Raw genomic sequence first — 57,671 nt, 5'->3', positions numbered from 1 at the left:
AAATTCTTACTATTATTAAAGGATTAACTAAGAATTTTATTTTAAAGATTTATTACAACTTATATATAATTAATGATTTTTAGTAAGGGTTTTCTTTAGCTTTGGTTTTGAATATATGTAATAGATACAAAATCCTTTATAGAGAGAGAAATAGGATTTTGGGTAACTTGTTATTGAAAACTAGATTAATCATCTTTATTAGTTTAGTTTTGTCAATATATAAGCTTTATTTTAGGGGGTATTGAAATGTTGTCGACAAAAACAACAAAAAACACATCTGTATTTGATTTAGATGGAATTCCTACTTTGGACAAAGCGATTCCATTATCTCTTCAACATGTTTTGGCTATGATAGTTGGAAATATAACTCCTGCTATTATAGTTGCAGGAACTGTTAAATTAGGAACTGCAGATAAGACTTTATTGGTTCAATGCGCTATGTTTATAGCAGGTATTGCAACTCTTATACAGCTTTATCCCATTGGTAGGATAGGATCAAGACTTCCGGTAATTATGGGAGTAAGCTTTGCTTATGTACCAACTCTTATAGCAATAGGAGGAGAATTTGGTATAGCTTCAATTTTTGGAGCCCAGCTTATTGGTTCTTTAGCAGCAATAATAGTAGGAATATTTATTAAACCACTTAGAAAGTTCTTTCCACCACTTGTGGCAGGAACCGTTGTGTTTACAATAGGATTATCATTATACCCTATTGCAATAAATTATATTGCAGGGGGAGTAGGATCACCAACCTATGGATCTTATACAAACTGGATAATAGCAATTATAACTCTTGTAGTAGTATTATTCTGCAACCAATTTACTAAAGGATATTTAAAACTTGCTTCTATATTAGTTGGTATAGTAGTTGGATATATAATATCCATTATAGTTGGTATAGTAGATTTCACTCCAGTAGCTCAGGCAGGATGGTTCTCAGTACCTAAGCCTTTACACTTTGGTATGGAGTTTAATCCATCAGCAGTAATATCCATGGTTATTATATATGTAGTTAATGCAGTTCAAGCAGTAGGAGATATTTCTGCAACTACTGTAGGTGGACTTGGCAGGGAAGCAGAGGACAAGGAGCTATCAGGAGGAATTATAGGTAATGGAGTAGCTAGTGTTTTAGCATCAATATTTGGAGGACTACCAACAGCAACCTATAGTCAGAATGTTGGAATAGTTGTAATGACTAAGGTGGTTAGTAGATTTATACTAATGATTGCAGCAGGAGTAATACTTCTTGCAGGATTTATTCCAAAAATTGGAGCTTTAATGACTACCATACCACAATGTGTTCTTGGAGGAGCTACCATTACAGTTTTTGCAATGATAACAATGACAGGAATAAAATTAATAATTCAAGATGAATTATCAGGTAGAAATGTTACTATAGTAGGACTTGCTGTAGCTCTTGGAATGGGTATAACACAAACTCCAGAAGCTCTTGCATTATTCCCAGATTGGGTTATGATGATATTTGGTAAATCAGCAGTTGTAATAGCTACTATTGTAGTACTTGCTTTAAATATAATATTACCTAAGAAGAGTATTGAGGATGAAGAAAAAGAAAGATTAGAAATGGAAGCTTAAAATTATTAAACTGATAAATATATAAATTTATATATATTTATAACTTACTGGTTAAATTAAAAAAAGCATGCTGAGAATTATGGACCCGATTCTCAGTGTGTTTTTTTATTTATATAAAATATTTTTTAGAAACACATAAGATTATTCTAAAAAAAGAAAAAATGTTCGCAAAAGTTCTTGGAAAAAGTAAAGAAATCTATTATTATAATATAGGGACTATTATTAAATACATAGAGATTAGTAAAAGGATATAATAATAGATTATGTTTTAGGGCTAAATATAATAGGTATAGGGAAAGATTAACTTAGGTGAGGGATTACCCTATATAAGTTTTAATGTGGCCTATTGAGTTAGTTAAGTTTTAAAAAAAGTCAAAAATTGTGATTTTAACTTTTAAAGTCATAAAATCATAAGAAAAGAGCTATAAACTTAAAGACTTTACTTTAACTAGAGAAAGAAATTAATTTAAGTAATTTTTAAATTTTACAATTACTATATAAGTCTTTAATATCTAAAGTGCTAGAATTAAAATCTATGGGATAAACTAATCTTATAATTACAAAAGAAAGAGGGGCAAATTTTTGGAAAACTTTTTTAAACTAAAGGAAAATAATACAAATATTAAACAAGAGATAATAGCTGGAATTACTACTTTTATGACTATGGCATATATATTAATAGTTAATCCATCTATATTATCTGTAGCAGGTATGGATCAAGGGGCTGTATTTACTGCTACAGCAATTTCAGCAGTGGTTGCAACCTTAGTCATGGGATTATATGCAAAACTTCCTTTTGCTCAGGCACCAGGTATGGGACTAAATGCTTTCTTTGCTTTTACAGTTGTAAAGGGTATGGGATATTCTTATGAGTTTGCATTAACAGCAGTTTTTTTAGAAGGTCTTATATTTATATTCTTAACTTTATTTAATGTTCGTGAAGCTGTTGTAGACTCCATACCTATGAGTATAAAAAGAGGGATATCAGTTGGAATTGGACTTTTAATAGCACTTATAGGACTTGAAGGAGCTGGAATAGTTGTTCATCCAGAAGGTGGTGGACTTTTAATAGGACTTGGAAACATAACAAAGGGACCAGGACTTTTAGCTATAATAGGTATAATTATTACTGGGGTATTAATATCTAGAAAGGTAAAGGGAGCATTATTTATAGGTATGCTTTTAACATCCTTAATAGGAATACCTATGGGAGTCACTACTCTTCCATCTAATATTATGAGTATGCCTCCATCTATTGGATCTGTATTTTTTAAGTTTCAGTGGAATAATATATTTACTCTAGATATGGCAATAGTATTATTTACCCTTTTATTTATGGACATGTTTGATACCATAGGAACATTAGTTGGAGTTGCCACTAAAGCAAAAATGCTTGATAAGGATGGAAAGGTTCCAAACATAAAGAAGGCTTTATTTGCAGATGCCATAGGAACTACTGTAGGAGCATGCCTTGGAACAAGCACAGTAAGTACATTTGTTGAAAGTGCAGCTGGAGTTGCAGAAGGAGGAAGAACAGGACTTACAGCTGTATCCACAGCAGTAATGTTCTTTTTAGCATTATTTTTCTCTCCAATATTTGCAGTTATAACTCCAGCAGTTACAGCATCAGCCTTAGTGTTAGTTGGATTATTTATGATAGAACCAATTAAAGAAATAGAGCTAGATGATTATACAGAAGCATTACCAGCATTTTTAACTATAATAATGATGCCTTTTTCTTATAGTATATCTGATGGTATAGTATTTGGAGTAGTGTCTTACATATTGTTAAAATTATTTACTGGGAAATATAAAGATATAAGTATTGCTACACTAGTAGTAGGTATTATATTTGTACTTAAGTTTTTAATATAATTAGTTAATTTATAAGTGTATCTTAACCTTAGAAGGGATGGGATACACTTATTTTATTTAATTTAAAATAAGAAAGGGTATGAAAAAGTAAATATGCTTAACTCTTAAGATGATTATGAGGAGAAATTTATATTAAAAAATTTTTATAAAATTAATTATATAAATACTTTGCAAAACTAACTTCTGTTTATGGATAATACCGAAACTTACTTTTTCAATTTACAATTTAGATAGAATACTTATTTAAAAATGAAAAATAATATAATTGAATACAATTTATTGAAATTATGATATAATAAGTATATAAGATGCTGTACTTAATTATAAAATTTAAGTATTATGAATCGAGGATAATTTATAATAGTTTAGGAGTTAAGTAAAAATGGAAATAAAGTATAGTAAATTTCAACTTATTTTAGAGATGATAGGTGCTATGATTTTAATGGCCTTCTTTATTTTTATTATAAAGAGTTGGGGAAGTATTCCAGATATGGTTCCAGGTCATTATAATGCATTAGGAGGAATTGATAGATGGGTTGATAAAACTCAAATATTAATAATGCCTATTATTGGGGGAGCAATGTATTTTGGACTTACAATAGTAACTTTTTTTCCGAAAATATGGAATGTTCCTTCAGCGAAAACAGAGAAAGGGAAAAAGGATGTTTATAGATGTATAAAAACTATGATAATATTGCTTAAAATAGAGATATTAGGAGTTTTTTTCTATATAACTTCTTACTCAGCCCAGTCATTAAAGTTACCAAAAATATTTTTACCTATAGAACTACTTGTTATATTTGGATCTTTAATTTATTTTACTAGTAGAAGTGTTTCTTTAAGTAATCAACAATGAGGGTAAAGATAGAAGGACTCTATATATTAATTATCAAAAATATTTATAAAGTTAAATTATAATATGATTTATAAATAATCAGAAAAAAGCCATGTATATTAAGGAGCCATAGTTTCCTATTTATACATGGCTTTTAAATTTTTAAGAGTTGCTTAACATTTCTTAAGTGGATGTAAAAATTAAATACTTATCCCAGTGCTTGATGGCTCTATAGGTTTTAGCTAAATCTAATTGGATTTTAATATTACAACTTATATATAGATATATTAAAAAATCATGATTAGTATTATGACTATATTATGAATATGTGTAATAAAAGGCTATTTTAGGTAATACAATGAGTGTTTAAGTAATATATTTTAAATAAGATAGCTTTAAAAATTTAAAAGCTAATAGCAATTAAGGAGGGGGATAGATAAGCTACAATTTAGAAATTTTAAGGAGTGGAATTAATGAAAAAGGGTTTACCAGAGGGTGCCTATGGATTAAAGGAAGGACAAGAGAAGTATATACCATATGTACCAGCTAATAAGGTTATGCCAGAATTTACAGCTCTATCAGTGGTTATCGGTATTATTCTATGTATAATTTTTGGTGCAGCCAATGCTTATTTAGGATTAAAAATTGGGATGACAATCTCAGCTTCTATACCAGCAGCAGTTATATCTATGGCTATAGTTAGAGGAGTTTTAAAAAGAAAGTCTATATTAGAAAATAATATTGTACAAACCATAGCCTCAGCAGGAGAATCTTTAGTTGCAGGGGCAATTTTTACAATACCTGCGTTATTCTTATGGGGAGAAGATCCATCAATAGTAACTATGGGAATAATAACCCTTGTAGGTGGAGTTCTTGGGGTTTTATTTATGATACCTATAAGAAGGTATTTAATAGTTAAGGAACACGGAACTCTTCCATATCCAGAAGGAGTAGCTTGTGCTGAGGTATTAGTTGCAGGAGAAGAAGGGGGAACAGGAGCAAAGCTTGTATTTTTAGGAGGGGCTATTGGAGCAGGCTATAAGTTTTTAGGAGATGGGGTTAAGATTTTTCCTACAGAAATAGAGACTTCCATAGCAGGTTTTAAAAATGCTACTGTAGGTATGGATACTTTGCCAGCTTTACTAGGAGTAGGATATATTATAGGTCCTAGAATATCATCTTATATGCTTGTTGGAGCAATTCTTGGTTGGCTTTGTTTTATTCCAATGATTTCTTTCTTTGGAGAATCAGCAGGAGAAATAATATTTCCAGCCAAGGATTTAGTTAAGAACTTAGATGCTCATGGCATTTGGAGTAATTATTTAAAATATATAGGAGCAGGAGCTGTGGCTACAGGAGGAATTATAAGTTTAATAAAGTCACTTCCTGTTATATTCTCATCTTTTAAAGATGTAATAAAAGGATTTGGAACAAAAGTAGAGGGAGTTATTGAAAGGACAGATAAGGATTTAAGTGGTAAATTTATAATAATTGTTCTTTTAATAGCAATAGTGTCTATAGCAGTTTTTCCACAGATTCCAGTGGGTTTTATAGGGGCAATTTTAATAGCTATTTTTGGATTCTTTTTTGTTACAGTATCTTCAAGGATTGTTGGACTTGTAGGAAGTTCTTCAAATCCAGTGTCAGGAATGACTATTGCAACCTTACTTTTAACAACAGTAATATTAAAAGCTATGGGGATGTCAGGAAAGGAAGGCATGATAGCAGCCTTATGTATAGGTGCAGTTATATGTACAGCAGCTGCTATAGCAGGAGATACTTCTCAAGATTTAAAAACAGGATATTTAGTGGGATCAACTCCATCTAAACAACAACTTGGAGAACTTATTGGGGTAGTGGCTGGAGCTTGTATAGTTGGGGCAGTTATGATTCTTTTAAATAAGGCATATACTTTTGGTTCAGCAGAACTCGGAGCACCTCAAGCGGGGCTTATGAAACTTATAATAGAAGGTATAATGGATGGAAACTTACCTTGGAACTTAGTATTTATGGGAGTAGGTTCAGCTATAATTTTTGAAATCCTAGGAGTACCATCTCTCCCAGTAGCTATAGGACTGTATCTTCCAATACATTTATCTACTCCAATAATGGTTGGAGGACTTATAAAGGGATGTATTGATAAGTTTGTAAAAAATGAAGATGAGAAAACTTTAGCCAATGAGTCAGGAGTATTATATGCTTCAGGACTAATTGCTGGGGAAGGATTAATGGGAGTAATATTAGCAGGACTTACTGCAGGAGGAATTGAATTTGCATTTAAAAATCCTCCTTTAGGGCAATTGGGATCCCTTATATGCTTTATTTTATTAACTGTTTCTTTTGTTATAATTCTTAAAAAATCTATGAAAAGAGCTGAAAAGGCTTAAATAAAAAGGATAAAGTTTATACTTTAAAGCTTATTAAGAGGCAGTAAGATCCCCCTCATAAAAAGTATCTAAGAATCAATGGAGAGAATCTTCCTTCAGGTGGTGTTCTTTCCACCACCTGAAGGTTAGATGATTTAATCTAGGGGTGGCGTAACTGTTATCCCAAAGCTTACACGCGGATGGGGGTGTTAAAGCTTATAGCCATAAGATAAATTATGTGGGGGGCAACTGTCCATAAGGGACTACATTGAAAAGGTGTAGCAAGTAGAAAAAAAGATATGGGGTAACTTACAAGAAAAACCTCATTGGTTTAAATAGTATATTTTGATAGATGGGAGAGTATTATGAAAAAGGATAGAAATATGATGGAGTTTATACCTATTAGAAATCAACGAATTCTTTGGGAAGATAAGAATAGCAAAGTTATATTAAAAATTCCCAGGGATTCTGCCTTTGAAAAGGTAATGCATAAGATTTTTAAAAGACCTGAGGTTATAAGTTTAGAACTAGAAGAGATTGGGTCAGAGATATGGAAGCTTTGCAATGGAGAAAATAACATATATAACATAGATAATAAAATAAAGGAGGTCTTTGGAGAGAGAATAGAACCATCTCTTCCAAGGCTTTTAAATTATATAAAGATTCTCAATGATAATAAATGTATAATATTTAAGTAGGAATAGGTGCTACTACTTAAATATTATATTACTCTGTTATGATTATTTGCCTTTAGATAAAATAAAATTAAATTGCTAAGTTGTAAATTTTTGAATATAAAAATTTAACTACTAATGCATAGTATTTTAAAGTATATAGTTTAACCATAATAATGCCTCATATTAAAAAATTATAGCTATAAAAAAGTGGGGGAGTAGTATGATTTTTAAATATATAATCTATATAATATTAATAGCTTTAATAACTATGGGTCTTATATACATAGGAATTATAAAGGATAAAACCCTTAATGGGGTACTTATAAACAAGCTATACTCAAAATGTATAAGAAAGGTTTTAAAAGCCTTTAGAACTAAAGAAAATCTTAGTGCAAAAGAGATAAGAGAAATTATAGAAGATGAAAAATCAAGAGTTATTTGGAGTAAGAGAAAACTTTCAGTTACTAATAGTCTTCAGTTTTCAAATCTAGTTATAGATGGTCTTATAAAAATGAAAAAGATAGAGCTTTTAGATAGTAAGAAAAGAATATATAGAAAGGTAAATTATAATCTATAAAAAAGTATAGACTTATAATTTAAAGTAAAGAAGCTGTGGTAGAGAAAAATCACAGCTTCTTTTTATTGTTCTAAAACTCGAATATTTTACTTTGAATAATTGAAACTGTTACCCCCCACCTTTAGAGGATCGGGGTGTTAAAGCTTATAGCTATCAGATAAATAGTAAGAAGAATACATACTTTAGAATATTAAATTACTATTTGCTATATGGCAATGAACTAAAAGGGAAAAGGTTTATATTGCATGGGGATTTTTATTTACTAAAAAGGATTTTATTCTTAAAAAGAGATAAATGATAAAGGTTTACAGTTAATAATTGTTATTGATTAATAAAAGAGATTATTATATAATCCTTAGTGAAATAATATTAAAGAGGTAGTTTAATATGATGGAAAAAAAATATAGAGTATTATTATATTATCAATTTGTAAACATAGAAGATCCAGAGATGTTTTCAAAGGAACACTTAGCTCTTTGTAAGAGCTTAAATTTAAAAGGAAGAATCTTAGTTGCTAAGGAAGGGTTAAATGGTACAGTTTCAGGTTCTATTGAAGAAACTGAAAAGTATATGGAAATACTTCATAGTGATGAAAGATTTAAAGACATGGTATTTAAAATGGACTATGAGGATGAACATGCCTTTAAGAAGATATTTGTAAGACCTAAAAATAGCATAATAACTCTTCTAGAGGATGATGATGTAGATCCAATATCACTTACAGGAACTCATCTTAAACCAGAAGATTTTCATGAAATGCTTCAAAGAGATGATGTTATTGTAGTTGATGGAAGAAATGATTATGAATATGAGCTTGGTCATTTTAGAAATGCTATAAGACCAGATGTTAAGAATTTTAAACAGTTCCCAGAGTGGATAGATAAAGAACTTAGTGAACATAAGGACAAAAAAATCTTAACCTACTGTACTGGAGGTATAAGATGTGAAAAGCTTACAGGAGTTCTTATGAATAAAGGTTTTAATGATGTTTATCAATTAGATGGGGGAATTGTAACCTACGGAAAAGATCAAAAGGTTCAAGGAAAACTATTTGATGGTAAGTGTTATGTATTTGATGAGAGAATTGCAGTAAGAATTAATAACACAGAAGAAGATATTATTATTTCTAAGTGTCATCATTGTGGAAATCCAAGTGATAGATATATAAACTGTTATAATGATGATTGTCACAGTCATTACATATGTTGTGAATCATGTGAAAAAGAGCATGAGGGATTTTGTAGTGATGAATGCAGAGAATATGTAATTAATAAGCCAGAAAGAAATGCACACTTAAGACTTCAAAGAAAGGCTGAAGAAGCATAGGTTTTATGAATTACATAAATAATTAAGAGTATTAAGCTGGATTTTTTAAAATCCAGCTTAATATATTTTACTCAAAAAAACATACAAAACATCCATAAGGTCTATAGTATATTATAGAATAAAAGATTATTAAGACTTAATGATATTTTAAAAATAAAGATTAGGATTACCTTAAAAGTATACAAATAATTTGAAATGTTTCAAACTTAAATATATATTGTGTAATGATATTTATCTATTGTATAATAATATTTATATATTGAATATCAATATAAATCTTATTATTATATAAGTTGTTAATAAATAGGTGAGGTGATTTTTATGAAACAAAGAACAACATTTTTTTTAAAGCTAGCTGTTATTGTTATTAGCATTACTGTTCTTACTTTATGTGTATTTGGGATTTATTTCTTAGCTAATAATCCGGTGAATCCAGATTATAGATATATACTATATCCTATTTCAATAGGGATATATGTGTCAGTAATACCATTTTACATTACATTATATAAGTTTTTTATACTTTTAAGTTATATTGACAAAAAAAGAGCTTACTCACAAATTTCTGTTAAAGCTTTAAAAGATATAAAATATTGTGCAATGGCAATTAGTACCTTGTATGTGGTAATAATGCCCTTCATCATTCTCCTTGCAGACAAAGATGATGCACCAGGTGCAATAATAATTGGAATGTTACCTATTTTTACTTCAATAGTAATTGCGGCATTAGCTAATGTTCTTAAACAGAAGTTACAGAGAAAGATAGAATAGATAGAGTTGTATTGAATGATTGTTTTTACGTCTAAATTTTAAAGTATTGTGAGACATCCCCTTCTTTGTTATCTACTATTAAATAAGGACTACTCTAATTTATGAGTAAGTCCTTACTTATATTTTTTGTTTATGGAGTTCCTAACTTATATTTAATAGACGATAATAAATAATATTACATAATTAGAATTTTTATATTACTTTTCATAGAAACCTATTAAAAGATATATATTTAAAAAATTAGAAAGAAAAAGTTTATTAAAGATTATGTGAGGAAAATTTCAAAATAATTGTAGTAATAGATAAGAAGGTAATTGATAGGAGGGAAATAATTGAATGACATAATGGAGTTTCATGCTGAAAGAGTAAAAAAAGGTAGTAAAAAATCCTTAGAGATCATAATGGATGCTTATATTGAAAATCTTTATTACCTTGTAGGGGCAATATTAAATGGGTATGGAACAAAGGAAGATATAGAAGAATGTGTCCAAGATACATTTATAAGGCTTTGGAATAATGCTAATAACTTTGATAAAAGTAAGGGGAGCTTAAAGTCATATATTCTTATAATGGGAAGAAGTGAGGCATTAAATAAAAGAAAGAAACTTAAAGAAAAACCTAAGGTAATAGATATTCAAGAGGTTATTGTAAAGGATAAAGAAGAAGTAGAAGATCTAGTTTTAGAAAAATATAAGAGAGTAGAAATTTTAAATGTGATAAATACATTAGGGGAGTTAGACAAAGAAATATTTATAAAAAAGTATTTTTATAATAAAAAAATAAAAGATATTGCAAAGGAAGTAAACCTATCCATATCAGCAGTAGAAAATCGGCTTTGGAGAGGGAGAGAAAAGTTAAAGCAGTATTTAAATAAGAGTGAGGAGGGGAAGGTTTATAATGAATGATTCTATTATAGAAGACTTAATGGATGGATTAACTCCAGAAGAATTAGATATATTACTAGAGGGTATTACCTTAGAAGAAATTTCTAAGGAAGATATAGAGGCTAAAAAGATTAAAAGAGAAGTTTTTAAAAATATAGGGAGAAATAAGAAAAGAAAAACAGGAAAGTTTAAAATAGCAGCAGTCATAATAGGGGTGGCATTATTATTTGGAATATCACCTTATGGACAAGATGTAATAGCACAGTCTCTAAAAAAACTATATTTTGTGCCAGGAAGTGGACTTATAGAGTCAAAATATGAAGGGGATACCTATATATTAAAGAATCCTGTAAAAACCAAGATAGGGGGACAGGATATATTAATTAAAAGTATTATTAGCAATAAAAAATGGATACAGATTAATATATTTGGGTATGGAGAAAACATAGATAAAGAAAAGATCCTTATAAAAACTATAGATGGGAAGGAAATTAAGCCATACTCTTTTGGAGGGAGTGCTAATGAGGAAAGATGGAAGTCATCATTAGGTTATGAGAATAAGGGAGAAGAATGTAAGTATATTCAACTATTTATTTTAGGAGAAAAAGTTGAAAATATAGAGTTAGAGAAACTTGAATATAAGAATTCTTATAATGATGTAGGAAGTACATCAGAAAATGGGGATACTTTGATAGGAGCAAATAGATTTATATATGAAGGTAAAAGTTATGTGTCCTTTTGGAGCAATAAGGATACTATGGGAGCTAAAGAGTGGATAGATATATATTCTAAGAGTGATATAAGAATTAGAAATAGTAAGGGGGGGGAAGTATCCTTTGATTATTCACCATATAACACTAATGGAGGAAAGGAATTTGAAATTAAAGAGGAGATAAATGGAAAGTTAGAAGTAGAAATTAATAGTGTAGATATAAATTATATTTTAGATAAACCTACAAAGTTAAGGATACCTATTCCAAAGGAAAAAGAAGAAGTAATCATAAATAAAGACCTTACCTTTCATGGCATTAAAGAAAAGGCAACAGTTACTAAGGTTAGTAATGAGGACAATAAGGTATCAATATACTTTAACATGGAAGAAGGAAATAGGACTATAAAAGAAATATCTTTAGAGGGAAGGTCTTATGGGGGAGAATTCAATGAGAAAAATAATAGGCTTGAAGTTATAACTATAGATAAGGATAATTTAACTCTAAAAGATAAGATAACAGGAAACATTAATTTAGCTATAAGTAGACTTACTATAAAAGAAAAAGGAAAATATAGATTTTTCTTAGATAACTAGTTTAATAAATTAAGGTATTATGCATAATCTAGAATTGGTTTTGTATAATACTTTTTTATTATGTTTTCATATCATATATTACATATGGAAATGAGATAATTTTAACTAAAGATGATATAGTTAATAATATAAATATGAATATTGTAAGTAATGCTTTTAAAAATATCCCTAGTAAGATATACTTTTTATATAAGTTTAACTAGAAATAATATTATGGGGGCGTAGCAACTGTTATCTCCCACCTTTTAGAGGATGGGGATGTTACAGCTCTGGTAGCCATCAGATAAAATTAATAAAATAACAGGTATTTAGTAAGGTATTATTAAAAAATAGCTTTTATAGCTAAGTAACTTATTTTAGGAGGTAAGCCCTAGTGAATAATAAAAATAGTGTAGATATAGCAAAGGCATCTATAGAGATGGCAATCTCTTCAAGAAGTCACGAGGAGATACTTATAAAAGAATTTAAGGAAAATGAAATTTTAGCTGTTGCTGTAGATATAGGTGGAAATCTAACAAACTCTATTCAAAAGATTATAGAGAGGGCTTTGGTTGCATCAAAAAGAACTGGAATAATAAAGGATTGCCACGTTCATGATGGAGCTGTTGCAGGAGCTACAAGAGAAGCTATAATGCAAGTATTATCTAAGGCAAATGGACTTAACGTAGGTGGAAAAATAGGTATCGCAAGGCATGGAGAGCATATAAGTGTGTGTATTTTCCTAAGTATTGGTCTTCTTCATTTAAATGAAGTTGTAATAGGTCTTGGACATAGATCAATACCTAACCTTTAAAGTATGTCTTTAATACATAGTTTATATGTTTTTGTATTATTAGAGAGTGGTAAGTTTATTTTAAAAATATTAAATATAAAATACATTTAAATATTAATATTATTATGTTGTAAATTCACTAAGGGGATGTCTAGGGTAAAAACCATGGATTTCTCCTTAGTTTTTATATTTATAAGGTATTAATGAGCTTTAAATAATAATTTTTTATTTAAAATCAATGAACTAGTATTTAGAAGTGAAAAATAAGAAGAGGCTATATAGAATATGAGAGTTTTAAATTAAATTCAGCAATAATACATAGGAAATGGGTGGTAAGTTACAAAAATTAATTTTATAATTGGGCGAGTTATGATAAAATATAGGATTGTAGCGTGTTTTTAGAATTTATAGTGAAATTTTAATGGACATGTTCCCTGTTATTTGAGGGGGAGTAAAAAAATAACTAGTAAGTATGCTAGTTTATTTTATTTATGGCTCTTAATATAATTATTAATTGATGAGTATTTCTAGTCTACTTTGTGGTGGCATTTGGAATATACTTATTTTTAGGTGGAATGGGGTACCAAAGGCATAGGATAAGTTTTTAGTTTAACATATATTAAGAAAAGTTTATCATAAACCAATATAAGAAGCTAAAAATTATTTTATGACGGGTATAAATAGAATAAGGATTTATAAAGATTTTAATGGCTTAGTAATATAAAACATATAAGTTAACTTTATTTAAAATTACATAGGGGGAACTTAATTTTACAGGGGCTTTACCTCATATTAATTAAGTAAGAGCTAGACTAGGGACTCTATATAGCTATTTTTAGCATTAAAAATGTGAAAGATTAAAGCTTTAAAGACCCGAGGGAAGTAGTAATAATTTTACTAGAACATATAAAGGAAGGAAGACACAAATGAAAAGTGAAAAAGTAAAAGCAAAAGAGTATTATATAAAAGATCTTTTAAGCGATAAGTTTTTATTTGAAATACCAAATTATCAAAGACCTTATTGCTGGAATAAGGAAAATGTTAATCAGCTTATTGATGATATTATAGATGCTATAGAAAATAACAGGGATGAATTCTCTGATGATTTTGATTCCTATGAGCCATATTTTATAGGAAGTATAATTCTTTGTACAAAGGACAGCAAAGATGATGGTTCAGGAGTATATGATGTAATAGATGGACAACAAAGATTAACTTCTATTACTATGCTTGTTGCGGCCATAAGAGATTTAGTTGAAAATGAAGAATATAAAAGCACCCTTTCTTCTTTAATTTATCAAAAGCCTAACACTTTAATGGGAACTAAGGGAAGTATAAGACTTAATGTTCGAGATAAAGAGCAGGAATTCTTTAAGAAATATATATTAGAGTCAGGTGGAACTAATAATATTAATAACTTTGAAGATGAAGATATTAATGAAGCTAAAGCTAGTATGACAAAGGCTATAAATATATTTAAAGAAAAGTTTTATGATGAAGATGGAGTTTTAGATAAGGAACTTTTAAATATCTTTGTAATGTATCTTCTTCAAAGGGTAGTTTTAATAGCTATAACTACAGATTCCTTTGCATCAGCTTTTAGACTATTTAATGTAATAAATGCAAGAGGACTTCCCCTTACAAATTCAGATCTTCTAAAGAGTGAGAACTTAAGAGCTATAGAGGAAGAACTTCAAGATGAATATACAGCTAAATGGGAAGATAATGAGGATGATATAGGACGAGAAAATCTTGAAATGCTAATAGGGTTTATGAGAACCTTAAAGCTTAGAAGAAAAGCAACTTCAACTATATTTGAGGAATATGTGAAAAAGGTATTTACCCTATATCCAGACTTTAGAGGAAGAGAATTTATAGATACCTTATGTGATATAAAGAACATATACACTAAATATATAGTGGAAGGAACAATTCAGGTTAACAATAAGGAAAAAGAAACTTATTATAACAACCTTATGAGCTTAATGAGAGAAGGAATATCCTTTAATGAGTGGATGTGTACAATTATTAAGTTTGTTCAGAAGTTTAGAGATGATGAAGGCTTATATGAGTTTGTAACTATATTAGAAAAGAAAATAACTGTGGATTGGGTTAATGGATTAAACTTTAGTGAAAGAATATCAAGACTTCATAGAATAGTAGATATCATAGAGGAAAGTAATACATATAAAGAGGTACTAGCTAATGATATCTTTAATAAGGAGTTAAAACATAGTAGAGGATTATTCTATAACTCCTTAAATGATTCTGATTTCTATACTAAGGGAAGAATGATGATACCTAAGTATGTTCTTGTAAGAATGGAAATGGAAAGCAGTAAGCCATGTAAGAAGAAATTAGAATTTAATTTATCTAAATTAAGTATTGATAATATTCTCCCAAGAAGACCATCTAATCCTTATTGGAAGGAAGCTTTTGCAGCTAATGAAAGAAGGATTTGGTCTGATAGAATAGGTAACTTAATATTTATAAATGGAACTAAGAATCCTCAAGCATCAGGAAAGGCTTTTGATGAAAAAGTTAAGACTTATATAGTTAAAAAGGGTGAGTTTGCTATAAACAAAAATATCCTTAAACTAGATAAGTGGAATGTAGAAAAAGCTCAAAAGAGACAAGAAGAAATGATAAATCAGGCTTTAGATATATGGATGAATAACTAAATAGTGAATTTACATTATAATCTGGAATAGAGAGAAATCTTTATTCCAGATTATTCATTTTATTGAAAGAATCATATAAACTAGTTTAAAGGATAAATTTGATATAAGGAAGGACTTAAGTCCTTTGGTAAGGATATGTATAAGAATAAGGTGAGTTATTATAACTTTTATAAAAGTTTAAATTAATTTGAACAGATCACTAACTATTACTTTTTAAATAGTATTGCTTTAAGTATATCAAGAGTAAAATCATAGACCATTATAATAAACATAAATATATGTATAGGTATTATAAATTAGAAAGAACTATAGATATAGGCTAAAATAAAGATATTATAGGTCAAAGGGGGATTTATATAAATGGTTGATTTTAATAAGATAGTAGATAGAAGAAATACAATGTGTGCTAAATGGGATACAGTATCAGAGGATATACTTCCTATGTGGGTAGCAGATATGGACTTTCAAAGCCCAAGGGAGGTAATTGAAGCTCTTAAAGAAAGGGTAGACCATGGGGTATATGGATACTTAGATTCTACTGATTCTTACTATGAAGCAGTTAAAGAATGGACATATAAAAGGCATAACTATAAAATTGAAAAGTCATGGATAGTAAGTACTTCCACAGTGGTAACTACAATAAATATGGCTATAAGAGCTTTTACTAAAGAGGGGGATAAGGTTCTTATTGAAACTCCAGTGTATCACCCATTCTTTCATGGAATAAAAAATAATAAAAGAACTCTTGTAGAGAGTAGTCTTATTTTTAATGGGGAAAAATACATAATGGATTTTAAGGATTTAGAAGAGAAATTCAAAGGTGGGGTAAAGTTAATGATCCTATGTAGTCCACATAATCCAATTGGAAGAGTATGGACTAGGGAGGAACTAATAACCCTTAGAGACCTTTGTTTAAAATATAAAGTTTTAGTAGTATCAGATGAAATTCATTCAGATTTAACCTTTAAAGAGAATCCTCATACTATATTTGCATCCCTAGGAAATGGAATAGAGGATATATCGATAACATGTACAGCTCCTAGTAAAACCTTTAATATAGCAGGAATACAAGCTTCTAATGTTATTATACCTAACAAGGAACTAAGGGATAAATTTATTGCAGAGTTAGATGCAATAGGCTTTCATACAGTAAATATTTTTGCAGTAACGGCTTTAACAGCAGCTTATAATTCTTCAGAATATTGGCTTGATGAACTTTTAGTTTATATAAAAGATAATTATCTATATGTAAAAGAATACTTAGAAAAACATATACCAAAGGTAAAGGTTATGCCTTATGAGGGGACTTATCTTCTTTGGATTGACTTTAGAGAGCTAAATCTATCTCAAGAAGATTTAGTAAAATTATTAGAAGAAAAAGCTAAGGTATTCTTAAATGATGGTACTATGTTTGGAAAAGATGGTAAAGGGTTTATGAGAATGAATATAGGGTGTCCGAGAGAAATCTTAAGTGAAGGTTTAAAAAGGCTAGAAAAAGGATTGGCATCTTTATAATATGCTATGAAAATCATTTTCTTTCCAATAGTTTTTATGAAAATTATTATAATATTGAAAATATTCTAGAAACACATTAATATAGTTAGTAGATATAAGAAAAAATTAGGTACTATAAGTTAAAATTGATTTTTATGAAAGAAGGGGAAGAAATATGAAGAATATAAGAAAAAAGGTGGCTTTAGCCTTAAGTGTACTTGTTATTGTAGGAGCTTTTGCAGGATGTGGTAATAAAGATACTAAGGTTCAAGAGGACAAGCCTAAAGTAGAAGAAAAGAAGGAAGAAAACACATTACTTGTCTACAGTGGGGCAGGACTTAAAAAGCCAATGGAGGAAATTGCTAAGATTTTTGAAAAGGATAACAATGTAAAGATTGAATATAATTTTGCTGGATCTACACAGCTGCTTAGTCAATTAGAACTAAGCAAAAAGGGAGATGTTTTTATAGTTGGATCCATGAATACATATAAGTCTGCTAAGGAAAAAGGTTTAGTTTTAGATAATAAAACAGTAGCCTATCATACTCCAGTTATTGCAGTACCTAAGGGAAACCCAAAGAACATAAAATCCTTAGAGGATATGGCTAAGGAAGGAGTAAAAGTAATACTAGGAGATGAAAAAGCAAATGCTGTAGGAAAGACATCTCAAGAAATAATAGAAAAGAATAAGTTAGAAGGTATTAATAAAAATGTAGTAGCTAAGACAGCCACAGTAAGTGAAATGATAACTCCTCTTAAGGAAGGAAAAGGAGATGCAGCTATAGTCACAAAAGATTCAGTTTATGGAAATAAAGATATAGAGACTATAGATATACCAGAGGATAAAAATATAGATCAAATCCTTCCAATAGCTACTATAGAAGTAAGTAAGGAAAAAGAATTAGCTAATAAGTTTGTAGATTTTGTAGCATCAGAAAAGGGAAAGGCTATATTTGAAAACTATGGCTTTAAACCTGTAAAGTAGAGAGGAAATGAAAGATAAAGTTTGTTCATCAATCTTTGTAATATTTTTTATAATAGTATTTACTATAATTTTAAGTCCCTTAATCTTACTTATGATTAGGGGATTTCCTACAATTCTGCAGTGCTTATCCTCAGAGGAAGTAATATTCTCTATAAAAATGAGTATAAAAACCTCTATAATATCTACTTTCATATGTTTAATAATGGCATTACCTACAGCATATTTCTTAAGTAGCAAAGATTTTAAGGGGAAAAATATTGTTAGCTTGCTTATATATATGCCTATGTGTCTTCCTCATTTAGTGTCAGGAATTGCTTTGCTTTTATTATGTAGTAATACTTTGCTTTTTAATTGGCTTTCAGTAAATGGCATTGATTTTGTTTTTACAAAGAAGGGTATAGTTTTAGCTCAGGTATATGTTAATCTACCCTTTATGATAAAGATTCTTCAAGAAGCCTTTGATGAAAGAAATAATAAAATGGAGCTAGTTGCAAGAACCTTAGGATGTAGTAAAATAAAAAGTTTTTTCTATGTAACATTACCTCTGATTAAAGGAGGACTAGTAGCATCCATTATAATTACTTGGTGCAGAGCCTTAGGCGAGTTTGGGGCTGTTATGATGGTGGCAGGTACTACAAGGATGAAAACAGAGATTATGCCCACAGCAATATTTTTAAATGTATCCACAGGAGACTTAGATTTAGCATTAGGTATAGCTACTATTTTAATAATTATATCAGTGGTATCCACATTAATTTTTAATATGTTAAATAGAAAAAATGTGAGAGGGATAAGGTAATGATAAACATAGAAAATCTTAATTTAAGTTTTAAGAATTTCTCCTTAAGGGATATAAACTTAAGAGTAGATAAGGGAGAATATTATATTTTGCTTGGGCCTAGTGGCTCAGGAAAAACCCTACTTCTAGAGACTATTGCAGGATTATATAGGCCTGAGAGTGGGGGGATATATTATGGGGAGGAGAACCTTTTATATGTGCCAGTAGAAAAAAGAGGGGTAGGTATGGTTTATCAAAACTATGAGTTATTTCCATTTTTAAATGTTAAGGACAATATTAGCTTTGGATTAAAGATGAGGAAGGAAAATAAAGAGAGTATAGAGAGAAAAACAATAGAAATTATGAAAAACTTTAAAATTGAAAATTTAGCTATGAGATATCCAGAAAAACTAAGTGGAGGAGAAAAACAGAGGGTAGCTTTAGCAAGGGCATTAATAACTTCTCCTAGAATATTACTCTTAGATGAACCTACCAGTGCTTTAGATGAAATAATAAAAAAAGAAATACATAAGGAACTTAAAAGGATACATAAGGTATTTAACACCGCTATAATACATGTAACTCATAGTATAGAAGAGGCAATGTATTTAGGGGATAAAATAGGAATAATAGAAGATGGAAGCATAAAGAAAGTTTATTTAAAGGAAGAGTTTAATAAGACCATAGATAACAAGGGGATAGTTAGAATATTTAAGAATTAATAGAAGGAATCTTCCTTCAGGGGCGGTGTTCTTTCCATCACCTGAAGGTTAGATAAGCTCATCTAGGATTGTCACAACTGTTATCCCCTATATTTTAAGGGTACGGGGATGTTACAATTGGTATCCATCAGATAAAAGGGAGGAAAGGGAATGGAATTTTATTTAGATTTAAAGAAAAGGCTGGAAGAAATAATTAAAGGACATAACTTTAAAGAAGAAGAGGTGTATATTACTACTAAGGCATTAACACCTGAAGAGGCTATTGGTATAACAAAGAGAAAGGACTTTCCACTTCTTAATGGAAAAGAAGTATTAGTAAATGCAGAATTCAAGGGAGATATAGGACAAGCATACACAGATTCTCCAGCTACCTTCAAAGGTACTTTAAAAGAAATAATAGAATTAGATTTAGAAAGTAATTATGATAAGGCGCTTTTTATAGCTACCTTAAATGCAGTTATGAAGCATTTGAATTTAGCAGATAGAACCATACATTGCAAAGACAATGAACCAGAGGAATGTGGAGAAAAGATGAGGGAATATTTCCTTAATCACCATAAGAAAGATAAAATAGCATTAATAGGTCTTCAACCAGCAATACTAGATCATTTGAAGGATGATTTTCAAATTAGAGTATTGGATTTAGATGTAGAAAAGGTAGGAACCCTTCAGTATGGAGTGAAAATAGAGCATGGAATCAAGGATTATGAAAGTGTCATAGAATGGGCAGATATAGTTTTAGCAACAGGAAGCACTAGTGCCAATGGTAGCTTAGATAATTTTACAAAATTAAATAAGAAGGTATATTTCTATGGAACTACCATAGCTGGGATAGGGGAATTATATAATCTTAATAGATTATGTTTTTGCTCAAAATAATTATTTAAGAGATAAATATTGTTATATTGTAATAAATAGGATTGAAATTAAAATATAGTATTAATTATAAAAATAAATCTAAGAGTTACTTAAGTAGCTTTTTAGGTTTATTTTTTTATACATTGCATAGGGCATATTAAGTTTAAAATAAAACAAAATTTTATCATAACAATCTGTATCAGTACTATAATTTTTAATATTATTTTATAAATATTGAAAGTTTCTTATAAATTATGTATTATGTATTAAGATAGTTAATTAGATTTTAAGATTATCCTGTCTTATCCACTAGATCTTAGTGATTTCGCATACTTAAATTTCCTATTTTAAAAATTAATAATTAAAATTAGCTTAAGTATTCTATATATATAAATTTTAAAATTATACTAAAACTATGGAAAATAGAGTGTATAAGTTTACATATTGTTAGATTTATATACATAACTATGTTTTAGGTTTAAGTTTTTAGCGAGGTGATATTATGAAGTTTAAAGTTTTTAAGGGGAAAGATAGATTTTTTAAGGATGCTGAATATATAAGAACCATGGTTTTTGTGGAAGAACAAGGTGTTTCAAAGGATATTGAAATGGATGATTTAGACAATGAGGCTATTCATGTAGTTATGTATAATGAAAACCTACCTGTGGCTACAGGGAGAATTGTAGAGATAGAATCTAAGGTTTATAAAATAGGGAGAGTGGCTGTTTTAAAGGAATTTAGGGGACAAAAATTAGGTCATAAGATAATGGATAAGCTTATAGATACATGTAAAGAGAGAGGTTTTAAGAAGATAAAACTTAATGCTCAAATAAGAGCTAAAGATTTTTATAAGTCTTTAGGATTTACAGAAGAGGGAGAAGTATTTTTAGAAGCTAATATAGAACATATAGCTATGTACTTAGGAGGAGATACTGAATGGAAAAAAGAATAGACTTAACTGAAGGGCATATTACATCAAAACTTGTAAAGCTCGCCCTTCCAATAATGGGAACCTCATTTATACAAATGGCATATAATATGACGGATATGATATGGATTGGAAGAGTTGGTAGTAGTGCTGTGGCAGCAGTTGGAACTGCAGGTTTCTTTACCTGGCTTGCCATGGCATTTATTATGATATCTAAGGTAGGAGCGGAAATTAAGGTATCCCAAAGTCTTGGAAGACATGATCAAGAAGCAGCAAGAAAATATGTAGTTAGCGCTATACAGATAAATATAGTGCTAGCAATAATTTATGGAGTAGTAGTATTTATATTTAGAAAACCATTTTTAGATTTCTTTAAGTTAGGGGATCCAGAGGTAATTGCCATGGCAGAGACTTATCTTGTGGTTATGGTTATTGGAATGGTATTTTATTTTATAAACCCAGTATTTACAGCTATATTTAATGGAGCAGGAAGTAGTAGAACTCCATTTCTTATAAATACTATAGGACTTATATTTAACATAATATTTGACCCTGTGCTTATAATGGGAATAGGACCTTTCCCTAAGATGGGAGTTCTAGGAGCAGCTATTGCAACCATCATGGCACAAGCCATTGTAAGTTTTTGCTTTATAGTAGTTATGTTAAAGAGTAAGGAGAAATTTTTAAAGGTTTCTATATTCTCAAAGCCGGATATAGAGCATATAAAAGTTATATGTAAATTAGGTTTTCCTGTAGGATGTCAAAATGGACTATTTACTATATTCTCTATGTTTATAGCTAGAATAATAGCAGGATGGGGACCAGTTGCTATAGCTGTACAAAAGGTAGGGTCACAAATAGAGGCAATATCTTGGATGACTGCAGGGGGATTTTCTACAGCCCTTGGAGCCTTTGTTGGACAAAACTATGGAGCTAAGAAACATGATAGAATATTAAAGGGATATAAGGCAACTATGGGAATGGCAGTTGTAGTGGGGGTACTTTCAACTATTTTACTTGTTTTTGCAGGAGAAACTATATTTTCTTTCTTTATACCAGAAGCTGAGGCAATAAAGTATGGACAGGTATACCTTAGAATACTTGGATATTCTCAGTTATTTATGTGTATTGAAATAACTACAGCAGGAGCTTTTAATGGTCTTGGAAAGACCTATATACCATCAATAATAAGTGTAATTTTAACTGGATCTAGAATTCCAGCTGCTTATCTTTTATCTAGTATAAGTTCCTTAGGACTAGATGGAGTATGGTGGAGCATAAGTATAAGTAGTATAGCTAAGGGAGTTATAATGACAGCTACCTTCCTTGTGCTTTTAAAGATAAATAAGTTATTTAATGATGAAAAACATTTGGAAAAAGTTAGCTAATAAGTATAAGACTAAGATTATAAAATATAATATAAGTTAACTTTAATTTAGATAAATTTTTAGGCTTATGAAAGTTTAAAGTAAGTGAATTGTGGGGAAAATATATAAAATTTTGGGGAGCTTATTATGAATATTACAAGGGATACTATAATAAAAGATGTGGTGAAAATGAATACTAAAGCTGAGGAGCTTTTTTTAGAGAGGGGTATGCACTGTCTTCAGTGTCCTACAGCTGAAACAGAAAGCCTTGAACATGCAGCTCTTGTCCATGGTTTTGATTTAGATGAACTGTTAAAAGAATTAAATGATGAAAGTAATAATTAGGATATCATTATAGTTTTATAATAATATAAAATACATTAAGGAGAAATTTTAGTGTATTTTATTATAGAATCTTAAGGGAATATAAAAAGAATAAGTGTAGCAATACTAGGGTAAAAATCATATTAAAATCTCTTTATGAGGGAATCTTTAAGTGAGATTTTTAAATAAACAGTATGCTATACTTATTCTTTTTTTCAGGGGTAATACAAATATATATTATTAAGTTAACAGCTTAGTTTTAATAGGTAACAATCCATGGAATTGAGACCCTTAAGTTTTAATTTGTTGTCCCTAATCTCAAAGGTTTCTCCAGTAAACATCTCTTTTAAACTTCCACTTAGGTATTCTTTTATGTTTTCAGAAAGATCCCAGTGGAAGGATGTTTTTCTTTTAGACAGATTAAAAACAGCAATATAATAACCTTTTTCATCCTTAACTAAGAAGGAGAAAATATTTTCCTTGTACATATAAGGAATAATTTTTTCGCAATTATTTAAACTTGAAGCAAACTCAAGGGAAGCCTCAAGGGATATATACTCAGGTTTTATGGAACTTGTTAATATTTCTAGAAGCTCTTTTACCTTTGAATTTTTTATAGAGTATTTATTATCATAAACATATATACTGCTAAGAAGTAGTGTTTTTATTAAGAAGTTCATATCAAAGCTATAAATAGGTTTTGAAAATAGTTTTGAAGTATATGGCTTTATTCTGTTTATATAAGCAAATTTATGAGAAAGCATAAGACCTAGAGGAATATCCTTTGAAACTAGAACAGCATGAGGAAAGGTCTTACTTATATCTTCTGAAAGAGAATTTATGCTATTATAAACATTAAAGTTTTTATATTTCCTAACAACATTTATATATTCCATAATATTATTAAGCTCTATATAGGGGGAAGACAAAAGTCTTTCTTTTATTTTATTAATAATATGATAACGTCCCATAGAGGATGTAATATCAATTGGATAGAGAGTTTCCCCATTTATTTTTATTTTTATTGGATCAAAATTATTTCTTAAAATATAACTGCTTAATTTGTTGGTAAAAAGAATGTTATCTTCTTTTCTCTTTTCATAAATCTCAAGCTTTTCAGTAGAAGGATTCTCTGTATTTTTTATAGCAGAGCAATAAGAGGTTAGAAGATTTATATAATTTATATCATGGGAGAAGAAAATAGGATCTAGGATAAATTCCTCTCCTTCATAAATTGTATGGTTTACAAAATCATAAGTAGCTCTTATTATTAATGAGTCCTTTTGTGAGGAAATGTCTATGTGATTAAAGCTACTTTTACTTCCTAAAAAGCCTAATATTAAATTTAAATAATCCTCGCTAAACAGCATAGAAAATAAATAAGAAGAAATATTTTTATTACTTACAGGATGAATTTCTATATCCTTTGAAATATCCTCATGAAAGTTTAAATACCAATCATAATCATCCTTATCTAGAACAAAGGTTGTAAGGGAAAGACTATTTATGTTAATTCTACTCATTCCAGTATTTAATAAAGATATATTAATTATATTATTAGTAGAGTTTATCTTAAGATAGAGACCTTCATATATATTTATTGTATTAACATGAGAAGGTATAGATAATTCAAAAGTTTCCTCATCTATGGTTAAAGTTAAATTAGAAATGTTATAATACACTTAAATCACCTCATGTTTAGAAATATGAAATAAAATAATTAGTTAGAGATACATCTAAGGCAGGTCTATTCTGCAAGATGTACTTTTTACTGTAGCATAAGTATAACATTATGGATAAAAATGGAAAAGAAAAACCGTTATATATATATCAACATATTCCAAAGGAAAAATGAAGAACTTTAAGGAATGTAACATAGTAGAATACAAAAAAATAAAAACATATTTGAAATTTTACATATTAACAAATATATATACAGTGTATTTGTCATATTATATAATATAATTATTAGTATAAAGATAGAGATTTTTGAATAGAGCTATAGTTTATATAATGTATAGAACGAATATTCCTTTAGATGGTGTTATTTCCACCATCTGAAGGTTATATAAACTCATCTAGGGTTGTAGCAACTATTATACCCCATCTTTAAGGGGATGGGTTACAGCTTATAGCCATCAGATAAAGAATTTTGGGAGGAAAGAGAATGGATATTACTTTAAAGCAAAGGAGGATAATTGAAGGAAAACCAAAGCCTACTACTTTAATTAAAGGTGGAGAACCAATAGAAAAGACTTTAATTACAGTAAATAGACTAAGTTTTCTTGAGAATAATTATTGTCTCTATAAAGAAGATAAAATATTATGTCTTATAAATGAAGAGGAAAAAGAAAATATAAGACTTAATTATAATGATATAAAGAGCAAAAGCGGATATGTAACTTTACTTTCTTTAGGAGAAGAAGCGGTTTATATAAAGACTCTTAAGGAAATGTTAAAAGAAGTTTCTATGGAGGGAAAAACTCCTATTGATGAAGCTTCAAAGAAAAAAATAATATATCCCTTAATAGAAGAGATAAAAGGAAAATATAAAAAGGTTAAAATCTTTAATAGACCCTTAGAATTCTTTATAGAAGAAATCGGGTTCTTAAAATCTAGTAACTTATGTAAAGAAGAATACATGGATATACAAAGGCGAGGTAAGGCTTTAAGAAAGAATTCTAGTGGAAGAGAAGGAATATTTTATCTTAAGGAAAAGTATAATGAGAAGCTTAAGGAATATGCTTATTATGATTATGAAGACTATATAAAAGAGGCAGAAATTAAACTAAAGGATTCTTATACCCATGTTATGATTTATAATGGGGAAGACTATAGTGTTAGTGAATTAGATTTTTTAAAGACATTAAAAAAGGGACAAGGAACCTATGGAACCTTTACAATTTTTATGCCAAGACATAGAAAAGTAAAAGTTAAAGAAACCTTTGGAGAGAATGTTAAGACTCATTATTTAAGAGGAGATATTTCAGAAAGTAAGAGTATTAAGGTAGATACTATGGAGAAATTTAAGTATATAGATTTAAGACATAAATCAGAATTTGTATTTGAAAGAGATTATTTAAATACAAAGGAGATGTTTTTAAAATCTGAAGATAAAGTAGAGGAAATACCTAAGGATGATTTAAGAGAGATTAATTTATATAGTGACATAGCAGCTGGGGAGCCTATACTTATGACAGAAGAAAATGAAGGTATATTTAATATTCCTAAATATTTCTTAAAGGGAATAAAGGATTGCTTTATGTTAAAAGTTAAAGGGGACAGTATGACAGGTGCTAATATAGAGGATAATGACTATGTGGTTATTAGAAAACAGTACATGGCTAATAATGGAGATATAGTAGCTGCACAAATAGATGGAAATGCTACCCTAAAGAGGTTCATACTGAAGAAAAATAGACCTTTCCTTGTACCAGAAAACCCTAAGTATGCACCTATAAATCTTATGGATAAGGAAGCAGGTATACTAGGTATAGTAGTTGGAGTGGTTAAGTCCTTTAATAACTAAGAATATTCTATAGATTACAATGTAAATCAAGGAATAAAGTATTCTTGGAATAAAAACTACTTTTAAAAGTAAGAAAAATAGAGGGATTTAGTAGTATTATTTTATATAGTATAATTGAAAGAATTTAATATTTGTATATTTTAAAGGTTATTGGTGGGAAGTGTTTTTAATGCTTTTTACCAATAACTTTTTTAGTTAAGTATTTAATGAAAAACTTATACTTAGGAGAGCAGAAGAAATTGTTTATGGTATAATATAGATAATAATAAATACTAAATAATAAACAATAAAAATTAATAGTAAGAATATATTATTTAATAAAGAAAATAATATAAATTTAATTCTATTATAGATATTATTTTAAGAATTAAATGATAAAGACTTATCTTAAGATTAGTAACTTAAAAGAAATAAGTTAACTATTAAAGGTTTTTACTTTAAACTATACTGAATAAGTAGAAAATGGATTTTATATAATAATCTTTAATCATATATTTTATATCTTATATTATAAACATTTAAGTCTTAAAATTAATAGTTTTATGAAGAGGTAGTAACTAAAGGAAAGATAGAAAGCTAATATTAAAATATAAAATTAGACAAACTAACTATGAAGGAGGAATATTTATGGATAAGCCTATTGTTGATATAAATTGTCCTAAAAATCTTAAGGAAGCTACATTGGCTATTGGATGATTCTGGACTCCAGAAGCCCAGTTAGGGCTAGTTAAAGGAATATATAAAACCTGTGTTGGATATGCTGGAGGAAGTACTGAAAATCCAACTTATCATAATATAGGAGATCACACAGAATCCTTTAAGGTTTTTTATAATGAAGAGGAGATAACCTTTGAGAATTTAATGAAATGGTATTTTTTATCCCCTAATACCTGTGCTAGATCTTATAAAACTCAATATGATTCTATTGTGTTTTATAATAATGAAGAAGAAAAGGAAATAGCAGAAAGAGTTATGAAGGAATATGGTGAGAAATATAAGGTTAAATACAATGTACGAATAGAACCATATAAAAATTTCTATTTAGCAGAAGATTATCATCAAAAATATTACCTTCAGCTTTCAAAAGACATTAATAAAGATATAAGAACCATATATAAAAGTACAAGGGAGTTTATAAACTCTACTGCAGCTATGAAATTAAACTCTTATTTAAAGGCTAAGGGAACATTAGAAGGGCTTAAAAAGGAAATAGACATTTTAGGACTTACAGAAAAGAATAAGGATATGCTACTTTCTATAGTAGAATCCTATGGGAAATAGGATTTGTTTTTAATATAGTTAATTTATTTTAAGGGTGTAAAATTTTGAACTGTAAAAATGTTTAATACAGTTTAAAAGTATTTTACACCCTTTTGATTTATGATATTTTAATAAATAAAAAATATCAAAGATAAAATATATGATTTAAATTACAGTAAATTTAATGGATATAAGAATTAGCTTATTTTATGTTTTTTAGATTTATAAAAGAATGGTGATACTTTAATTACAAAGGCTGAGACTAAAGCAATTAACACAAATAACCAAGCAGTTGGTATTAGGAAAAATGGTTCTATTAAAGTTCCGTCTTCAGCAACTTTAGATCCTATAATGTTAAAAGCAGCTATACAACCAAAAGATATAGCAAGTGATATTAAAGAAAAAATATATTTTTTCATGAAAAATTCCTCCAAATTAATTTATTTTAAGGTTTATTTATTATGATTCTCATCTGTATATACTAGAATATACAGATAAAAACTTATAATATTTTGAATAAGTTTTTATTATAGAATTTGTTTTTTACTTTTCTCTTATTAATAATAAATTATTTACTTCTTAATATTGATAATACATAATTATTTATCGTTTGTAAATAATAATATAAATTAAATCGATATGGTGATGTTTGGGTGTCATAGGTTATTAGTAAATATAACTTATATATAATTCCCTTAGGATTAATTATATGTAAGAGGTAATTCTTATTAAATTAGATGAAAAAAATGGGGCTGTTGCATTAAGAAATCTAACTCCAATATGTTGGAGTTTTTATTCCTTGCGCCACAGCCCCATTTTTCTTTTATTATTTATAAGATTTTAGTTAAATAATTATATTTTTTCTACTTACTTTTTCTTTCTATTCATTATAAAGAATACTGCTCCAAGAATTATAGAAACTAAAATAAACATAGAAACTATTAAAACTCTATTGTTATTAGAGAGAATCTTAAATAATTTTTTTACTGAAGAAGGTTTATTACTAGAGTAATCAGAAGGATTTAAGGATAATATGGTTTTATTTTTACCTATTATGGCAACATTTTCTTTAAATCCATTTATAAGATTCTCTTTAAGTATAAGAGAGCTTATTTTTTCTAAAGATCCTTCAGAAGGGGAGGTAAATACAAGAATGTTATTTTCCTTTCCCCAAGGAGAAGTTAATAATTCTAACACTGAATAATCATTCATAGGGGTATCTAAAACAGGAACGCCATTTTTTCTATAAAGATTCTTAAAGCTTTCGTTATATGGAATAGGAAGACTTGAATTAATATCTTTTATAAGAGGATTTCTATCAGGAGTTCCAAAGAGAACTTTATTTCCATTTTTATTAGATACATTACCTGCAAAATTACCCATTAATGAATCATTAGTTTTTGCTTCTTTTCCAAGAAGATATACTAAGGTGGATACAGAAGTAAGTTCCTTAGAGGTTGCATCATCTGGAACTATAATCTCCACATTATTAAATTCATAATTTTTTATAAATGAACTTTGGAAGTTATTTAGAGAAACATTCTTATTGTCTCCAAGATTTAATTCTACAAAAGAGTCTTTAGATATAAAGACCCAAGCATTCTCAAGTTCTCTTATATCACAATTAAGTGAAGGACCATCTATATATACAGCTAGTTTTATATCAAGACTATTATTATTTTCAAATTCCTTAGGTATATTTACTGTAATTTCACCTTCATTAGATTTCTCATCATAGATCTTTTTATCCTTTATAGGAACGTTGTTTATATAAAGGGTTATTGAGGAGTTTTCAGCTTTCACTAAGGAGGAAGTTTTATATTTTATTGTTATTAAAGATGAATTAAGTATTTTTTTATCCTTTGGAACACTTATGTAGTAAGAGAAATTATGGGTTTTAGATCCCTTAAGCTCTAGATCACCATAGCCTGAATTTTCAAAGGTTATGGTATAGGGATAATCTCTTTCAGGTTTTGTGTAGTTTTCTATAACTTGATATTTATCATTAAATTGAGACACTATTTTCCCATTATCTAAAGAAGCAACTCCTTGAAGTAAAGAGTCTATATTTTTAGAGGTTATAATAAGAAGTCTATTTTTTTCATTATAAGGAGAGGTAGCTTCTTTAATTAATGCTTTATTATCTAAATAAGAAACTTCATTAGATTCTATTAAAGCTTTAATATTATCCCCTATATTATCATATATGCCTACTAATATAAGATTTAAATCCTTATATTCATCTATATCCTTATATCTTACAAGGTTTGGAGTTTTATTTGAGTATAAACTCATTCTACTAAGAGTGGATAAAACTCTAAATGAGGCTGTAAGTTCATCCTTAGAGGAGTTATCTGGAATAACCACAGCAAAGTTACTTGAATTTTCTAAAGCCTTGTCAACATAAGGGTAAGGAAAATTACGGAGGGTAATATTATTGGAATCCTCCTTATAGTTAAGGGTTAAGTAGCTATCTTTATGAATAGATAACCAGTTACCAGAGTTAATTTCATCATAGGTACATTTTTCATCAGTTATTCTATGAAATATTTTAACCTTAAATGTATTTCCTTCAGGTTTTATGAGCCTTGGGTCTAACTCTGATTCTATTGTTCCTTTGTTTATATCATAGTCCTTTAATTTAACAGTTTTTATAGGAGTATCATTTAATTCAAGGGTTAAGGTAGAGTTTTCATATTCTCTTATGTCACTTTGAGAAAAATTTATAACAGCCTTTCCAGAGGTTACTGTTTTTGTTTTCTCTATATGAAATGGAAGAGAGTAATCCTTAAATATTCCTTGGAGGGTAATATTAGAAGGAAATTTAAAGGTGTTAGAGTCTTCCTTTACATAGGCAGACACAGAATTGGGTAAAGGGAATAAGAATGTAAGTACAAAGGTTAAAAAGGTGACTATAGATAAAAACTTATTTTTTTTCTTTTTCATAAATAAATCAACTCCTAAAATCTTTCAGTTTTATACCAAGTGTGCTGCTTTTTGAGTAAGGTATTTTTTATATACATATAGAATCCTTTTATACTTACCACTATCCACATTTGGCAATAGGTAAAGTACATAAGTGCTATAATAAAAAAGTTTTCCTTAGTGAATTCGCCCTTCTCCATAGTTAAAGATATAGAAACTTCTAATATAAACATTAAATAAGAGAGTATCCATAGAATCATAAAGTTACCAGATATGGATACCTTATAGTTTGTAAAAAGTCCTAAGACAAATATTAAATCTGATAGAAGAACAGAAACTAAAAATAAAAAATACACTGAAAAGAAATAATAAATGTCTATTAAGATTTTGCTTTTACCTCCCCTAAATGGAAAGGATAGATATTTAAAAAGTACATATACATTACCTTGTACCCATCTAGTCCTCTGCTTAAGCCAAACCTTTATGGTTTCAGGTTCTTGTTCCCAAGTAACAGCTAAAGGCATAAAGCATATTTTATATCCCATTCTATATATTCTTATACTTATTTCAGTATCCTCAGCTATGGCGTTAGGGTCCCAGCCCTTTATTTCATCTATAATAGAGCGTCTTATTATAAAATTTGTTCCAGGTATAGTGCAAAGCTTAAAAAGTTTCCAACGGCCTCCTTGAGCCATCCATTGAAAGCTAAGACCTTCTATATTTATAAATTTTGTTAAAAGGTTTTTCTTATTCCTTGTTCTAAATTTACCAATAACAGCACCATATTCATTATTACTTATTATGGTATAAACTAAATGTCTAAGGGCTAAGGGTTCAGGGGTATTATCTGCATCATAAATAACAAGATACTCCCCAGTAGATTTTTTATAGCCTATATTTAGAGCGCCAGATTTTCCACGACCTCCAGTGTTCTTATCAGTGTTTATAACTATTAAGTTCTTGCTAGGATTATCATCCTGAAGTGTTTTTAGTACTGAGGCTGTATTATCAGAGGAGTTATCATTTATTACAATGATTTCTAAGTGTTCAGAAGGATAGTCTAGCTTAAACATAGACTTTACTGTCTTTTCTATAACTTTTTCCTCATTATGGGCAGGAATAAGTATTGAGACCTTTGGAAAATAGTTCATATTTTTTATAGGAGCAAGAGATTTTTCTGAAACTTCAACAAAGTACTTATATCCATATAGGGTAAGAATAGCATTGTAAAATAGCATAATCCATATGGATAATACACAAAGGATAAATAAGAAGTCTAAGATATTAAGTTTCATAACACTTACTCCTTTCTTTTAAATAATTTTTTTCTACTTCTTTTATAATTCACCATAAAGATTATAAGGAATACTAAGCAAAATACCCCAATTATTACTATAAGAATATTCCAAGGATTTTTAAAGAAATCTTTAAGAGATGAACTTTTAGGAGGATTAAGACTATAGGTTAACTTAGAGTCCGCAGTTTTTAAACTATATATAGAAGTATTAAAATTTAAGGAAGTACTTTTTATATCACCCACATTTATTTTAAAATAAGATATTCCATTTATAAGTCTTTTTAGTATCTCCTTATCTAAAGAAGAGCTTATGGGAATAGCCATTTCTCCATGATTTAAAGAACTTAAAACTTCTAAATAACATAAGGCGTAACTTACATCTTCGTGGTTACTTATAGGTTTTTCTAAAAGTACAGGAATAAAATGCTCAATGTGGTTAAAGTCATCTAAAGAGTAGGGAACATTAATTTTAGAATTATGAGAGTATACTACTGAAGAAGTATTTTTAATAGATTCATCCTCACTAGTTGTGTAAAGTCTTAAAAGTCCAGGAAGAAAGTTTTTATTATATAAGTTTTCAATATAATTTAATGAATTATCTTCATAGCTTAAGGAAGTGATATAAGGTTTAGAGAGAGTAATTTTTCCAAGAGATTTAATATCATATTCCTTAAGGGTTAGAATTACAGGGATATTTTCAGATTCTAAGTATTCTAATTTATCTTTAAATCCATTGATATCACTAGAGATATCCTCAAGGGATATATAAATTTTCAAATCTTTTTTATGATCTATTTTTAAAATATTATGGAGGACATCACAGGTAATATATGCAAAATATTTTGAAGAAAAATCAGAACTTCCTATATACCAAAGGTTATCTTTACTACCTATGTAAGGGTAGTTTGATGACAGAGTATTTATAGAAGATAAAACATCTAGGTTAAGCAACCCAATATCCTTAATAGGTGTTATAGAAGGTGTAGAAATAGTTTTTTCATTGTAATTTATAGAAATAGGGCTATTCTCAAAAACTTTAGATTGTAATGTTTTTGAATTTGAAATTGATTCTCCTATAAGTATTAAAGATATATTTTCAGTGACTTTAGACTCTATTTCCTTAGAATAATCTGAAGGGGTGTCTAAAAGAAATATATAATTATAGTCAGTTATTTTAGCTATATCAAAATCTTTAAAATAACTATCATCTATATTAAGCTTAAAATGCTTAAGAGAAGATTTTAAAAATGTAAAATTGTCATCCTTAGATTCATAAAGAATAATTATGTTTTTATTGATTTCACTTCCATAAACTTCATAGGAAGGGGAGACTATACTTATAATAAGTATAAGAAATATAAAATAAAATTTCTTATACATCATATTCAAGGTTTCTCTCTGTTTCAGCTTTAAAATCTAAGGATGATTCATTGATAGTTTTAGAGTATTCTTTAACTGACATTTTAAAGTTAAAGTTTAATTCTCTATTTAACTCTCCAATTTCAATATTTATATCTTCAAGAGAAGTCTTCAATCTGTTTTTAAGAACCTCTCCACCAGCTTCAGTGGTTTGAGGAAGGATAACTGCAAAGGAACCCTTATCTAAGGTATATTTTTTATCTTCAAGTCTTGTAATCTTATTTATACTTTCACTTAAGTGTTTAATTACTTTTTCTACGATCTCCTTAGGATAAATAGCAGAAAGCTGATCAAAATATTGTATTTCTATAATAAGTAAAGTAAGGCTTAAGTTATGGCGTCGAGAGAGAGCCATTTCCCCTTCTAAATGCTTATAAAAATTATACTTGTTATCAAATTTAGTTATTGGATCTATATAGTCACTATTTTTAAAGCTATTAGCTTCATCCTTTAAGGCTAATATAGAGCTTCCTAAAGATGATGAAGTTAAACATAAAGCAGGTATGATAATCAGCCATATATATAAATACATACTACTTTCATATATGGTGTTTGCCATAGCTTCATATATAAGATAAGAACCATATAGGAATACAAAAATAAGTGAAGTACCTATGGCCATGGGTAGCTTTAAATAAAAACATATAATTATTAAAATAATAGATATATTAATAAGAAAGAAACTTCTTAAATCCATTGAGCTTTTTGTAGAAAAATAAACAGTAACAAGTAGAAGTAATTCTAAGAATATAAGTAGAAAGTAACCATTTATTTTTTTAGTTATATCCTGCATAAAGGCCTCCTTAACTTAAATATTAATTCTATAAAATCTTAAATAAATTCTATGAGTTAGGTTAACATACAATAATAAGAAAAATATAAAAAATATAAATTCAATAAATCAGATAGAGTAAGAGTTTTCTATAATATAATGGAGAGCTAATATGAGAAAGAGGGGTTATAGACTTCTCAATAACTTTAGTAATATTTTTAGTATTAATCATGGATTTTATCCACTTATTATAATAGAATTTAAAAGTATTATAGTTTATTTATAGTCATACTAGATTGAGATTTAATTTAGATGAACCTATATAAGAAGTTAAGTTAGAATTCTATAGAACTTTTAACTTAATCTGCTGAAAACTATGTAAGTGCCTAAAATAATAAAGTTTTTAATAAGAAAGCCTTTAATAAGTAATATTAAAGGCTAAAAGACAAAAATGTGAAATGAGAAATACATAAAACTGTATTTTTCATTTCACATTTTTTATTTAAGTATTGAAATATATTTAGTTTTTCAATAGAGAGAGAAGTCCCTCTATATTATCAAAGGAATAAAATTCTTTAGTTTTTTCATAACCAAGACCACCCTTAAACTCTCCTTCTTTAACCATAAAATTAAGAAGTTTAGTCTCTAGTTTTTTAGTAAGCTCTTTATTATTAGATGTTTTACTAAGCCTTAGTGCTACTGCATATATAGATGAAGATTCTATGTTATTTAATGGCTTAAGGTTAGAAGAATAATCTGTAACTAGATACCCATTTGTTTTCATTTCTTTATCCATAAAATCTATGATTGGAGATATATCTTCACCATCAGAATGCAAGGATTCCCATATCATAAGGCTATATAGCAGTTCAGTTTTATCCTCAGAAGAATATTCATCTTTAGAGATATCATAGGATTTTTTAAAGAAAGGAGTATTTAAGATTCTTCCATCTAATATAACCTTTTTACTCTTATCTTTTATTATGGTCCATTGTTTATCAAAATTAGCTAATATATTCATTCCTTCTAAGTCACCATAGCATAAGGTGAAAAGGGATGAAGTACTAGTGTCATTAACAAAGTCTATAGGTAAATCATCCTTTATATTATGGTTAAGAAGGTTTTTAGATAAATTTTGGGCTTTAACTCTATAAGAATATTTATCAAAGGTTTTATAGCCTAGGGCTAAGGCTTTAGCTATTCTTATATCATCTATAAAAGCAGTGGTGGAATTCTTCTCTTTCTCTTTAGAAACCCTCCAGCTTATAAGACCGTTAGGGAGATACATATTATCCTTAACATATTTATAGGATGAATCAAAAAGATTTCCATTTTTAATATAATAAGAATACATCATCATAAGACCTTGAGACTCTGAAAGTACATCATGACCTTTAGTGGTTTCATCCTCTGAAGATGCATCAAGGTAATTAGTAAGGATTCCTATCTCTTCATTGGTTAATTTATTTACTATAAAATTCTCTAATAAAGAAGATTCCTCAGATGGATTTTTATAGCTTAAATGATTTTCTAGATTTATAGGTTTAAAAAATGGATAGAGAAAATATGTAGAAATCATAATAATTAAAAAGATTGTGATTAATAAAAATTTCTTTTTCAATATAGCACCCCCATGATGAAGATTATAGCATAAAGTTTATTGTTAATCGTAGGAAAAATAATGTATAATATTTATTATGTGCATATGTTCTATTTGGTTATAGATTATGTAACTTTATAGTGTTTATATTTTAACACTATATCTAGAAGTTTTAGAATTCTAATAGTAATATTATTAGAATTCTAAAACTTCTAGTCTAAATTATAAGTAGGAATATATGATGCTTAAGAAAGTTTAAGGAGGGGTGTTATGGGATATGTTATATTAGACTTAGAGTTTAATAACTTAAGTGATATAACTAAGTATTATTCAGATTTTTATAGTACATATCCACAGTTTAAAGAGATGGATTGTCCCAATGAAATTATAGAAATAGGGGCTGTAAGGGTAGATAAATATCTACAGGAGATAGATAGTCTTAAGATTTATGTTAAGCCTTATATATTTCCCATGCTTAACCCTAAAATAAAAGAAATAACAGGAATAGAAGATAAAGATGTAAACAATGGAATTCCATTTGAAGAAGCTATTAAAATCCTTGAAAATTTCACTAAAGAAGATGATATTATATGCTCTTGGGCAAAGGATGATGTGGCTGAAATAATAAGAAATGCATCCTACCATGGTATAAATCATATAGACTGGATAAATAAATATATAGATATACAAGAATACTGTACAAAGGTTATGGGGGAGAAGAAATCCTTAAGTCTTAAAAGAGCTATAGAAAAATTATCCATAAGAAAAGATGAAGGTAGACTTCATGATGCTTTAAATGATTCCTTGTATACATTAGAAGTATTTAAAAGGGTGTATAACTTTAGAGTGGTAAAGAACTATATAATAGAAGATATACTTAATATGCCAGCTATTATGGTGAAGAGCCTTGAGGATAAAGACTTTGAAGAGGATAAAGTTGAATTTATATGTCCAAAGTGTAAGGAAATACTTCATATGGAGTCACCGGTTAAGGTATTTAAGTGGAGGTTTTTAACATTATCCCATTGTGATAGATGTAATGCAAATATATTAAATGAGGTAATGGTTAAGAAAACATTAAAAGGAAATAAGGTTTATAAGAATAATAAAAGCATAATAAGCGAAGCAGAATACTTAGATTATAGCTATAAGCTAGGAGAAATTAGTTAGGGACAAAAAAATATAAATTATAAAAAGTTTTTTAATAAAATTAAGGTTTTACTTTATTAATAATAGTAGTGGAATCTTTAGATAAAATAAATTATTATTACCTATAAGATATAATTTAAGTTTTCTTTAAAAATTACTTAAGACCTATGGTTTAATGTAAGGAAAGGGGAATACTATGAAAAAGAAATCTAAAATAGCTTTAACATTAGCAGCGGCAGCAGCTTTAATATCTGTAATAAAGAATGATAAGAAAAAAGAGAAGAAATTAAAATAAGGGTGCTATTTATAGCACCCTTTTGATTCCTATATAATTTTTCTAGTTTTCGAACTTTTCATTGTATTGTAGCAGTAATTTATAATGTCACTTCTTTTAATGATACCGATAAAGGTACCGTTATCATCAACAACAGGAACAAAATTTTGATTAACTGCAAGAGATATGAGTCCCTCTATATCTGAGTTTATAGTGACAGCTTTATGTGTTCTCTTCCTTTGTATATCCTCCACCTTAACCTTATTAGTGTTTTTAAAATTAAGTTCTGGAGTATTTTTTAGCTTCCAAAGTAAATCCCCCTCTGTTAAGGTACCCACATATTTACCTGCATTATTAATTAAAGGGATAGCTGTATAGCCATGGTACTCCATTCTTTCCATAACTTGTCTCATTGTAGACTCAATGTTTTCATGAATTACTTCACTTTTAGGTGTTAAGAAAAACGCTATATTCATGGTTCATCCTTTCCAAAAAATATAGAATTTGATCAGCTAGTAGTAAAATTTTTAATATAGGCTCTAGATTTATAACCATAAATATTTTAAATATGGTTATAAGAAGTGTAGAGACTTAATTAAGCTTAAAACTTATAAGCTGACATGTAATATTTTTTAATTTATTAACTAATTGTGGTATTAGAAACCACATATATATTTTAACATACCTAAGGGTGTCCTTCTATATATAAATTCTTAAATATTCTTAAATATTTACTCCATGGATAGTATCTAATACTTTACTTTCATATATGTGAATGTATAAGTTTAAAGCATGTTAATTAAGATATAAATCCGCCAATTAACAGAATAAATAAATAAATTAGACTTAATATAACAAAGAAACTAATAAGTTATGGAAAATTATTATTAGTTATGTTATACTAATGAGTATAACAAATGGAAAGGGAGAGATAAATACTATGTTAAAGAAATTAATGGAAAAGAAAAAAAGAGAACAAGCAAGAAGAAATAGAATAAATTCAGCTAAAGGATTAGCAGCAGGGGCAGCTTTAGGAGCGGTAGCAGGAATATTATTTGCGCCAAAATCAGGTAAGGATACAAGAGAAGTTATTGTAAATTCTGCAAAGGATCTTAATGAAAATGTAAAAGTTAAGGCAAGCGGCGCAAAGGAAACTGTAACATCTAAGACTAAAGAAGCTAAGAGTAAGATAACTGATTACTTAAATAAGAAAAAGCAAGGAACTTTAGAAATAGCTGAAGAGAATATAGAAGAAGTGAAAGAAATAGAAGAAGCTTTAGAAGAAAATGAAGAGTCTATTGAAGAAATAAATAATGAAGAGAAATAGGACAAGTATTCTTTAAAAAGTATGGAGTGATAAAATAATGATGATAAGCCTTTCAGATTTAGGATATTTTTTCTTAGGGCTATTAGGGGCTATAACACTTGTAATGCTTTCTCTTCTAGCATATAAACTAATAAAGCTTGTAGGAAACATAAATAAGGTTATAGAAACTAATGAAAGAAATATAAATGATACATTAAAGACCCTTCCTGAGATTGCAAAGGATGTTAAGCATACTACTGATAATATAAAGGATATAAGTGATGTGGCAGTAGAGACCACAGCTGATGTAATGACAGCCAAAGATAATGTAGGAGAGTACTTTAATACAGCTAAGGATATACTTTTAATAATAAAGAATATATTTTTTAGTAAATAAAAGAATATTTTTTAGGATGATTTTAAATATTTAAAATCATCCTTTTTGTGTTTAAGGAGAATGGCTTATATATTTAATTGTTATATAGAATTAAAAAAAGTATACGATAAGAATATTATGTGAAAAGATTTAAATATATATTTTATTAATATATTTATTTTAATTTTATAAGGAATATCAAGTGGAAAATATTGATAATGGAAAATGAAAATTTAATCTTTATTAAATAAATATGAAATAATATCCTTATATACATAAAAGTTGAATATATATTTCGGTATGGTTTTATAATTTAAGAGAAAGAAAAAGATTTATTTAATGAAATTAGTATAGTGCTAATTAAGCAAATAATAATATTGGAAAACTATGTCGAAAAAAACTAGGTACTATAAATAAAAAACAAAAAACATTCATTAAAAATTTACAAAATGTCTTTAAAAAAAGGTAGAATAATGGACAAAAAGGTGAATTCATGTTACCATATAACAAGTTTTGAAAGATTATAATTGTATAATAATAGGAATATTTTAGGAGGAACAATGGAGTTAAAAGAATATTTACACATAGTTAAGAAAAGATGGCTTTTGATATTATCAGTAACATTAGTTAGCATTTTTATAGCAGCTTTAGCTAGTTTTTTAATTATTAAACCTACATATAAGGCGGATATATCCGTTATAGTTGGTAATTCCCAGGAAGCGAATGCAAATAAACAAAACTACAATGATGTAATAATGTATCAAAAATTAGTTAAAACATATAGTGAATTTACTAAAACTAGATTAGTATCAGAGGATGTTATAAATGAACTTGGACTTTCAATGACTCCAGATAAGTTATTGTCTATGGTATCAGTAGCCCCAAAGGGAGACACTGAATTTATAACTATATCTGTAAAGTCAAAAAAGCCAGCAGAAGCACGTGATATAGCAAATCAGTTAGCTAAATCTTTAAAGAAGGTAAGTAATGAGGTTAAAAAAGCTGATAATGTACAATTAGTAGATGAGGCAGTACTACCAACTAGTCCAGCTAGCCCAAAGCCTTTTTTAAATATGGGAATAGCCTTTGTACTTGGAATATTTATATCTGTAGGAATAGTGTTTTTAATAGAGTACTTAGATAATACTGTAAAGAGTTCAGATGAAATAGAGAAAATGTTAGATATACCAGTGATAGGAGCTATACCTATGGTAGTTAATGAAACTGAAAAAAAGAAAAGAAAAAGATAGAGGTGAGGATAATTGATTAGAGATTTAATAGCATATAGTAATCCAAAGTCCCAGGCAGCAGAAAGCTATAGAACCTTAAGAACAAATATTCAATTTTCCACCTTGGATAATGAATCAAATGTAATAGCTATAACCTCTTGCGGACCAGGAGAGGGAAAGAGTACTGTTATAAGTAACTTAGCTATAACCATGGCTCAAAGTGGAAAAAAAGTTCTTTTAATAGATTGTGATCTTAGAAAACCTATAATACATAAAAAATTTGGAATATCAAATCTTAAAGGTCTGACAAGCCTTTTAATAAAAGATAGTAAGGTGGAGGATGTTATACAAAGGGTGAATATAAACAATCTTGGAGTTATAACCAGTGGACCAGTACCACCAAATCCATCGGAAATATTAGGGTCAAAAAACATGAAAAATCTTATAGAAGAGTTCAAAAAATACTTCGATGTAATACTGTTAGATGCACCACCAGTACTTGTGGTGACAGATGCTCAGGTTATATCAAAGGTTACAGATGGAATGATACTTCTTGCTGCTTACGGAGTTACTGAAAAGCAAGCTCTAGAAAGGGCAAAGGATAATATAGTAAAGGTTAATGGAAAACTACTTGGTGTGGTTATGAATAAGATACCAGAAAAGGAAGGGTCATATTATGGATATGGATCCTATGGTGATTATTATTCAGATGACTCGGAGTAATTAGAATAGAAGGTTAATAATTTAAAAATATTAGTGTTTAAAGATATTTAAACACTAATATTAAATCATTTTATACCAAAATATAGAAAAAACAACAGTGTAATACATAAATTTTCTTTAAAATATAATAATTCTCAATAGTTTTTTTAATTACAATATTGAAGCTTAAATATTATAAAGTATTATATAGAGCAATTAATTATAGAGTATATAGTATTTAATATAGATAAAAACTTATAAATAAATAATGATTATAGGATGAGAACAGGAGGATTCGATGTGATAGATTTTCATAGCCATATAATATATGACATAGATGATGGATCAAAAAGTATAGAAGAATCTTTAGAAATGATAGAGAATGCAAAACAGGAAGGGAGCAAATATATTTGTGCAACTAGCCATTATATGGTAGGAAGCTATGAGCCAGAAAGAGAGGTTTACATAGAGAAGCTTAAGAGTCTTAGAGAAAAGGTAGATGGAATAGAGATAGCAGAAGGCCTTGAGGTATATATGGAGCCGAGTCTCCCAAGCCTCTACAAAAAAGAAAAGATATGGGGAATAAATAAGGGGAAGTATATGCTTATAGAGTTTCCAATGAGGGAAGTTCCAAAGTATTCAAAGGATATATTATATGAAATGACTGTTCTTAATGTAACACCTATAATAGCCCATCCAGAGAGAAATTCAAGACTTAGAAATGATATAAAGCTTTTAGAAGAGTTTATAGAAGAAGGGTATCTTCTTCAGATGAATGCTTCCAGTTTAGTAGGCTTCCATGGAGATGAGGTTAAGACCTTTGCAGAGACCTTAGTTAAGAGAAATATGATACATATGGTAGGAAGCGATGGTCATAATGTAAAAAGAAGAAACACTAACATTAAAGAAGGGGTTCTTAGAATAAAGGAATTAAATCCAGAGCTTTATAGCTGGATAAAAGAAAACCAACATAACATATTTAATGGAGAAGATGTACAACCCTTAGAAATTAAAGAAGAAGTAATAAAGAAAAAAGGGTTATTTAGCTTTTTAAGAGGTAAATAAACATAGATGAATAGGTTAAGATTTAACTTGTTTAATATTTTCAATAAACGTATTGGGATGTGGATATATGAAAAAAGGGATAAAAAGAGGAATACTTATTATTGTTGGTATTCTAGTACTTACAGGTGGATTATTAGGGTATAAGGTATATAGTAAGTACAGTAAGATAAAGACTAATGAGATAACCTTAAGTGATGAGGAACTTAAGGTAAGCAATGATATAGATAACAGTAGCAAAGAAGAGATACTTAATTTTATTATATTAGCAGTAGATAAATACGAAAATGCCACTGATGCAATAATGGTAGCTACTATAGACAAAAAGCATGATGAACTTAAACTTACATCCATATCTCGAGACCTTTATGTAGATACTGGAGAGGGAAATACCCCAAAACTAAATTATGCTTACCATTATGGTGGAGCAGTAAATACTATAAAAATTGTAAATGAAAATCTGGGACTAGATATAAGGGATTATATACTTTTAAACTTTGAATCTGTAGTAGAGATAATAGATACCATTGGTGGAATAGATTTAGACTTAACCTATGAGGAGATACATGGATCTTATGCCTTAAATGAAAGAGCAAAGAACCTTTCAAAACTTATAAATAAAGAGATGCCAAAGCCATTAGATAAGGAAGGGGTTAATCATTTAAATGGTATACAGGCAGCTGGATATGCAAGAGTAAGGGTAATAGATGATGATTTTAAAAGAACTAATAGGCAAAGAAAAATTATAAATGAAATAATGAAAAAGACAAAGAAAATGAATATTAGTGAATTAGATAAGTTTACAGATGTAGTATTTAAAAATATAGAAACCTCTTTTAATTTTAATAAACTTATAAATCTTTCTAAGGAAGGATTAGAGCTTTACAATAAACCAATAAAGGACACAAATATTCCAATAAAGGATACATTTGAAGGACATTATTGGGATAATGGAGCCTTTTATTTTACATGGGACAAGGGAAGAAATAAGGAATATATTAAAAAGTTTATTTATGAAGACAGAGGAAAGTAAATAAGAGTAATTTAGATACTTAATAGAAAAAGTTGATTTATAATAATGTATTTATTTAAGATATAAAGCATTTAAATATTAATTTTAAAATTCTGGCTTAAGGGGGTAGAGAATAAGATATGGAAATTGAAAAAGCAAGGGAGGAAGAAGTAATAATAGAGTCCTATGAAAAGGGAATTATATATAAATTTATAAAAAGATTAATTGATTTAATAGGATCCATATGTGGAGTTATACTACTTAGTCCTATAATTATCTTAACATCTATTTTAATAAAGATAGACTCTAAAGGTCCTGTAGTATTTGCTCAGGAAAGAGTAGGACTTAATGAAAAAAACTTTAAGATGTATAAGTTCAGGTCCATGGTGGTAAATGCAGAGAAGCTTAAGGATGAATTATTAAATAAGAATGAAATGTCAGGACCAATGTTTAAAATGAAGGATGATCCAAGGGTTACTAAGATAGGTAAATTTATAAGAAAGACAAGCATAGATGAATTGCCTCAGCTTATAAATGTACTGAAAGGGGATATGAGTTTAGTTGGACCAAGGCCTAATCTTCCAAAAGAAGTCAATAGGTTTGAACCGTGGATGAAAGAAAAATTTAATGTTAAGCCGGGGCTTACCTGCTATTGGCAAGTAATGGGGAGAAATGATATTGACTTTGAGGAATGGATGAAGCTTGATATAAGATATGTAAGAGAAAGAAATACATTAATAGACTTAAAACTTATATTTAAAACATTTTGGGTATTATTTGGAGATAAAAACGCAAGATAGGGGAATGAATGGATGAATGGAAAAATAAAGGTTATGACTATATTTGGGACAAGACCAGAGGCTATAAAGATGGCTCCTTTAATTAAAGAACTAAGTAAGTGTGAGGAAATAGAGTCAAGGGTTTGTGTAACAGGACAACATAGGGAGATGTTAGATCAAGTTTTAAAGATCTTTAATATAACTCCAGATTTTGATTTAGATATAATGAAGAGTAGACAAAGTCTCACAGGGGTTACTAATAAAGTTTTAGAAGGATTGGAAGAATTGTTTAAAATATATACACCAGATATAGTATTAGTACATGGAGATACTACAACAACTTTTGCATCATCACTTGCATCTTTTTATAAACAAATAAAGATTGGACATGTAGAAGCTGGACTTAGAACTTTTGATAAATATTCCCCATTTCCGGAAGAGATTAATAGAAAACTTACAGGAGCTATGGCAGATTTACATTTCGCTCCAACTAATACGTCTAAAAATAATCTTTTAATAGAGGGAATAAAGGAAGACGATATATTTATAACAGGAAATACAGTTATAGATGCTATGAATGCAACAATAGAAGAGAGTTATAAGTTTAAAATGGAAGAGCTTAATAGTATAGATTATGGTAATAAAAAAGTTATAATGGTAACCGCTCATAGAAGAGAAAATTGGGGAGAAGGTATAGAGAACATATGTATTAGTTTAAAAAAAATAATTGAAAATAATAAAGATGTAGAGGTAGTTTATTTAGTTCACCCGAATCCAGTAGTTAGGGAAGTAGTTGAAAAATATTTGAACGGACTAGATAGAATACATCTTTTAAATCCCTTAGATACAAAAGAAACTCATAACTTAATGAATAAGGTTTATATGATAATGACAGACTCAGGTGGATTTCAAGAAGAGGCACCTCACCTTGGAAAACCTGTTCTTGTATTTAGAGATGTAACAGAGAGACCAGAGGCGGTAAAAGCTGAAACAGTTAAATTAGTAGGAACTAATGTAGAATATATAGTAGAGAAAGCTCAAGTACTTATCAATAGTAAAGAAGAATATGATAAGATGACTATGGCTATAAACCCTTATGGGGATGGAAAAGCTTCAAAAAGAATTATGGAAACCATATTATATAAGTTTAATATTAACAAGAATAGGCCAGAAGAATTTAAATCATTATAAGGAAGAGGTAGGTAGTTATGGAAAAAAATATATGTGTAGTAGGATTAGGATATATAGGATTACCAACATCAGCTATGTTTGCATCTCATGGGCATAAGGTTATAGGTGTTGATGTAAATAAAAAGGTTGTAGAAGAACTTAATAAAGGAAATATAATTATAGAGGAACCAGGTCTTGGTGAACTAGTTGAAAGCGTTGTAAAGGAAGGAAATCTAAAAGCTCAGATTACTCCAATTGAATCAGATGTTTTTATAATAGCAGTTCCTACTCCTATAACAGATGATAAAAGGGCAGATTTAAGTTATGTGAAGAAAGCTACTGAATCTATAGTTAAATTTATAAAAGAGGGAGATATAGTAATTCTTGAATCAACATCTCCAACTGGTACTACAGAGGAGGTAATGTTACCTATACTTAATAGAAGTGGATTAGTAGCAGGTAAAGATTATTTCTTAGGACATTCTCCGGAAAGAGTTCTTCCAGGACAAATACTTCAAGAGCTTATAAATAATAATAGAATAATTGGTGGAGTTAATAAGGTATCAGCAGAAGCCATAAAAGATTTATATAGTTCTTTTGTTAAAGGAGAAATGTATTTAACTACAGCTACAACAGCAGAAATGTGCAAAATGATGGAAAATACCTTTAGGGATGTTAACATAGCATTAGCCAACGAACTTGCAAAAATATGTGAAAAGGTAGGAATAAATGCATGGGAAGTCATAGAACTTTGTAATAAGCATCCTAGAGTTAGTTTGCATCAGCCAGGTCCGGGTGTTGGAGGGCATTGTCTTGCAGTAGATCCATGGTTTATAGTAGAAAGAGTACCTGATATTGCTAATATAATAAAGCTTTCAAGGGAGACTAATGATTCAATGCCACAATATGTTTTTAATAGAATAGGGGAATTATTGAGCTATGAAAAAAGGAGAAGAAAAGTAACAGTTCTCGGAATAACTTATAAACCTAATATAGATGATATGAGAGAAAGCCCTATAACAGAAATAATAGACAAGTTAGATAAATCAGATTATGAATTAGCCATAGTTGATCCATATGTTAGTGGATTTAGACATGAAGAGAGGGATATACTTAAAGCTTGTACTGGGAGTGATTTAGTATTACTTGCTGTAAATCATAATCAATTTAAGGAGTTAAATTTTAAAGAGATAAGCGAAGTTATGAGAGGAAACTTGATATTTGATACAAGGAATTTTTTGAATAATGAAGATATAATTAATAGCGGTTTAGCTCATATAGTATTAGGTAATTCAAAGAGAAAAAGTACTTTAAGTTATAATGAAGTAGCGATTACCCAATAGAGTAATATATATTTTATATTTAAATAATTATAATTAAGTTAATATAAAGGGAAGATAAATATATGAATTATAAAAAACAATTCTTAAGTGGAACAAAATGGAATGCGGTTAGAATGATTACGCTTACTTTAACTCAACTTATATCAGTATTAATAATAGGTAAATTTATATCTCCTAGGGAATATGGATTATTTGGAATGGTTAATGTGTTTATTGGGTTGGCTTATGTTTTTACAGATGCAGGTTTTAGTAATGTAATTATATATAAGCAAGAAAATGATAGCAATAAATTATCATCAGTATTTTGGATTAATGTAATTGTGGGAGTCATTATATCAATATCTATTTGTATAATTGCGCCTATAGCAAGTAGATATTATAATGAGCCTCAATTAAAAAATTTAATTATTATATCGAGCATTAATTTTATTATTTTGCCATTAGGTCAAATATTTATATCATTAAGTAAAAAAGATTTGAAATTTAGACAGATTGCTTTAATAGATATATTGTCTAATATATTACAAATAGTATTTATTATAATTTTTTCGATTATTGGATTAGGAGTTTTATCTTTAATATATGGAAAGATAGTACAAAGTTTAATAAGTTCTACTTTATACTTTTTATTTAATAGAAAAACATATAAAATAAATTTCTATTTTAATTTGAAGGAAATACAGGATTTTATAAGTTTCGGTTTATTTCAATTAGGTGATAGAATAACCAACTATTTAAAATCTAATATAGACTATCTAATAATTGGAAAGTTTGTTGGAGCAGAAACATTAGGAATATATACATTGGCATATCAACTAATAATGATGCCTATACAAAAAGTGAACCCTATTCTTATCGACACTGCTTTTCCTATATTTGTAAAATTCAAAGATAACGATGAAAAAATAAATAAAAATTATTATAAATTACAACAAATTATAGCATACATACTAATGCCTATATTTGCATTAGTATTTATACTATCTGAGGAATTTATAAATCAATTTTATGGAGTTGGTTGGAGTAAAGCTATAGTACTATTAAAAATATTCTCTTTCTTAGGAATAATAATAAGTTTAGGTAATCCTATAGGATGTTTATTAAATACTAAGGGACGACCAGATATAGGATTTAAGTGGAATATAATATCAATGGTTTTGGTAATGGTTTTTAATTTGATTGGAATTAACTGGGGGATAGTTGGTGTAGCTATTTCTACAACAATATATAATCTTATTATATCTTGGCCAGTAGATTTTTATATAAGATTTAAATTAAGTAATATGAGAATAAGAGACTATTTTTATAATTTAAAAAATCCATTTATAATTTCTTTATGTATGTTTTTTATAGTTTTAATAATAAGGTATTGTTCTAAATTGATTATAAACAATAATAGTTTAATAATTATTATTTGTTCTTTGAGTGGAATCCTTTTATATTTTTCTTTAATTAGATATTTTAATTTAGAATTATATAGAGAAATAAAAAATAAAGTATAAATATTAAATTCTTAAATAGATAGTTCAGGGAGGGTATTATTTTGCTCACAATTTTATGGATTAGTATAATTTTTACAATCTTTTTTATTAAAAAAAAGATGTTATATTATATATATCCAATACTAATAATCTCTGTTCCTTTTAATGAAAATGTTAAAACTATATTAGGCTTAAGAGGAACTTTTAATGGCTTTACTGTAGATGTTTTTAATTTAATATTTATTATCTTATTACTTATGTGTACATATGATTTTATAAAATATGGATTTAGATTTAAAGTTGATAAACTTGATTTTATAGTACTTATTTTATCAATCATTTTAGTAATATATATATTTATAGGATATATAAATAAAAATATATATTTAAGTGAAGATTTAAATATATATTTTAAAAATTTATTTATTTACTTTATATATAGAAATGAATTAACAACATTAGATAAAATAAAAAAACTAATGCGGTATCTTATTTCATCAGGAGTAATTTTTTCTATAATAACAATATTCATTTTTTTTAATAAAGATAGATTATTGCCTATTATATATGACGAAATATTATTATCATGGTGGGGAGACAGAATAACATTTAGTAATACTTCTGTGCTTATGTGTTTAATACTATTAAGCTTCATTGTTAAGTTTAATAATAAGTATATTAAATATTTTAGTGTAATCTTAATGGGAACATCTATAATATTATCTCAAAATAGAACAATATTAATTCTGACCCCAATACCTTTATTAATTTTATTTATAGTGAATAAGGTTGAAAGAAAAAAAATTACAACTTTAATTAATAGTTTTTTAATATGTATTTTAATTATTTTATTAGGGATATATTTTAAGGATAATATAATACATAATATACAGACATCTAATAATCCGCTTATAAATAGATTAAATAAAATGTATTATGAATTACTTTATGATGATTTAAATGTAAGAAAGGTTACAGATAATTTTAATAAACAACTTTTGAAACAATCAAACTATTTAGGTTACGGAATAGGAAAAGATTTAATCTTATATAATATTGATTATTCAAAATCAAAATCTGGTACATTTATTGATAATGGAATTTTAACGATATCAATAAAAATGGGAATATTTTCATCAATATTAATATATATAATTTTTATATATATTAATATAAAGGTTTTAACACTAAATGATCTTAAAATAAGTCATAGAACATCAACTGTATGCTGTATTATAGTATTTTTTATTTTGACATCAATAATAAATGCACAAATAATATATTCTTTACCAGTATATATAGTATCTATTATTTTTACGATATCTATTATCTTATTTTCTCAGAATAAAAAATCAATAGTATGATGACAAGAAATTATTAAATAACAGAGGAGAGAGAGATGAGCACAGTTAAACATATTTTATTAATACCATCATGGTATAAGAATCATGAAAATCCACATTTAGGAACATTTTTTACTGATCAAGCATTAGCTTTAAAAAGGAATAATATGGAAGTTGGGTTAATTTTTTGTGAGTGCAGAAGTTTAAAAAGTTTTTCTATGTTAGAATTTAAAAATACACATTTTAATTATGAGCATTTTAATGATAGGGGAATAAACACTGTAAGATTTAATGCCTGGAATCCATTTCCTAAAATGAAGAGATTATCTACAAGATATTGGGTTAACAGAACTGTAGCTTTATTTGAAGAATATATAAGTATTTATGGAATTCCAGATATAATACATGCTCATTCTGCTATATATGCCGGATATGCTGCAAGCATTATTTCTAAAAAATATAATATACCATATGTTTTAACTGAGCATTTTACGGGTTATGCAAGAGGAATAGTTAAGGGAAATGATATGAAATTAGCTAAAAAAGCATTTGAAATGTCATCATCAAATATAGCTGTAAGTACTCCATTTGCTAAATTATTAGAGGATCAATTAGGACTAGATAGAGAAAGTATTAATGTAATCCCTAATTTAATAGATACTGATTTTTTTTATAAATATAATGAGAAGGATAAAGAAAAATTTATATTTCAAACTACCGCTTTTTTAACAGAGAAAAAAAATATTAGTTTTTTAGTTGAATCTTTTTATATAGCATTTAAAAATTCAGAAAATGTAATGTTAAGAATTGGTGGAGATGGTGAAGAGAAAGATAATCTTAGTAATTTAGTCAAGAAATTAGGGATTGAAAATAAAGTTGAGTTTTTAGGAGCGCTAAATAGAGAAGAAGTTAGAGATGCTATTCATAAAGCTAACGTTTTCGTTTTACCAAGTAGATATGAAACTTTTGGAGTGGTTTTAATTGAAGCCTTATCTACAGGAATACCAGTTATAGCAACAAGATGTGGGGGACCAGAAGATATTATTCAATATGATGGGTTAGGAGAAATTATTAATGTTGATGATAAAGAGGCTTTATCTAGAAGTATGATGTATGTATATAAAAATTATGATAAATATAATCAAAATGAAATAAGAAAATTTATTATTAATAACTACTCTCAAGACTCTATAACAAGAAAAAATATAAATATTTATAATGAAGTTTTATATAATATTTAAAAAGATTAATTTTATAGGATAAAGGTGATTGTAAAATGAATAGCTTTATTTCATTAATTTCAAAGAAGAAAATAAATCATATTTTAAGACTAGAGAAAGAAAATAAATGTAATTATAAAGAATTAATTAATAATTACTTAGTAATAAAGAGCAATACAATTAAAAAATTTGAAAAAGATAAAGGGTTATTTGAAAGTAATAATTTAGTTATTTTTATTGAGGGAGTAATTTTAAATTTAAAAAGTCTATTCTTAGAATACAAATTTGATAATTTAGAAACGTTAATAGAGGGAATGTACTTTAAAGATGGAGAAAAATTTTTTAACAGGTTTAGGGGAAGCTTTTGCGGACTTATATACGATAAAAGAGATGGAAGAACTATAGTTTTTACTAATCATATAGGTGATAAACAGGTGTTTTTTTATGAGCATGAAGATTTCATTGTAGTCTCTTCTAATATTGATAATATAAATAGATTTTTAAAGGATAATAATGTGAAAATTACATTGAATGAAAATGCTGCTTATGAATTGTTAACCTATGGTTTTATGACAGGAAGTAATACTTTAATTAAAGAAATTAGTAAACTTGAGGCAGGTACATACATTAAATTTAACGAAAAACTAGAGATTTATCGTTATCATAAATTCACAAATGAATTAATTAAAGATATTACAGAAGATGAAGCTATAGACAGGATAGATATTTTATTTAGAAATGCAGTTAAAATGGAGTTTGAAAAAGACCTTGAGTACGGATACAAGCATTTATGTAATCTAAGTGGTGGATTAGATTCAAGAATGATTAATTGTGTAGCAAGAGATTTAGGATATGATAATATATTAAATATTACTTATTGTAAAAATAATTACTTGGATGAATTAATAGCAAAACAGATATCAACTGATTTAGGAAATGAGTTCTTATTTAAGTCATTAGACGATGTTTCTTTTATTTATGATATTGATGATGTAGTAAGAAAAAATGGTGCAATGAGTTGTTATTCAGCTTTAACTGGAGGTAAGAATTTTTTTGAAACAATAAATTTTTCAAGGTATGGTTTAAATCATACTGGGCAATTAGGTGATGTTGTTATAGGAACATTTTGTACTAAGGCTAAGCACTTAAAACCAATTAATATATTAGGAACATATTCTAATATATTAATTGATAAACTGGATAAAAAGCATTTAAATAAATACGAGAGTGAGGAGATATATCAATTTTATACTAGAGGTTTTACAGGATGCCTAAATTCTCATTCTTTAACTCAAGAATTCACAGAAGTTAGTTCACCTTTTTTAGATATAGATTTAATGGAATTTTGTTTATCAATAAATCCTGAAATGAGAATTAATCATAATTTATATATTAAGTGGATAATGAAAAAATATCCTAATGCTTCTAAGTATAAGTGGGAAAAAATAGATGGGAAAATATATACTAATAAGAAATTGTTAAAGATTAAATCAAAAATAAAACGAAGTATTATTAGTATAATTAATGGTCAATCAGAGTTCTATAATATGAATCCATTTGAATATTGGTATAAAACTAATATAAATATGAGTAGATTTATGGACAAGTATTTTAAAGATAATATAGAAAAATTAAATAACAATAAAGAACTTAAAGAAGACGCAATAAAAATGTATAATACTGCAGATGCACGTGAAAAAACTCAGGTATTAACATTGTTAGCTTTTTTAAAAGTTTTTTAAACATAAAATACAAATATTTAATCGATAAATAAGAATTTATAAATATACTAAAACATATTCACTGTAAATATATTTCTTATGTAAAAATATTTATAATATTTAAAGTAAATTTAGTTTATATATTACAAATAGATAAAAGGAGAGAAAATGAGAATTTTAGTCATTAGTAATCAGTTACCACCTTTCACAGGTTCGGGAAATATAAGAGTTATGAATTATATCAATTACCTATGTAGGTTAGGAAATAAAATAGATGTAATAACAGTAGAATATCCTAAAGATTGTATTGCTTATGATCAATCCTTAGAAGATGTATTTATTGATGGAGTAAATTTATATAGAGTAAGAAATATGAAATTCTACAAATATTTTTACCAAAAAAAACCGATTGAAACAGGTAAGTCTAACAGAACTATAAGTTCAAAGATAAAAATTAGGATTTCAAAATTTATAAAACATAATTTTGTTATACCTGATGAGTATATGTTTTGGATAAATAATGCATTTAAAAAATCTCAAGAGTTAATGAGTAAAAATAGTTATGATATTATTCTGTCAATACATGAAAGACCATCATCACATTTAGTAGCATTAAAATTAAAGAATAAATATCCTAATGTTAAGTGGGTTGGATATTGGAGTGACCCATGGAATGAAGATTCATTAAGAAAAAACAGAGGAATAATTAAGGCTACAATAGAAGAAATGTTAGAAAAAAAAGTTGTTGAAAAAGTTGATAGACTTTTATTTACAACTAATAAGACATTGGCTTTATATGAAAGAAAATTTAATATTGATAAAGAAAAATTAGACATAGTTTATAGAGGATATAATTTGGATGAATATGTGAAAAATAAAGGGATAAGAAATAGGCTTAATTATATAAAACCAGATAAATTTAATATAATACATACAGGTGTAATGTATTCTGATTTAAGAGATATTACACCATTAGTTAATGCATTAAATATTCTTAAAATTAAATATGAAGAAATATATAGTAAGATTAATATAATCTTCATAGGTTTTTTTACAGATTATAATGATAAATGCATGTTAAATAAATTTGAATGTATAGAAATACATGACCCTATACCGTTTAAAGAAGTAATTAAATATATAGAAAATGCTGATACTTTACTTTTATATGGAAATAAAAATAGTACTCAAGTTCCAGGAAAAGTTTTTGAGTATATTGGAAGTGAAGCACCTATATTAACAATATTAGGTGATGAAAAAGATGAGTTAAGAGATTTTATGAAAAATATAGATAAAGGACCTGTTATTTTAAATGATGAAAAAGAGCTAATATTAGGAATAAAAGAATTATTTAAGGAAAATAAGAAGTGGAAAAGACGTATAGAGCAATATGAATGGGAAAATGTTGTTAAAGATTTAGAGATAAAATTAAAATCTTAGATAAAAAAGTAAAATATAATTAGTTATAAAATGGTATTAATATAATAAAAAAGCTATAGTGTTTTATTATTGGATATAAGTTAATCTTAAATTAAAATATATAAATGATAAGTATTATAAATTATTAAAAATAAATTAAATCTAAATGTAAAAAAAAATAGAGTGTTTCTAATATAAATCAAGCTATCAATATTTAGAGGTGTATATGATTAATATAATAAGTTTTATTATAAGCAAAATAAAGAAAGAAAAATATGAATTAGATAGAAATATAAAGATAGGATATCTTTTATCACTTATAATTAATAAAGTTATAAGTTTATTAAGAGGATATAAAAGTAAGATATTTATAAAAAAATGTGGTAAAAATTTCTTTGTCGAGAAGGGTGTCATTATAAAATATAAGAACAATATTAATATAGGCAATGGAGTAACGATAAAAAGTTATTGTTATATAGATGCTTTATCAAGAAATGGACTGGTTATTGGTAATAATTGTTCTATTGGAAATTATTCACGAATAATTTGTACTGGTTCATTAAAGTTTTTAGGATATGGCATAAAAATAGGAAATAATTTTGGTTGTGGAGAATGGTGTTTTTTTGGGGCAGCAGGAGGAATTACTATTGGGAATGATGTTATAATGGGACAAAATGTTAGATTCCATTCTGAGAATCATAAATTTAAAGATATAAGTATACCAATAAGAAATCAAGGTGTTATTAATAAGGGCATATATATAAGTGATGATTGTTGGATAGGTTCAGGCGTTGTATTTTTAGATGGAGTAAAAGTTGGTAAGGGATGTGTTATTGGAGCTAATACTCTAGTTAATAAAAATATACCAGATTATAGCATAGCAGTTGGAAATCCAGTAAAAATAATTAGAAGTAGAATGGAGGAAGTTAAGTGAGGGTACTTCACTATTCATTAGGATTACCTCCTTATAGAACTGGGGGATTAACAAAATATTCTTTGGACTTAATGGAAGAACAAATAACTCAGGGACATAATGTATCAATGTGTTATCCAGGTAGTTTTAAACTTAATAATAAATTAGAAATACAATTGAATACAAAATATAGAGATATATCTGTATATGAGTTAATAAATCCACAATTAGTACCTTTACTTGGAGGAGTAAAGAATCCGGCTGATTTTATTAAGGGTAAAAATGAAGATATAATAAGAAAATTTTTGATAGATATAAATCCTCAAATCGTACATATTCATACACTTATGGGATTACCAAAAGAGTTTATAAAGATAGCAAAGGAATTAAGAATAAAAACTATATTTACTACTCATGATTATTTTGGCATATGTCCGAAAGTAAATTTAATAGATAATGATGGAATTATATGTTCAGATTTTAGGGAAGGAGAAAAATGCATAGAGTGTAATAAAAGTGGATATTCAAAATTCTTAATATATTTTATGCAATCGAAAATTTATAGAAAAAATAAGAATAATAGTATTCTTAAAACTTTAAAAAAATATAAAAGAGGAAAAAAGATTAAATATCGAGAAAATCAAGTTTCAGGCAAATATTGGTATGATAATAATTTAGCTAAGGATTATATTAAATTAAGAAAATATTATTTAGAAATGCTAAAAAGTATTGATTTAATACATTTTAACAGTAATATTTCAAAAAAGGTATATGAGCAGTATGGCATAAGACAAGGACATGTTTTAGAAATAACTCATAAAAATATTATAGATAAAAGGAAAATAAAAGAATATAGCTCAAAAATAAAATTTTTTTATTTAGGAAATATAGAGAAACATAAGGGGATATTTTTGTTATTTGAAGCTCTACAAATGATTCTTGAAGAAGGATATAATAATTGGACTTTGAATATATATGGAAATACATTTGAGATTGATGTAAGTGACAAATTAAAAGATCATATTAATTTTCATGGCAGATATAATTATGAAAAACTAGAAAATATAATGTATGAAAATGATGCTCTTATAGTTCCAAGTATATGGTATGAAACATTTGGATTTATAGTTAAAGAAGCACAGAGTTTTGGGGTTCCAGTAATAGTAACTGATTGTGTAGGTGCAAAAGATATAATTAAAGATAATGATGGTGGTCTAATAGTTTATCCAAATAAAGAACATCTTAAAGAATCAATATATAAATATATTAAAAATAAAGAATTAATTTCTCAACATAATAAGAATATATGTAAAAAAGATATTGATTTTAGTATTGGAGAGCATGTTAATAAGTTAGTCGAAACTTATTATAAATAAGTACTGTTAGAAGAGAGGGAAATAAATGAAAGATATTTTTATAATAGGATCAAAAGGTATACCAGCTAATTATGGTGGGTTTGAAACTTTTGTCGAGAAGCTGACAGAGAATAGATGTAGTAGTAATATAAAATATCATGTTTCCTGTTTAGCAAAAGATAATAATGAATTTCAATATAATAAGTCTAGATGTTTTAATGTAAAGGTACCTAATATTGGTCCAGCTAAAGCAGTCTATTATGATATTTTAGCATTAAAAAAATGTATTGAATATATAAAGAATAATGATATAAGAGATCCGATAATATATATATTAGCTTGTAGAATTGGACCATTTCTAGGATACTATAAAAAACAGTTAGTGAAATTAGGGGCTAAAGTATTTGTAAATCCAGATGGACATGAATGGAAAAGAGCTAAATGGAATAAAGTAATAAGATGGTATTGGAAATATTCTGAGAAACTTATGGTTAAATATTCAGATTTATTAATATGTGATTCAAAAAATATAGAAAAATATATATTAGAAGATTATAAAAAATATAATCCTAAGACTATATTTATAGCATATGGAGCTGAAGTTAACACTTCTAATTTGAAAGATAATGATACAAAGATATTATCTTGGTATCAAGATAATAAAATAAATGCATTTCAATACTATTTAGTAGTTGGAAGATTTGTTCCAGAGAATAATTATGAATTAATGATTAGGGAGTTTATGAAATCTGATACTCAAAAGGATTTGGTTATAATATCAAATGTAGAAAAAAACAAGTTTTATGAAAGTTTATTAAAAAATACAAACTTTAATAAAGATAGAAGAATAAAATTTGTTGGAACAGTATATAATCAGGAACTACTAAAAAAGATAAGGGAAAATGCTTATGGATATTTTCATGGGCATGAAGTCGGAGGTACTAATCCATCTCTATTGGAGGCATTAACTAGTACTAAATTAAATTTTTTATTAGGGGTAGGGTTTAATATAGAAGTTGGAGAGGATGGAGCTCTATATTTTTCAAAGAAAGAAAAAAATTTAGCAGATTTAATAGATAATTCAGATAATCTTTCAGAAAGTTATATAGAAGAGCTAGGATTTAAAGCTAAGAATAGAATAATTAACAATTACTCATGGGAAAAAATAGTTAATGAGTATGAAACGTTATTTTTATCTAATTAAGGGGTGGAAATATGAAGGGAATTATACTTGCAGGGGGATCAGGCACAAGACTTTACCCAATAACAAAGTCAGTATCAAAACAAATATTACCTATATATGATAAGCCAATGATTTATTATCCTTTATCAGTATTAATGCTAGCAGGAATAAAGGAAATACTTTTAATATCAACACCAAGAGATTTACCATGTTTTAAGGAACTTTTAGGAGATGGTAGTGAGCTTGGACTTAGTATTTCCTATGCAGTTCAAGAGGAACCAAAGGGCCTTGCAGAAGCATTTATAATAGGAGAAGAATTCATAGGAAATGATAGGGTAGCCTTAGTTCTTGGAGATAATATATTCTATGGTTATGGATTCTCAGAAAGACTTGAAAGAGCAGTAAACAGAAAAGAATCCACAATATTTGGATATCATGTAAGTAATCCAAAGTCCTTTGGAGTGGTAGAATTTGATGAAAACTTTAATGTGGTTTCCATAGAGGAAAAACCAGAAGAGCCTAAGTCAAACTATGCAGTACCAGGACTTTATTTCTATGATAATAATGTGGTAGAAATATCTAAGAATGTAAAACCATCAGCTAGAGGAGAACTTGAAATAACTTCTGTGAATAATGAGTATTTAAGACGTGGAAGTCTTAAGGTGGAATTATTTGGACGAGGTATGGCTTGGTTCGATACAGGAACTCAT

General features: G+C 27.7%; 48 protein-coding genes and 1 pseudogene. 41 read left to right on the top strand and 8 right to left on the bottom strand.

Annotation, left to right across the window (positions count from 1 at the left end):
* The first annotated feature begins 246 nt into the window (after nt 1–246).
* From BR69_RS0102930 to BR69_RS0102835, 20 genes are all read left to right on the top strand, one after another.
* Entirely contained in the window at nt 247–1,596 is a 1,350-nt protein-coding gene (locus BR69_RS0102930) for a uracil-xanthine permease family protein (RefSeq protein ID WP_027631854.1), read from the top strand.
* Nucleotides 1,597–2,178: 582 nt separating this feature from the next.
* Entirely contained in the window at nt 2,179–3,471 is a 1,293-nt protein-coding gene (locus BR69_RS0102925; protein ID WP_027631853.1) for an NCS2 family permease, read from the top strand.
* A 382-nt stretch (nt 3,472–3,853) separates the two neighbouring features.
* Nucleotides 3,854–4,327 carry a DUF1648 domain-containing protein gene (locus tag BR69_RS0102920; protein ID WP_027631852.1) on the top strand — a complete coding sequence of 158 codons (474 nt, stop codon included), beginning with the start codon at nt 3,854–3,856 and terminating at the stop codon, nt 4,325–4,327.
* Nucleotides 4,328–4,779: 452 nt separating this feature from the next.
* Nucleotides 4,780–6,693: an OPT family oligopeptide transporter gene (locus BR69_RS0102915; RefSeq protein ID WP_027631851.1), complete on the top strand. Its 1,914-nt coding sequence runs from the start codon at nt 4,780–4,782 to the stop codon at nt 6,691–6,693.
* Between the two features lie 344 nt (nt 6,694–7,037).
* Nucleotides 7,038–7,370, top strand: a complete 333-nt coding sequence (locus BR69_RS0102910; RefSeq protein WP_027631850.1) for a PqqD family peptide modification chaperone — start codon at nt 7,038–7,040, stop codon at nt 7,368–7,370.
* 199 nt (nt 7,371–7,569) lie between these two features.
* Nucleotides 7,570–7,926, top strand: a complete 357-nt coding sequence (locus BR69_RS0102905) for a hypothetical protein (protein ID WP_027631849.1) — start codon at nt 7,570–7,572, stop codon at nt 7,924–7,926.
* 387 nt (nt 7,927–8,313) lie between these two features.
* The gene (trhO, locus tag BR69_RS0102900) at nt 8,314–9,252 is read left to right on the top strand and encodes an oxygen-dependent tRNA uridine(34) hydroxylase TrhO (protein ID WP_027631848.1); all 939 of its coding nucleotides are present in this window, start codon (nt 8,314–8,316) and stop codon (nt 9,250–9,252) included.
* 321 nt (nt 9,253–9,573) lie between these two features.
* Complete coding sequence (locus BR69_RS0102895) at nt 9,574–10,023, top strand: DUF2975 domain-containing protein (protein WP_027631847.1); 450 nt, start codon at nt 9,574–9,576, stop codon at nt 10,021–10,023.
* A gap of 332 nt (nt 10,024–10,355) precedes the next feature.
* On the top strand, nt 10,356–10,928 hold the full coding sequence (locus BR69_RS0102890; RefSeq protein ID WP_027631846.1) for a sigma-70 family RNA polymerase sigma factor: 573 nt from the start codon (nt 10,356–10,358) through the stop codon (nt 10,926–10,928).
* Entirely contained in the window at nt 10,921–12,213 is a 1,293-nt protein-coding gene (locus BR69_RS0102885; protein WP_027631845.1) for a hypothetical protein, read from the top strand. The genes BR69_RS0102890 and BR69_RS0102885 overlap by 8 nt, the downstream gene beginning before the upstream one ends.
* A 373-nt stretch (nt 12,214–12,586) precedes the next feature.
* Nucleotides 12,587–13,006: a HutP family protein gene (locus BR69_RS0102880; RefSeq protein WP_027631844.1), complete on the top strand. Its 420-nt coding sequence runs from the start codon at nt 12,587–12,589 to the stop codon at nt 13,004–13,006.
* 905 nt (nt 13,007–13,911) lie between these two features.
* On the top strand, nt 13,912–15,666 hold the full coding sequence (locus BR69_RS0102875) for a DUF262 domain-containing protein (RefSeq protein ID WP_027631843.1): 1,755 nt from the start codon (nt 13,912–13,914) through the stop codon (nt 15,664–15,666).
* 360 nt (nt 15,667–16,026) lie between these two features.
* Nucleotides 16,027–17,181 carry a MalY/PatB family protein gene (locus BR69_RS0102870; protein ID WP_027631842.1) on the top strand — a complete coding sequence of 385 codons (1,155 nt, stop codon included), beginning with the start codon at nt 16,027–16,029 and terminating at the stop codon, nt 17,179–17,181.
* A 154-nt stretch (nt 17,182–17,335) separates the two neighbouring features.
* Nucleotides 17,336–18,145 (top strand): molybdate ABC transporter substrate-binding protein, encoded by an 810-nt coding sequence (gene modA, locus BR69_RS0102865; protein ID WP_034849258.1) that lies wholly within the window; start codon nt 17,336–17,338, stop codon nt 18,143–18,145.
* Nucleotides 18,146–18,152: 7 nt separating this feature from the next.
* Nucleotides 18,153–18,944 (top strand): ABC transporter permease, encoded by a 792-nt coding sequence (locus tag BR69_RS0102860; RefSeq protein ID WP_027631840.1) that lies wholly within the window; start codon nt 18,153–18,155, stop codon nt 18,942–18,944.
* Nucleotides 18,944–19,645: an ABC transporter ATP-binding protein gene (locus BR69_RS0102855; protein ID WP_027631839.1), complete on the top strand. Its 702-nt coding sequence runs from the start codon at nt 18,944–18,946 to the stop codon at nt 19,643–19,645. The genes BR69_RS0102860 and BR69_RS0102855 overlap by 1 nt, the downstream gene beginning before the upstream one ends.
* A gap of 150 nt (nt 19,646–19,795) precedes the next feature.
* A complete protein-coding gene (locus BR69_RS0102850) occupies nt 19,796–20,524 on the top strand; it encodes a Rossmann-like domain-containing protein (protein ID WP_027631838.1) in 729 nt (242 codons plus the stop codon).
* Nucleotides 20,525–21,005: 481 nt separating this feature from the next.
* Nucleotides 21,006–21,455, top strand: coding sequence for a GNAT family N-acetyltransferase (locus tag BR69_RS0102845; protein ID WP_051623462.1), 450 nt, complete (start codon nt 21,006–21,008; stop codon nt 21,453–21,455).
* Nucleotides 21,440–22,819, top strand: a complete 1,380-nt coding sequence (locus tag BR69_RS0102840; RefSeq protein ID WP_027631836.1) for an MATE family efflux transporter — start codon at nt 21,440–21,442, stop codon at nt 22,817–22,819. The genes BR69_RS0102845 and BR69_RS0102840 overlap by 16 nt, the downstream gene beginning before the upstream one ends.
* 126 nt (nt 22,820–22,945) lie before the next feature.
* The gene (locus BR69_RS0102835; protein WP_027631835.1) at nt 22,946–23,143 is read left to right on the top strand and encodes a DUF1858 domain-containing protein; all 198 of its coding nucleotides are present in this window, start codon (nt 22,946–22,948) and stop codon (nt 23,141–23,143) included.
* A 224-nt stretch (nt 23,144–23,367) separates the two neighbouring features.
* Here BR69_RS0102835 and BR69_RS0102830 read toward each other — a convergent pair whose 3' ends face one another.
* On the bottom strand, nt 23,368–24,804 hold the full coding sequence (locus BR69_RS0102830) for a hypothetical protein (protein WP_027631834.1): 1,437 nt from the start codon (nt 24,802–24,804) through the stop codon (nt 23,368–23,370).
* A gap of 485 nt (nt 24,805–25,289) precedes the next feature.
* Here BR69_RS0102830 and lexA point away from each other — a divergent pair, with 485 nt between their 5' ends.
* Entirely contained in the window at nt 25,290–26,651 is a 1,362-nt protein-coding gene (gene lexA, locus BR69_RS0102825) for a transcriptional repressor LexA (protein ID WP_027631833.1), read from the top strand.
* A gap of 708 nt (nt 26,652–27,359) precedes the next feature.
* Nucleotides 27,360–27,932, top strand: a pseudogene (locus BR69_RS19745) (peptide-methionine (S)-S-oxide reductase); the annotation flags it as partial.
* Nucleotides 27,933–28,108: 176 nt separating this feature from the next.
* Here BR69_RS19745 and BR69_RS0102815 read toward each other — a convergent pair.
* From BR69_RS0102815 to BR69_RS0102785, 6 genes are all read right to left on the bottom strand, one after another.
* Nucleotides 28,109–28,330, bottom strand: coding sequence for a DUF3955 domain-containing protein (locus BR69_RS0102815; RefSeq protein WP_027631832.1), 222 nt, complete (start codon nt 28,328–28,330; stop codon nt 28,109–28,111).
* Nucleotides 28,331–28,778: 448 nt separating this feature from the next.
* Nucleotides 28,779–30,857, bottom strand: a complete 2,079-nt coding sequence (locus BR69_RS0102810) for a cellulose biosynthesis cyclic di-GMP-binding regulatory protein BcsB (protein WP_027631831.1) — start codon at nt 30,855–30,857, stop codon at nt 28,779–28,781.
* A gap of 14 nt (nt 30,858–30,871) precedes the next feature.
* Entirely contained in the window at nt 30,872–32,131 is a 1,260-nt protein-coding gene (locus BR69_RS0102805; protein ID WP_027631830.1) for a glycosyltransferase family 2 protein, read from the bottom strand.
* A 5-nt stretch (nt 32,132–32,136) separates the two neighbouring features.
* Entirely contained in the window at nt 32,137–33,516 is a 1,380-nt protein-coding gene (locus BR69_RS0102800) for a hypothetical protein (protein ID WP_027631829.1), read from the bottom strand.
* On the bottom strand, nt 33,506–34,345 hold the full coding sequence (locus tag BR69_RS0102795; RefSeq protein ID WP_027631828.1) for a diguanylate cyclase domain-containing protein: 840 nt from the start codon (nt 34,343–34,345) through the stop codon (nt 33,506–33,508). The genes BR69_RS0102800 and BR69_RS0102795 overlap by 11 nt, the downstream gene beginning before the upstream one ends.
* Nucleotides 34,346–34,844: 499 nt before the next feature.
* On the bottom strand, nt 34,845–35,945 hold the full coding sequence (locus BR69_RS0102785) for a glycosyl hydrolase family 8 (protein WP_027631827.1): 1,101 nt from the start codon (nt 35,943–35,945) through the stop codon (nt 34,845–34,847).
* Between the two features lie 249 nt (nt 35,946–36,194).
* Here BR69_RS0102785 and BR69_RS0102780 point away from each other — a divergent pair, with 249 nt between their 5' ends.
* The gene (locus tag BR69_RS0102780; RefSeq protein WP_027631826.1) at nt 36,195–37,094 is read left to right on the top strand and encodes a 3'-5' exonuclease; all 900 of its coding nucleotides are present in this window, start codon (nt 36,195–36,197) and stop codon (nt 37,092–37,094) included.
* Nucleotides 37,095–37,397: 303 nt separating this feature from the next.
* Here the strand turns inward: BR69_RS0102780 and BR69_RS0102770 are convergent, their stop codons facing one another.
* Nucleotides 37,398–37,823, bottom strand: a complete 426-nt coding sequence (locus BR69_RS0102770; protein ID WP_027631825.1) for a CBS domain-containing protein — start codon at nt 37,821–37,823, stop codon at nt 37,398–37,400.
* A gap of 464 nt (nt 37,824–38,287) precedes the next feature.
* Here BR69_RS0102770 and BR69_RS0102765 point away from each other — a divergent pair, with 464 nt between their 5' ends.
* From BR69_RS0102765 to rfbA, 18 genes are all read left to right on the top strand, one after another.
* Nucleotides 38,288–38,674 carry a YtxH domain-containing protein gene (locus BR69_RS0102765; protein WP_034849254.1) on the top strand — a complete coding sequence of 129 codons (387 nt, stop codon included), beginning with the start codon at nt 38,288–38,290 and terminating at the stop codon, nt 38,672–38,674.
* 37 nt (nt 38,675–38,711) lie between these two features.
* A complete protein-coding gene (locus BR69_RS0102760) occupies nt 38,712–39,050 on the top strand; it encodes a hypothetical protein (protein WP_027631823.1) in 339 nt (112 codons plus the stop codon).
* Between the two features lie 539 nt (nt 39,051–39,589).
* Nucleotides 39,590–40,279, top strand: coding sequence for a YveK family protein (locus BR69_RS0102755; protein ID WP_027631822.1), 690 nt, complete (start codon nt 39,590–39,592; stop codon nt 40,277–40,279).
* Between the two features lie 12 nt (nt 40,280–40,291).
* Nucleotides 40,292–40,981: a CpsD/CapB family tyrosine-protein kinase gene (locus tag BR69_RS0102750; protein WP_027631821.1), complete on the top strand. Its 690-nt coding sequence runs from the start codon at nt 40,292–40,294 to the stop codon at nt 40,979–40,981.
* A 279-nt stretch (nt 40,982–41,260) separates the two neighbouring features.
* A complete protein-coding gene (locus BR69_RS0102745; protein ID WP_027631820.1) occupies nt 41,261–42,025 on the top strand; it encodes a tyrosine-protein phosphatase in 765 nt (254 codons plus the stop codon).
* A gap of 67 nt (nt 42,026–42,092) precedes the next feature.
* Nucleotides 42,093–43,055: an LCP family protein gene (locus BR69_RS0102740; RefSeq protein ID WP_027631819.1), complete on the top strand. Its 963-nt coding sequence runs from the start codon at nt 42,093–42,095 to the stop codon at nt 43,053–43,055.
* A gap of 119 nt (nt 43,056–43,174) precedes the next feature.
* A complete protein-coding gene (locus tag BR69_RS0102735; protein WP_027631818.1) occupies nt 43,175–43,834 on the top strand; it encodes a sugar transferase in 660 nt (219 codons plus the stop codon).
* Nucleotides 43,835–43,846: 12 nt separating this feature from the next.
* On the top strand, nt 43,847–45,004 hold the full coding sequence (gene wecB, locus BR69_RS0102730) for a non-hydrolyzing UDP-N-acetylglucosamine 2-epimerase (protein WP_027631817.1): 1,158 nt from the start codon (nt 43,847–43,849) through the stop codon (nt 45,002–45,004).
* Between the two features lie 17 nt (nt 45,005–45,021).
* Complete coding sequence (locus BR69_RS0102725) at nt 45,022–46,326, top strand: nucleotide sugar dehydrogenase (protein ID WP_027631816.1); 1,305 nt, start codon at nt 45,022–45,024, stop codon at nt 46,324–46,326.
* Nucleotides 46,327–46,388: 62 nt separating this feature from the next.
* On the top strand, nt 46,389–47,828 hold the full coding sequence (locus BR69_RS0102720; RefSeq protein WP_027631815.1) for an MOP flippase family protein: 1,440 nt from the start codon (nt 46,389–46,391) through the stop codon (nt 47,826–47,828).
* 41 nt (nt 47,829–47,869) lie between these two features.
* Complete coding sequence (locus tag BR69_RS0102715) at nt 47,870–49,171, top strand: hypothetical protein (protein WP_027631814.1); 1,302 nt, start codon at nt 47,870–47,872, stop codon at nt 49,169–49,171.
* 35 nt (nt 49,172–49,206) lie between these two features.
* A complete protein-coding gene (locus BR69_RS0102710) occupies nt 49,207–50,391 on the top strand; it encodes a glycosyltransferase (protein WP_027631813.1) in 1,185 nt (394 codons plus the stop codon).
* A 35-nt stretch (nt 50,392–50,426) separates the two neighbouring features.
* Complete coding sequence (locus tag BR69_RS0102705; protein WP_027631812.1) at nt 50,427–52,112, top strand: asparagine synthetase B family protein; 1,686 nt, start codon at nt 50,427–50,429, stop codon at nt 52,110–52,112.
* A 147-nt stretch (nt 52,113–52,259) separates the two neighbouring features.
* Nucleotides 52,260–53,531 (top strand): glycosyltransferase, encoded by a 1,272-nt coding sequence (locus BR69_RS0102700; protein WP_027631811.1) that lies wholly within the window; start codon nt 52,260–52,262, stop codon nt 53,529–53,531.
* 205 nt (nt 53,532–53,736) lie between these two features.
* Nucleotides 53,737–54,444, top strand: a complete 708-nt coding sequence (locus BR69_RS0102695; RefSeq protein ID WP_027631810.1) for an acyltransferase — start codon at nt 53,737–53,739, stop codon at nt 54,442–54,444.
* Complete coding sequence (locus BR69_RS0102690; RefSeq protein WP_027631809.1) at nt 54,441–55,799, top strand: glycosyltransferase; 1,359 nt, start codon at nt 54,441–54,443, stop codon at nt 55,797–55,799. The genes BR69_RS0102695 and BR69_RS0102690 overlap by 4 nt, the downstream gene beginning before the upstream one ends.
* 25 nt (nt 55,800–55,824) lie before the next feature.
* Complete coding sequence (gene cps2T, locus BR69_RS0102685) at nt 55,825–56,982, top strand: beta 1-4 rhamnosyltransferase Cps2T (protein ID WP_027631808.1); 1,158 nt, start codon at nt 55,825–55,827, stop codon at nt 56,980–56,982.
* Nucleotides 56,983–56,993: 11 nt separating this feature from the next.
* The coding region (rfbA, locus tag BR69_RS0102680; protein ID WP_027631807.1) for a glucose-1-phosphate thymidylyltransferase RfbA at nt 56,994–57,671 on the top strand (678 nt) is incomplete at its 3' end.

Origin of the sequence: Clostridium hydrogeniformans DSM 21757 (assembly GCF_000686705.1) — a bacterium.
Lineage (GTDB): Bacteria > Bacillota > Clostridia > Clostridiales > Clostridiaceae > Clostridium_Z > Clostridium_Z hydrogeniformans.
The sequence above is the reverse complement of the archived record's forward strand: the minus strand, read 5'-3'. Positions and strand labels throughout refer to the sequence as shown.

Bases quoted from the DNA above. Each gene is read 5' to 3' on its own strand.
- BR69_RS0102930 (WP_027631854.1), top strand. From the start codon at position 247: ATGTTGTCGACAAAAACAACAAAAAACACATCTGTATTTGATTTAGAT.
- BR69_RS0102920 (WP_027631852.1), top strand. From the start codon at position 3,854: ATGGAAATAAAGTATAGTAAATTTCAACTTATTTTAGAGATGATAGGT.
- BR69_RS0102915 (WP_027631851.1), top strand. From the start codon at position 4,780: ATGAAAAAGGGTTTACCAGAGGGTGCCTATGGATTAAAGGAAGGACAA.
- BR69_RS0102910 (WP_027631850.1), top strand. From the start codon at position 7,038: ATGAAAAAGGATAGAAATATGATGGAGTTTATACCTATTAGAAATCAA.
- BR69_RS0102905 (WP_027631849.1), top strand. From the start codon at position 7,570: ATGATTTTTAAATATATAATCTATATAATATTAATAGCTTTAATAACT.
- trhO (WP_027631848.1), top strand. From the start codon at position 8,314: ATGATGGAAAAAAAATATAGAGTATTATTATATTATCAATTTGTAAAC.
- BR69_RS0102895 (WP_027631847.1), top strand. From the start codon at position 9,574: ATGAAACAAAGAACAACATTTTTTTTAAAGCTAGCTGTTATTGTTATT.
- BR69_RS0102885 (WP_027631845.1), top strand. From the start codon at position 10,921: ATGAATGATTCTATTATAGAAGACTTAATGGATGGATTAACTCCAGAA.
- BR69_RS0102875 (WP_027631843.1), top strand. From the start codon at position 13,912: ATGAAAAGTGAAAAAGTAAAAGCAAAAGAGTATTATATAAAAGATCTT.
- BR69_RS0102870 (WP_027631842.1), top strand. From the start codon at position 16,027: ATGGTTGATTTTAATAAGATAGTAGATAGAAGAAATACAATGTGTGCT.
- modA (WP_034849258.1), top strand. From the start codon at position 17,336: ATGAAGAATATAAGAAAAAAGGTGGCTTTAGCCTTAAGTGTACTTGTT.
- BR69_RS0102860 (WP_027631840.1), top strand. From the start codon at position 18,153: ATGAAAGATAAAGTTTGTTCATCAATCTTTGTAATATTTTTTATAATA.
- BR69_RS0102855 (WP_027631839.1), top strand. From the start codon at position 18,944: ATGATAAACATAGAAAATCTTAATTTAAGTTTTAAGAATTTCTCCTTA.
- BR69_RS0102850 (WP_027631838.1), top strand. From the start codon at position 19,796: ATGGAATTTTATTTAGATTTAAAGAAAAGGCTGGAAGAAATAATTAAA.
- BR69_RS0102845 (WP_051623462.1), top strand. From the start codon at position 21,006: ATGAAGTTTAAAGTTTTTAAGGGGAAAGATAGATTTTTTAAGGATGCT.
- BR69_RS0102840 (WP_027631836.1), top strand. From the start codon at position 21,440: ATGGAAAAAAGAATAGACTTAACTGAAGGGCATATTACATCAAAACTT.
- BR69_RS0102835 (WP_027631835.1), top strand. From the start codon at position 22,946: ATGAATATTACAAGGGATACTATAATAAAAGATGTGGTGAAAATGAAT.
- lexA (WP_027631833.1), top strand. From the start codon at position 25,290: ATGGATATTACTTTAAAGCAAAGGAGGATAATTGAAGGAAAACCAAAG.
- BR69_RS0102815 (WP_027631832.1), bottom strand. From the start codon at position 28,330: ATGAAAAAATATATTTTTTCTTTAATATCACTTGCTATATCTTTTGGT.
- BR69_RS0102810 (WP_027631831.1), bottom strand. From the start codon at position 30,857: ATGAAAAAGAAAAAAAATAAGTTTTTATCTATAGTCACCTTTTTAACC.
- BR69_RS0102805 (WP_027631830.1), bottom strand. From the start codon at position 32,131: ATGAAACTTAATATCTTAGACTTCTTATTTATCCTTTGTGTATTATCC.
- BR69_RS0102800 (WP_027631829.1), bottom strand. From the start codon at position 33,516: ATGATGTATAAGAAATTTTATTTTATATTTCTTATACTTATTATAAGT.
- BR69_RS0102795 (WP_027631828.1), bottom strand. From the start codon at position 34,345: ATGCAGGATATAACTAAAAAAATAAATGGTTACTTTCTACTTATATTC.
- BR69_RS0102780 (WP_027631826.1), top strand. From the start codon at position 36,195: ATGGGATATGTTATATTAGACTTAGAGTTTAATAACTTAAGTGATATA.
- BR69_RS0102770 (WP_027631825.1), bottom strand. From the start codon at position 37,823: ATGAATATAGCGTTTTTCTTAACACCTAAAAGTGAAGTAATTCATGAA.
- BR69_RS0102765 (WP_034849254.1), top strand. From the start codon at position 38,288: ATGTTAAAGAAATTAATGGAAAAGAAAAAAAGAGAACAAGCAAGAAGA.
- BR69_RS0102760 (WP_027631823.1), top strand. From the start codon at position 38,712: ATGATGATAAGCCTTTCAGATTTAGGATATTTTTTCTTAGGGCTATTA.
- BR69_RS0102755 (WP_027631822.1), top strand. From the start codon at position 39,590: ATGGAGTTAAAAGAATATTTACACATAGTTAAGAAAAGATGGCTTTTG.
- BR69_RS0102740 (WP_027631819.1), top strand. From the start codon at position 42,093: ATGAAAAAAGGGATAAAAAGAGGAATACTTATTATTGTTGGTATTCTA.
- BR69_RS0102735 (WP_027631818.1), top strand. From the start codon at position 43,175: ATGGAAATTGAAAAAGCAAGGGAGGAAGAAGTAATAATAGAGTCCTAT.
- wecB (WP_027631817.1), top strand. From the start codon at position 43,847: ATGAATGGAAAAATAAAGGTTATGACTATATTTGGGACAAGACCAGAG.
- BR69_RS0102725 (WP_027631816.1), top strand. From the start codon at position 45,022: ATGGAAAAAAATATATGTGTAGTAGGATTAGGATATATAGGATTACCA.
- BR69_RS0102720 (WP_027631815.1), top strand. From the start codon at position 46,389: ATGAATTATAAAAAACAATTCTTAAGTGGAACAAAATGGAATGCGGTT.
- BR69_RS0102710 (WP_027631813.1), top strand. From the start codon at position 49,207: ATGAGCACAGTTAAACATATTTTATTAATACCATCATGGTATAAGAAT.
- BR69_RS0102705 (WP_027631812.1), top strand. From the start codon at position 50,427: ATGAATAGCTTTATTTCATTAATTTCAAAGAAGAAAATAAATCATATT.
- BR69_RS0102700 (WP_027631811.1), top strand. From the start codon at position 52,260: ATGAGAATTTTAGTCATTAGTAATCAGTTACCACCTTTCACAGGTTCG.
- BR69_RS0102695 (WP_027631810.1), top strand. From the start codon at position 53,737: ATGATTAATATAATAAGTTTTATTATAAGCAAAATAAAGAAAGAAAAA.
- cps2T (WP_027631808.1), top strand. From the start codon at position 55,825: ATGAAAGATATTTTTATAATAGGATCAAAAGGTATACCAGCTAATTAT.